Raw genomic sequence first — 57,671 nt, 5'->3', positions numbered from 1 at the left:
AACAAATTCAAAAATCAATTTTTTATTGGAACACAGATTGATAAAATTTTAGAAATTCAAAAAATCGTTGTGTAATTAGTGTATTCTTCGTGCCTTTGTGGTTAAAAACTTCAAGAATTCAAAAACAAATCTCTTATCTTTGTTTTATCATCTTTCAAAATAATGCAAACACCATTAGAACTTCAAATCCAAACCTTGCCCGATAATCCGGGTGTGTATCAATATTATGATAAGGAAGGAAAAATTCTATATGTTGGAAAAGCAAAAAATCTAAAAAAGCGCGTTCAATCGTATTTTACAAAGAATCACGACAATTATAAAACTTCGGTTTTAGTTAAGAAAATTGTTGCGATAAAACACATTGTTGTTCCTACGGAAACCGATGCGTTATTGTTGGAAAACAATCTGATTAAAAAGTTACAGCCACGCTATAATGTCTTGCTTCGCGATGATAAAACCTATCCTTGGATTTGCATCAAAAACGAACGTTTTCCAAGAATATTTTCTACTCGAAAAATGATTAAAGATGGTTCGGAATATTTTGGACCTTATACGAGTTTTAAAACCGTTCATACGATTTTGGATTTGATTAAAGAATTATATCCTCTTCGAACTTGTACTTACGATTTATCGAAAGCGAACATCGATTCGGGGAAATTTAAAGTGTGTTTGGAATATCATATTGGCAATTGCAAAGGACCTTGTGAAGGTTATGAATCTTTGGAGCATTATCAAAGTCAGATTGAAAAAATCCGTCAAATTTTAAAGGGAAATTTCAAAGAAAGTTTAAAAGATTTCAAGAAATTAATGACCGATTTGGCAATGGAAATGAAGTTTGAAGAAGCGCAAAAAATCAAAGAAAAAATCGAGGTTTTAGAAAATTACCAATCGCGTTCAACGGTTTTAAATCCGAAAATCACCAATTTAGATGTGTTTTCGATTATTTCCGATGAAACAATGGCGTATGTCAACTTTTTACAGATTTCGCATGGAGCCATCGTTCGTTCGCATACATTGGAATTAAAGAAAAAATTAGACGAAACCAACGAAGAATTGTTAGAATTAGCCGTGGTAGAATTGCGCGAGCGTTTTCACTTGAATTCCAGAGAAATTGTGGTTCCATTCGCGATTGATTTGGGTGATCCCGAAGTGTCGGGACTAAAAATCACTGTTCCCCAATTAGGCGATAAAAAGCAAATTTTAGAATTATCAGAACGCAACGCCAAATATTACAGATTAGATCAATTAAAACAAATTCAAATCGTTGATCCAGAACGTCACACGAATCGCATCATGGCACAAATGCAAAAAGATTTGCGTTTATCGGTTGAACCAAGACATATTGAATGTTTTGATAACTCGAACATTCAAGGAACAAATCCAGTTGCGGCTTGTGTGGTGTTTAAAGACGGAAAACCAAGTAAGAAAGATTACCGTCATTTCAATATCAAAACGGTTGAAGGGCCAAATGATTTCGCTTCGATGGAAGAAGTGGTATACCGAAGATACAAACGAATGTTAGATGAAAATCAATCGTTGCCACAATTGATTATTATTGATGGTGGAAAAGGGCAATTATCATCAGCATTAAAAAGCATCGATGATTTAGGTTTACGAGGAAAAATTGCCATTATTGGAATTGCAAAACGTTTGGAAGAATTGTTTTATCCTGGAGATTCAGCTCCGTTATATTTGGATAAAAAATCGGAAACCTTGAAAGTAATACAGTATTTACGAAACGAAGCACACCGATTTGGCATTACGCATCATCGCGACAAGCGAAGTAAATCGGCTTTAACCAATAGTTTGGAAAGTATTCCAGGAATTGGTGAAAAAACCATGATTACTTTAATGAAACATTTCAAAAGTGTTAAAAGATTACAAAATGCCGACGAAAAAGCAATTTCTGAAGTGGTTGGTGTTTCAAAAGCCAAAAAAATTTCAGACTTTTACAAGAATAATAAATAATTCACATGAAAAAAATCTTCTTGTTTGTAAGCCTACTATTTTTAACCCAAATCAGCTTAGGACAAGAAAATCCAAGACCAAAAGTAGGACTAGTACTTAGTGGTGGTGGTGCAAAAGGATTGGCGCATATTGGTGTGCTTAAAGTAATCGATTCATTAGGAATAAAAATCGATTATATAGCAGGTACAAGTATGGGCGCTGTTGTGGGCGGATTGTATGCATCTGGGTATAATGCAGAGCAATTGGATTCTATTTTTTCTAGAATAGACGTAGATGCCTTACTTCAGGATTACACACCTCGGGAATCAAAATCGTTTTATGAAAAACGAAATGATGAGATTTACGCTTTAACGCTACCGTTTAATAAATTTAAATTAGGCTTACCATCTGGTTTATCAAAAGGACTTTATAATTTCAACTTAATTTCTTCTTTAACACAACAAGTTAGTCATATAAGGGATTTTGATGAGTTACCAATACCGTTTTTATGTATTGCAACTGATGCTGAAACGGGTGAAAAAGTGGTTTTAGATTCAGGAATTTTAGCTCAAAACATGATTGCCAGTGGAGCGTTACCAACGTTGTACAGTCCGGTTGAAATGAACGGAAGATTATTGATAGACGGTGGCGTGGTAGATAATTATCCTGTCGAAGAATTAAAAGCAAGAGGAATTGATATTATAATTGGTGTTGATGTTCAAGATGGACTAAAAACAAGAGAAGAGTTAAAAGGAGTTACATCGGTTTTAGCTCAGATTAATAATTTTTCTATGATTGAGAAGATGGAAGGGAAGCAGAAAATAACTAACATTTATATTAAGCCTGATATCAAAGGTTATACGGTTATAGCATTCGATAAAGGCAAAGAAATTATAGAAAAAGGAAAGGATAAGGCACTAGAATTTGTATCTGAATTAGCATTATATGGAAATTCTAAGCAATCAAACAACACAAAAATTTTAATTAAAGATTCGATTTTTATTAAAGACATTAGTTTTAATAAATTAGAAAATTATACTCGAGCTTATATAATTGGAAAACTGAAGTTTAAAAAAAACACAAAAGTTTCACAAATACAATTACAAAAAGGGATATTAAATTTAAATGCAACTCAAAATTTTAGTGCCATAAGTTATTCTTTTGAAAAAATGCAAGATGGAAAAAAATTAATCCTACAATTAAAAGAAAATGAAAATAATACCTTTTTAAAGTTTGGTTTACATTATGATGATTTGTTTAAAAGTGGTATTCTACTTAACTATACAAAGAAACGACTTTTGGCCAAAAATGATGTTGCTTCTTTAGATTTAGTTTTAGGAGATAACATTAGATATAATTTTGATTATTATATAGATAACGGGTTTTATTGGAGCTTTGGATTTAATTCTAAGTTAACAACTTTTAACAGAAATATCACAAATAATATAGCTGAAGATGTTGTTTTTATAGCTACAGCAAATGCAATTAATGTCGATTTTTTTGATTTCAGTAATCAAGCTTATTTACAAACCATTTTTGCTCAAAAATTTTCAATAGGAGGTGGTTTGGAATTTAAAATACTAAAACTAGAATCTGAAACGTTAGAAAACACCGATAATGTTTTTGAAAACAACAATTATTTATCTGGTTTTGGATTCATGAAATATGATTCATACAATAAAAAATATTTCCCTGATAATGGATGGAATTTTAATTCTGAAATTCGATATTATGCATATTCGTCAAATAGTGAATCCAATTTTGAACCCTTTTCAATCGCAAAAGCTGATTTTGGTTTCGCCCAACCTCTTTTTAAAAACATGACCTTTAAATTTCAAACAGAAGGAGGTTTTGCATTTGGAGAAAGAAGTGTTTCATATTTCGATTTTATTTTAGGGGGTTATGGGTTTCAACAAATAAATAATATAAAACCCTTTTTTGGATATGATTTTTTGAGTTTAGCAGGAAATAGTTATGTAAAGTTTTTATTAACAGCAGATTATGAAATTTTCAAGAAACATCATTTAAATTTCTCTGGAAATTTTTCTAACATAGGAAATAATATTTTTGAAAACACTTCCGGATGGTTGTCAAAGCCAAGTTATACGGGTTATTCTTTTGGTTATGGAATGGAAACAATAATAGGTCCTGTTGAGATTAAACATTCATGGTCGCCCGAAACTAAAGATCATCATACTTGGTTTTCAGTAGGTTTTTGGTTTTAAAAAAAAATTACGATATTTGTATTGATGAAAAATTGGGCTGGCTTATTAGCGTATTTGAAATTCCTCATCAAGAGAAATCCTGAGTGAGTTTTTTAGCGTGCCAATACTTTTCAAACTTCAGTTATAATTGGTACTTCGACATATTTACTTAATTGTCTAATAAAAACATATTATAATGCCAATATATCACAAATTAGGAGAAATTCCACGTAAACGTCATACGCAATTCCGCAAACCAAACGGCGATTTGTATTATGAACAGTTGTTTGGAACCGTTGGATTTGACGGAATGTCAACCAATTCATATCACGAACAAAGACCGACTCAGGTTAAAGAAATAAGAAAACAATATAGTGTTGCACCAAAAATCGCAAAAACAAATAACATCCAATCTTATAAATTAAGAGGTTTTGAAATTGAGCCTCAAGACGATTTTCTAGAAAGCAGAAAAATTGTTTTAACAAATTCAGATTGTCACATCGTTTTGGCAGCACCAAGAAAATCTACAACCGATTATTTTTATAAAAATACCGATTCAGACGAAGTAATTTTCATCCATAAAGGAACTGGAAAATTAAGAACTATGTTAGGAAATTTAGATTTCAAATATGGTGATTACTTAGTGGTTCCAAGAGGAATGATTTATAAAATAGATTTCGACACCGAAGACAATCGCTTATTTATTGTAGAATCGCATTCGCCAGTATATACACCAAAACAATATAGAAACTGGTTTGGACAATTATTAGAACATTCGCCATTTTGCGAAAGAGATATTCGTCGTCCAGAAGAATTAGAAACATATAATGAAAAGGGTGATTTCGTGATTAAAGTAAAGAAAAAAGACGAAATTTTCGAATTGGTATACGCTTCGCATCCGTTTGATGTAATTGGATACGACGGATTTAATTATCCGTATGCATTTTCAATTCATGATTTCGAACCAATTACAGGAAGAATTCATTTACCACCACCAGTACATCAAACTTTTGAAACAAATGCATTTGTAATTTGTTCATTTGTACCAAGGTTATACGATTATCACCCATTGTCTATTCCAGCACCTTACAATCATAGTAATATTGATGCTGATGAGGTTTTATATTATGTAGATGGTGATTTTATGAGTAGAAACGATGTAAAACCAGGAAATATTTCTTTACATCCTGCCGGAATTCCTCACGGACCGCACCCAGGAGCAGCAGAAAGAAGTATTGGTAAAAAAGAAACGTTAGAATTAGCCGTAATGGTAGACACTTTTAAACCTTTAATGGTTACAGAAGAAGCTATGGGTATTGCAGATGATACGTATTATCAATCTTGGTTAGAAGAATAAAAATTTAATACAACTTATTGGTAATGAATTACCATTTTTAAAAATATTTGAATCATGTCACAAGAAATAAAATCAGTAGAATACGGATTAGAAAAAATATTTGAAGGAGCACAAGACTTCTTACCTTTAATGGGAACAGATTATGTTGAGTTTTATGTAGGTAACGCAAAACAAGCGGCTCATTTTTACAAAACAGCTTTCGGATTTCAATCATTAGCATATGCAGGATTAGAAACTGGAGTTAAAGACAGAGCGTCTTATGTGTTAAAGCAAGATAAAATCCGTCTGGTATTAACAACCGCTTTAAATAGTGATTCTTTAATTGGCGAACACGTAAAAAAACACGGAGATGGTGTTAAAGTTATTGCACTTTGGGTAGAAGATGCACGTCATTCTTATGAAGAAACAACTAAACGTGGTGCAAAATCATATTTTGAGCCAGTCGTTGAAAAAGACGAAAATGGAGAAGTAGTTCGTGCAGGTATCTATGGTGCATATGGAGAAACTGTTTTCATTTTTGTAGAACGTAAAAATTATAATGGAATCTTTTTACCAGGATATAGTGAATGGAAATCGGATTATAATCCAGAACCAGTTGGATTAAAATTTATCGACCATATGGTAGGAAATACTGGATGGAACCGAATGAATGAAGCTGTAAAATGGTTCGAAGATGTTATGGGATTTGTTAATTTCCTTTCATTTGACGACAAACAAATTACTACAGAATATTCAGCTTTAATGTCTAAAGTAATGTCTAATGGTAACGGAAGAATTAAATTCCCAATCAATGAACCTGCAAATGGTAAGAAACGTTCGCAAATTGAAGAATATTTAGATTTCTATGAGGGCGAAGGTGTGCAGCACATTGCAGTTGCAACGGATGATATCTTAACAACGGTAGCTCAAATGCGCGCAAGGGGTATCGAGTTTTTAAGCACGCCACCACAAGCATATTATGATGCAATTCCAGAAAGATTAAAAGATCACATGTCTAAATTTAAAGAAGATATCAACGAACTTCAAAAATTAGGTATCATGATTGATGCTGATGAAGAAGGATATTTATTGCAAATTTTTACTAAGCCAGTAGAAGATCGTCCAACGCTTTTCTTTGAAATTATTCAAAGAATGGGTGCTAGAGGATTCGGTGCTGGTAACTTTAAAGCCCTTTTTGAGTCAATTGAGCGCGAACAAGAATTGCGAGGTACATTATAAAAACATAAAATTATTGCAAAATCATCAAAAGTAAGTGCTATTTAGGTGTTGTTTTTGATAGAAATATGTTAAAGTTAAAATTTAACCAATAATAGTTTAAAAACACACATACCTTTGCACTCGCAAAACAAGGAGGTAGTTTGCCTTGATTTGTAATAAATTTTCATAATTTATAGTTTTTTGGTTGGTTAATAGCATAAAAACTCAGTCATATTTTTGACTGGGTTTTTTTGTTTTAGTATTTTTGGAACGGAAATTGCGTTTTCATTTCAAAAATGAATAAACTATGAAAAAAATTATCTTACTTCTTATTCTTTTTGTTGCTACAAATTCATTTGTAGTTCAAGAAAATACATACACAACTGGTGAATGGTTCAAACTTAGAATACATTACGGAATGGTTAATGCAGGTTATGCTACTTTAGAAATTAAAGAAGCCGTAAAAAATAATAAAAAAGTTCACCATGTCGTGGGTAAAGGTTGGACTGTTGGTATGGCTAAATTTTTCTTTGAAGTTGATGATAATTATGAAAGTTATTTTGATAAAGAAACAGGGAAACCATACCAATTTGTGCGAAGAATTAATGAAGGCGGGTATACAAAAAATCAAGAAGGCTATTTTAATCAAGATAAAAATATAGTATTAGTAAAAGATTTTAAAAAGAAAACAGAAAAATCATTTACTATTCCTGAAGATGTGCAAGATATTGTCTCTTCCTTCTATTATTTAAGAAATCATCCTAAGATTGATAAACTTAAAGTAGGAGAATCAATAGCAATTGATATGTTTTTTGATAACGAAACCACAAAGTTTAAGTTAAAATTTGTTGGTAGAGAAGATATAAAAACTAAATTTGGGAAAGTTTCTTGCATGATATTTAGACCTTATGTGCAAGCAGGAAGAGTTTTTAAAGAAGAAGAAAGTCTAACCGTTTGGATTTCAGATGATGACAATAAAATACCAGTTCGTTTAAAGGCAAGTTTGGCAGTGGGTTCAATAAAAGCCGATTTAGAAGCATTCAAAGGTTTAAAACACTCATTCAAAGTTAAAGTAGAAAAATAATGGAAGTTACTCCCAAAATTCAAGAACAATTAGATCAACTTCATGATAAATTTGAAGCCATCAATCAAAATACTTCTACCCATTTAGAAGGTTTGCTTTGGGCTAAACCAATTACCTATTGGGATTATATCCAAACCGATGCGCTTTTGAGTCTTCAAACACAACGCACCACTTTGCCAGACGAAATGGTTTTTGTAATGTATCATCAAGTAAATGAATTGTTGTTTAAAATGATTCTTTGGGAAATGAACCAATTGTGTCATAACGAAAAACCTACAACCGATTATTTTACAGATAAACTAGGAAGAATTAGCCGTTATTTTGATATGCTTACAACTTCTTTCGATATCATGAAAGACGGAATGGAGCCTGAACAATATCTAAAATTCAGAAATACATTAACACCAGCAAGCGGGTTTCAATCGGCTCAATATCGATTAATCGAGTTCAGTTCAACCGATTTAATTAACTTAATTGATAACCGCTTTAGAGCAACTATTGACAGAAATACACCTTACGAACACGCTTTTGAACATTTATATTGGCAAGCTGCTGGAAAAGATTATCACACAGGTGAAAAATCATATCTAATTTTAGAATTTGAAAGAAAATACAAAAAGATATTCTTAGATTGGATGGAAGAATACAACACGATTAACTTGTGGAGAAAATTCAAACAATTACCAAAAGCCGACCAACAAAATCCTGAATTAGTTGCTGCGATGCGTCATTACGACAAAACGGTAAATATTACTTGGGTTATGGGTCACTTTAACGCCGCTAAAAAATACATCGAGAGTGTTCCAGGAAATCACGAAGCTACAGGTGGAAGCGATTGGAAAAAATACATGTTACCAAAATACCAAAAAAGAATATTCTTCCCTGAATTATGGACGAAAGAAGAATTAGATAATTGGGGAGAATAACTGCCGTAGCGCACAAAACAAAAAACATTGAGATATTTAGTATTAGCCATTTTATTTGTCACTTTTTTTACCGCTTGTAATTCGAAAGAAGAAACAGAAAAAGTAAAAAAAGCGGTTGTAAAAAAAGAACCAATTATAAAAGAGTACGGATTTACTTTTAATGACTATAAAGTTGTTAAAGATACTATTCGTTCGGGCGATACTTTTGGAAAAATATTAGAAAAATATCCATTAAAAGATAGTTTAAGAATCTATGATGTTACTCAAAAAGTAAAAGATTCCTTCAATGTAAGAAGAATAAAAGCTGGAAAACCATATATCTTATTTTTAGACAAGAAAAAACCAAATACACTACAAGCTTTGGTTTACATAGAAGACAGAATTAAATACACAGTTATTGATTTTAGAGATTCTATTGTAGTTTCAAATAAAGAAAAACCAACAACAATAAAAAGAAGAGTTGTAGCTGCTGAGATTGAAGGTTCGTTATCCGAAACCTTAAGTAATGCAGGAGTTAGTGTTGGTTTAGCCAATAAATTAGCCAATATTTATGCTTATACTGTCGATTTCTTTAAAATTCAAAAAGGCGATAAGTTTGCGGTTACTATAAACGAGCGCTACATCGACGATTCTATTTATGTTGGTGTAGAAAGTATAGAAGCTTCTTATTTTGAACATAAAGGAAAGAAAATCTTTGCTTTTCCATATAAATTATCTGAAGATCAGAAATATGAGGATTATTATGATGAAAACGGAAAAGGTTTAAAAAGCATGTTTTTAAAGGCTCCATTAGATTATTTCCGAATATCTTCTCGTTTTTCAGGCAGACGTTTTCATCCAGTACAAATGCGTTTTAAAGCCCACAACGGAACTGATTACGCAGCACCTCACGGAACACCAATTAAATCAACGGCTTCTGGAGTGGTTGAACGAACAGGCTACACCGCCGGAAATGGTAATTTCGTAAAAGTTCGTCACAGCTCTACATACGCTACTCAATATTTACATATGTCCAAAATTTTAGTTCGAAACGGACAACGTGTTTCGCAAGGACAAATAATTGGAAAAGTAGGAAGTACTGGTTTAGCAACAGGACCTCACGTTTGCTACCGTTTCTGGAAGAATGGGGTGCAAGTAGATCCTTTGCGATTAAAATTGCCAAATGCTGAGCCAATGAATGAATCAAAAAAAATACAATATTTAAAGGATATAGAACCTTTAAAGCGTGAATTAGATAGCATAACTAAAGTTAAATTTAAAGAATAATGGCATTACCAAAAGTAAATCCTTCACAAACTGCCGCATGGCAAAACTTACAATCGCACTTCAACAAAATGCAAGCAACATCTATGAAAGATTTGTTTGCTTCTGATACGAATAGAGCTGAGAAATTTCATTTGCAATGGAATGATTTTTTAGTAGATTATTCAAAAAACATCGTTAGTCAAGAAACTATTGATTTGTTGCTGAATTTAGCTAACGAAGTTCAATTAAAACAAGCAATTTCCAGTTATTTTCAAGGCGACTTAATCAATCAAACCGAAAATAGAGCTGTTTTACATACGGCGCTTCGTGCAAAAGAATCAGCCAATGTTTTGGTTGATGGCATTAACGTAATGCCAGAAGTGTATTCGGTAAAAAATAAAATCAAAAACTTCTCTAACGAAGTTATTTCAGGAAACAAAAAAGGATTCACAGGAAAACCATTTACCGATATCGTAAATATAGGAATTGGTGGATCTGATTTGGGTCCAGCCATGATTGTAGAAGCCTTACAATTCTATAAAAATCATTTAAATGTTCATTTTGTTTCAAATGTAGATGGCGATCACGTTAACGAAGTAATTAAGAAATTAAATCCAGAAACGACTTTGTTTGTAGTAGTTTCTAAAACCTTCACCACACAAGAAACCTTATCCAATGCAGAAACCATAAGAAGTTGGTTTTTACAATCGGCCTCACAAGACGATGTGTCTAAGCATTTCGTAGCAGTTTCAACGAATATTCAAAAAGTAACCGAATTCGGAATTAATCCAGACAATGTTTTCCCAATGTGGGATTGGGTTGGAGGTCGTTTTTCGTTATGGAGCGCTGTTGGTTTGTCTGTAAGTTTAGCGGTTGGATTTGATAATTTTGATAAATTATTGAAAGGTGCTAACGAAATGGACGAACATTTCAAAAACGAATCTTTCGACAAAAATATTCCAGTAATTTTAGCTTTATTAAGTATTTGGTACAACAACTTTTTTGGTGCCGAAAGCGAAGCTTTAATTCCGTATACCCAATATTTACAGAAGTTAGCACCATACTTGCAACAAGGGATTATGGAAAGCAATGGAAAAAGTATTGGAAGAGATGGACAACCAGTAAATTATCAAACAGGAACCATTATTTGGGGCGAACCAGGAACGAATTCCCAACACGCTTTTTTCCAATTGATTCACCAAGGGACGAAATTAATTCCAACAGATTTTATTGGATTCAAACAATCGCTTTACAAAAACAAAGACCATCACGACAAATTAATGTCAAACTTCTTTGCGCAAACCGAAGCCTTATTAATGGGTAAAACCGAAGCTCAAGTAAAAGCTGAATTCGAGAAACAAGGTATTTCAGGTGAAAAAGCGGATTTTCTATTGCCTTTTAAAGTGTTTACAGGAAATAAACCAACCAACACCATTCTTATCAAGAAACTAACTCCAGAATCATTAGGTGCTTTAGTAGCTATGTACGAACACAAGATTTTCGTACAAGGAATCATTTGGAACATCTTTAGTTATGACCAATGGGGTGTGGAATTAGGTAAACAATTGGCGAATTCCATATTAGATGAAATTGACTCGAAAGAAGTAAAAAACCACGATAGTTCTACTTCATTTTTGTTGAAAAACTATCTAAAATAAATATTCTATAAAGTAGATTGAAATGCCTCTTAATTCATTTTTTTGAGTAAGAGGTTTTTTAATTTCCTATATTTGTGTTTCATAATTAAAAAATTAAGTATGTACGAAACTATTCAATCTGTTCACTCTATTATAGCATATGCCGCTTTAGGCTTATTGTTATTGGCTTCTATTAATGCCATTTTTGGATTAACTTCTAAAAAATTATTTACGGATAAAGACTTACGTTTGTCTTTATTTACTTTGATTATTTGCCACATTCAATTATTAATTGGATTGATTTTGTATTTTATTTCGCCAATGGGCTTATCACAACTGGGGAATATGAGTGATAAAGCTATGCGCTTAACTTCGTTAGAACATCCTTTAATTAACATTATCGCATTAGTTTTAATTACTATTGGATGGTCAAAGCACAAAAAAGAAGAAAGCAACAACGGAAAATTCAAAAAAATTGCCGTTTTCTATACATTAGGTTTGGTATTAATCTTGTCTAGACTTCCTTGGGCTAATTGGTTCAACTAGTCTTTGGTATAATCTTTGGTAATGAGTCAACAAATTAAATAATTATGAAGAAAAACATCTTAATAATATCGTTTGTATTACTTATTGCTGCATTAGTAAGCTTTTCTAGTGTAACAAAATCAGGTTTCGTTAGAAAAGCTTCTTTATATGATACCGTTAAGAATAAAGATTCGCTTAAAGTTTTAGATTCGATAAAAAAATCAGACTCAATTAGAGTTGTAGATTCTATATCTAATCTTAAAACCAAGTTATATAAAAAAAACGTAGAAGCTACACATTATTCCGACAAATTAAATGGAAGAAAAACCGCAAGCGGACAGATTTTTAGTAATAAAAAATACACGGCAGCGCATAAAACGTTAAAATTCGGTACCAAAGTAAAAGTCACTAATTTAGCGAATAACAAAAGCGTTATTGTCACTATTAACGACAGGGGTCCGTTTACTAAAAATAGAGAAATCGATTTGGCGAAACGACCATTTTTAGATATTTCTCATAATAATGGACGCTCGCCTTTACGTGTGAGTTTAGAAATCGTAGAATAGTTTTATTTCAGTTTACTTCCTTTAGAAGCCCACCAAGGTACTGTTTCAACCACCAATCTTCCTGCTTTAACCGCGGGATCCAAATTAGCTAAACTATCTGCTTCTTTTAAAGTTTCGGTATTAAAAAGTAAAAATCCTGAAATAGTTTCATGTTTATCAGATGGACCTGCAATACTGATTTTATTGGTTTTCGCTAACCAATTGATATGTTCCATGTGTTTTTTCTGAATTTCAGTAGCTTCTTCTTTCGAATGTTCGCGATTAGGGCCTTTTTTAAGCATTACCAAAAAATATTTCTGCATCACATACGTAGTGTCGCCTTCTTTGTAGCTAAAAGTCTCGTGATTGGTTTTGGGTTTATCCGGATAAATTACGGAGTTAGAACCGCAAGCAAACAAAAAAACCAGTGCAAATATTCCAAAAAGTACTTTCATTTCACCAAGATTTAAAAGGTTTGTTACTCAAATAAGCATTGTAATAACGTTCGTCGGAAGTGACTTCTTTGCCCAACCAATTGGGTTTTTCAAAAGATTCGTTTTCCGATTGTAGTTCAATTTCGGCAACAATTAAACCTTCGTTTTCGCCAAAAAAAACATCAACTTCATAAGTGTGTTTTCCCATAGGAACTTCGTAGCGAATTTTATCAATTGCGCCTTTTTCGCAAAGTGGTAATAAGGCTTCGGCTTCAGAAATATCAATTTCTTTTTCCCATTCAAAACGGCTCATTCCTGAATCGCTTCCTTTGCCTTTTATGGTTAAAAAACCTTTATTATCTTTGATTCTTACTCTAACAGTTCGTTCAGGATTAGTATTTAAATAACCTTGAACTATCCTAAAGTTTTCGCTGCTTTCTGATATGAAATTGCGATTGGTAACGAGGAATTTGCGTTCTATTTCTACCAAAATTTAATATTTATTTAGGCATCTAAATTACGAAAAAATCCTTTCAATTTGTATCTTTACCCATATTAGACTTAAACTAGAATATGCTAAGAAAAAATGTGAATACAATGCTCGATATCATTATTAGAAAATATTTTAATGAATTGCAGCTTTGGAAAAACGAAGAGAACGATATCGATATATTGGTTCAATTGGTGAATGCTATTCGTCCGAAAAACCCAAAAAAACATGAAAGTTTTAGTCTTTTTAATACAATTGAGTTCTTTTCGAATAATCAAGTTGAACGAGACAACTTTGTAGCGTATTTAAAAACCGTGTTGGAAAACAAAAATTTTGATGCCATTTTAACCGATGCTGGAATTTTACAAGACATCGATTTCTTTTATGAAGTAAAAAAGCGAATTTTTGCCAAAATCCTTCCATATCAAGCGCCAAAAGATACATTACAGTATGTTTTAAATCAGATTTTTTATGCTGATTCAGATCCAATTTGGGTTAATAAAATTCCAAAAGTAGAATTAGAAACTCTTTTCGATTTGTTTGAATTTGAAACCATTTATGAATCGGTTGAAGCTCATGCGCCTTTGTACGAAGTAATGGAAGCTATAAATTTGTTGTCGCAACGTACCAGCGGAAAAGCCTTGGAAACCGATGTTATGAAAATGGTGCCCGAATATTCAGGTTTAGAAAGTCCGTTTGCAGCTTTTGAAAAAGAATTATATGCTATTGAAAAAACCATTCGAACTAAAGAATCGGAGTTTTTTACAACATCATCAGACATTAATTTTAAGCAATTATTGGTTTTGCATAAGCAATGTAACGAATTTGTCGAGAAAGCCTTTCAAAACTCTTCAAAATACGGAATTTCGCTACGCGTGAACCAAAACCTATTAAGCATAAAACAACATTTGTATCGCATTGGTGTTTTGATGCCGCTTTTAGTGATTGACAAACCCGAAGAAAAGAAATCAAAATCGATAGAATTAGCTATCAAACTAATCAAATACAATTGTTTAAAAACAAACGTAAGAAAATTATTTGCTGAAAGCACACAATTGTTGTCTTACGAAATTACACAACACACCGCAAAAACAGGCGAAAATTATATTACTGAAAGTAAAACAGAATATTTCAAAATGTTGTATGCGGCACTTGGAGGAGGATTGATCGTTGGGATTTTGTGTATTTTTAAATTACTCCTCTCAAAAGTAGAAATAAGCGATTTTGGACACGCATTTTTATACAGCTTAAATTATTCGATAGGATTTATCATTATTTATTTGTTGGGATTTACTTTAGCTACAAAACAACCAGCCATGACAGCTTCAGCTCTAATATCTGCTTTAGAAGATGGTTTGAAAAAAAATTCCATTTCTGCAGATGAAAAGCATAAAAGTTTTGCCAAATTATTCGCGCGTTTGTTTCGTTCGCAGTTTATTGCTTTTGTTGGAAATGTAATTATGGCGTTTCCAATAGCTTTGTTAGGTATTTGGATGATAGATACTACTTTTGGAATTAATATAGCCGAAATGAAATGGGAAAAATTCATCATCGATTTGAATCCAATTCAATCTTTATTGCTATTTCATGCTGCTATTGCTGGGTTTTTCTTATTCTTATCTGGAATTATTTCAGGAAGTATAGCCAATCGCGACAAGCATTTTGATGTTAAATACAGAATAGAAGAGCATCCATGGTTAAAAATGACATTTGGAAAAGAAAGAACTAAAAATTTCGCTAATTGGTACGATAATAAATGGCCAGGATTAATGTCTAATTTTTGGTTTGGTGTTTTTCTTGGAAGCACTTCTTCAATTGGTAAATTTTTAGGTTTAAGTTTAGATATTCGCCATATTACTTTTGCCAGTGGAAATTTAGCATTAGCCTTGTACGACGCTAAATTTCAGGTTGAAGATAATTTGTTGTTTTGGGGAATTTTTGGTGTTTTCATGATTGGTTTAGTCAATTTTTTAGTTAGTTTTGGATTGTCGTTAGGATTGGCTTTTCGCTCTAGAAATATTCCATTAACCGAGTTGAAACCTATTTTTTCATCTATCAAAAGACGATTTTTAAGTAAACCGATGAGTTTCTTTTTTCCTACCGAATAATGTATGAGCGAGAACTATCGAAAAATAATTCACGTTGACATGGATGCGTTTTATGCATCGGTAGAGCAAATGGACAATCCTGAGCTGAAAGGAAAACCTTTGGCAGTAGGCGGAAGCGAAGTTCGTGGTGTGGTTTCAGCCGCAAGTTACGAAGCTAGAAAATACGGAGTTCGAAGTGCGATTAGCGGTATTCAAGCGAAGAAATTGTGTCCTAATTTAATTTTTGTACGACCACGATTTGACCGTTACATAGAAATTTCGAAGAAAATCAGAAAAATTTTCCTTGATTACACCGATTTAGTCGAACCGTTATCCCTCGATGAAGCCTATTTAGACGTTACCAAAAACAAAAAAGGCAATCCCAGTGCGACATTAATAGCACAAGAAATCAGAAAACGCATTTATGAAGAAGTTGGACTTACGGCTTCTGCAGGAATTTCTGTTAATAAATTTGTAGCCAAAATTGCTTCCGATTACAACAAACCAAACGGACAAAAAACAGTAAATCCAGATGAGGTAGAAGCCTTTTTAGAAAAATTAGATGTAAAAAAGTTCTATGGCGTAGGAAAAGTTACAGCTGAAAAAATGTACCAATTAGGCATTTTCACGGGTTATGATTTAAAGCAAAAACCGTTAGAATATCTCGATAAACATTTTGGTAACAGTGGTTTGCATTATTATCAAATTGTGCGTGGCATTCACAATAGCGCGGTAAAACCCAACCGAAAAATTAAATCGGTAGGAGCGGAACGTACTTTTGGAGAAAATTTATCTTCCGAAATTTTCATGGAAGAACGTTTGCAAAGCATTTCCAAAGAATTAGAAAAACGCCTACAAAAAAGCAAAATATCAGGAAAAACCATCACCTTAAAAATAAAATATTCCGATTTCACTTTACAAACCCGAAGCAAAACTTTGCCGTATTTTGTAAACGACAAAAACATCATTTTAGACGTTGCTAAAGATTTACTCTATCAAGAACGACTGAGAAATTCCGTTCGATTACTTGGTATTTCCATTCATAACCTAAACAACGAAGAAAAAACCAAAACCGCTTTACCTCAAAAAAGTGTTTCGGTGCAATTGAAGTTTGAGTTTTAATTACTTAAACATGCGTTAAAGTTGCCTTTTCTAACTTATTGATTCATTTTTCTTATTAGCTTTATCCCAAATTAGAATTGTTATGGAGTTCAAAGTTTACGATGCTGCGTTTGCAAAACAGTATGAAAATGGCGTTACAAAAGCAATGCCGTTGGTATCTTGGGATATTTATTCTCAGTATTTGTTGCAAACGAATGTGTTGCTTCACGATGTAAATTCGTTGCATCAAATTGCCAACAAAAATCAATGGAAATCGGTTTGGGATTTTAAAGAAAGTTTACAAGATAAAACCGTAATTGTAGTAACTGATGCACAATTAAAAATTGTTTTCGCAACCAAAAACATCAAAAACATGAATGGTTATGAAGCAAACGAAGTAGTCGGAAATTCACCAAAAATGTTTCAAGGCAAACAAACAGATTTACAAGTAAGCAACGAAATTAGACAAGCCATTATCAATAAAATTCCGTTTGAAAAAAATGTAATTAATTACTGCAAAGATGGTTCGTTATACAAATGTCACATCAAAGGCTTTCCCGTTTTCAATCACAAAGGCGAAGTGACTAATTTTATTGCGTTTGAAAAAATAGCTGCTTAAATTTAAATAGTAAAACTAAAACTTCTGTCAAGCTGAACTCGTTTCAGCTTCTAATTTATTATTTATCAAGAGAGATTCTGAATCGAGTTCAGAATGACAACCTAGATAAACAAAAAACGAGTGCTAAATTACTAGCACTCGTTTTTTTATAATTATAAAGTAAAGCTTACTCTATTTCAGAAACTCTTAATGTATTTACCATTCCTTTAGCTACAATAGGCATTGCTGCTAAGTTGATAACCATATCACCTTTTTTAACGTATTTTTTCTCTTTGCAAATCACATTAATATCTTCAATGGTGTCATCTGTACTTACTAATTTGTCATAGAAGTAAGCTCTTACGCCCCATAATAAATTTAATTGTGTTAAGATTCTTTTATTAGATGTAAATACTAAAATATGCGATTTTGGTCTCCAAGCCGAAATTTGAAATGCTGTATAACCTGAGTTTGTTAATGTTGTTATCGCTTTTGCATTAATAGTATCTGCCATTAAAGCCGCATGATAACAAATCGATTTGGTAATATAACGAGCATTTTTTATTTGAGGTTGAGAAACAGGAACTTTAATAAGTGGAGAATCTTCAACACTTTCAATAATTCTTGTCATCGTTTCGATTACTTGAACAGGATAATTTCCTACAGATGTTTCTCCAGATAACATTACCGCATCTGCACCATCCATTACCGAGTTAGCAACATCATTTACTTCGGCTCTGGTTGGAGTTAATGAAGTAATCATTGTTTCCATCATTTGCGTTGCTACAATTACTGGAATACGCGCTGTTTTTGCTCTGTGGATTAATTTTTTCTGAATTAAAGGTACTTCCTCAGCAGGAACTTCTACACCTAAATCTCCACGAGCAACCATCAAACCATCACAAGCAACTACAATTTCATTAATGTTTTCTACCGCTTCTGGTTTCTCAATTTTTGCAATAATTGGAATTTTATGATCTGAATGTTTTTCGATTAAATCTTGTAAGTCTTTAATATCTTCTTTAGTTCTTACAAATGAAAGCGCCATCCAATCAACCTTGTTTTCACAAGCAAAAATAGCATCTTTAATATCTTTTGTTGTTAAAGCGGGTAACGAAACTTTAGTATTAGGTAAGTTAACTCCTTTTTTCGATTTTAATGGACCACCTTGGATAACTTTACAAACCACTTCATTAGTTCTATTTGTTTCAATGGCTTCAAACATTAGTTTTCCATCATCTAACAAAATTCTTTCACCAGGATTAACGTCTCTTGGGAATTCTTTGTAGTTCATGTATACTCTATCTGCTGTTCCAGGAACATCATCAGAAGTTTGAAAAGTAATAATGTCACCAGGATTTACAACAACATCTTCTTTCATTACACCTACACGTAATTTTGGCCCTTGTAAATCGGCTAAAATTGAAGTTGTGTAACCAAATTCATCGTTTAATTCCCTAATGATTTTAATTCGCTCTGATACATCTGTATAATCAGCGTGTGAAAAGTTAATTCTAAATACATTAACTCCAGCGTCAATCATATTTTTTATTACTTCCTTTGTACTACAAGCAGGGCCTAGGGTAGCTACAATTTTAGTTTTTTTGTTTGTTGGCATTTTAATTAAAAAATTAAATTATTTTTAGATTTTAAGTTCGTGATATCAATCGCGTAAGCCGTAGTTACATTTTTAATTTTCTGAATTTTCTCAATTATAGGTTCTGAATCAAAACCGTAATCTATATTTTCAATTTTTATAAGGTAATCGGCTTTTTTAAATTCAGGTAGTAAAAAAACGGTAATGTCAACCTGCTCAAATAATGAAGTTGGCTGTTTTTTGGAATTTATTATCGTAGTTTTGTTATCGATTAAAGTCCAAATTATATCGTTCTTTTCATCATCAAATGTGAAGTTACTAAAAGCGCTTTTTCCTTCTGGAATGGCAATTTCTACATAAGCATTATTTTTGCTTAATTGAATGTCTAATTCCTTGTTCAGCATAAAAGCCAATTTGTAATCATCTAAAGATGAGTGAATGGCTATTAATTCATAATCGTCTGAAACAAAATCGTTTATTTGAATTTTATGAATGGCCATTACCAGAATTTAAGTTGTAAAGATAAGATTAAAATCTATTAAAAAATACCAGTTTTGGTGTTCTTAACGATAATTTAGTAACGAAAACGTTTTAGTACTAGGTTATTTTTTTAAAATTTTTTCTTGTAAAGCAAAATAAGCACGTTGTGATGCTTTTTCTTCTGCTTTTTTCTTAGAAGTAGCTCTTGCTCTAGCGATAATTTTTTGATCGATAAGTAATTTTACACCAAAATATTTCTGACCTTCAATGCCGTTATCTTCCACAAAATCAAAAAGGAAAGACATTTTTTCTTTTTGACACCATTCTATGATTAAACTTTTATAACTAATGACTTTACCTTCTAGTTTTGCAATATCAACATATTGTTTGATGATTTTATTTTGGATAAATTTTTCACAATAAACGAAACCTTTATCTAGATAAATAGCTCCAATGAATGCCTCAAACAAATTACCATGTATATTTTCGCCAAATTGACTAGAATTAACTTTACTTTCTACAAATTGAAGGAGATTATAGTCGCGTCCAAGTTCGTTCAAATGTTCTCTACTTACAATTTTCGAACGCATTTTTGTCAAATAACCCTCATCGCCCGAAGGTACTTCGTTATATAGATGAGCTGCAATAACACTTCCTAACATAGCATCACCAAGAAATTCCAATCGCTCGTAATTGAACGGATTTCCTTTTTCGTCTACTTTGTTAGCCGAGCGATGGGTGAAGGCTTTTCTGTAATATTTTAATTCTTTAGGCTGAAAACCAAGTATTTTCGTAATTTTTTCAAAAAAAATCCCGTCTTCTTGAGAACGGGAATTTTTTCGTATTTTATTAAATAGACGACGCATGTTTAGTTCTCAAATTTTTTGAATAAAACACAAGCGTTATGTCCACCAAAACCAAAAGTATTACTCATGGCTACTTTAATTTCGCGTTTTTGCGTTTTGTTTAAAGTTAAGTTTAAAGATGGATCAATGTTTTCATCTACAGTAGTATGATTAATCGTTGGAGGTACAATTCCGTTTTGCATTGCTAAAATAGAAGCAATAGCTTCAATAGCACCAGCAGCACCTAATAAGTGACCTGTCATCGATTTAGTTGAATTGATATTGATGTTTTTAGCATGATCACCAAAAACGGCTTTAATTGCTTTTAACTCGGCAACGTCTCCAAGTGGAGTAGAAGTTCCGTGTGTGTTAATATGGTCTACGTCTTCAGGTTTCATTCCAGCGTCACGTAAACAATTTTCCATTACAGCAATAACTCCAATTCCTTCTGGATGTGGAGCTGTTAAATGATAGGCATCCGAAGACAAACCACCACCACCTACTTCGCAGTAGATTTTAGCACCACGTGCAATTGCATGTTCGTACTCTTCTAATACTAAAGCACCGGCACCTTCACCTAAAACAAATCCGTCACGAGTAGCATCAAATGGTCTAGAAGCTGTTTCTGGACTTTCGTTTCTAGTTGATAATGCCTGCATTGAGTTAAATCCGCCCATACCTGCTATAGTTACAGCTGCTTCAGAACCTCCTGAAACCACAACATCACACATTCCTAAACGAATGTAGTTGAATGCGTCTACTAAAGCATTTGCCGAAGAAGCACATGCAGAAACCGTAGTATAGTTTGGTCCCATGAAACCATTTCGCATTGAAATGTGTCCAGGAGCAATATCTGCAATCATTTTAGGAATAAAGAATGGATTAAAACGTGGTGTTCCATCACCAGCGGCATAATTCATTACTTCGTCTTGGAAAGTTTGTAAACCTCCAATACCTGCTCCCCAAATAACACCAACTCTATGTTTGTTTACATTTTCTAGGTTAATACCGGCATCTTTAATGGCTTCGTCACTTGCAACAATAGCATATTGAGCAAACTTATCCATTCTTCGAACTTCTTTTTTATCTATAAAATCTTCAACATTGAAGTTCTTAACCTCACAAGCAAATTTTGTTTTATGCTTTTCAGTATCGTAATAAGTAATAGGGGCAGCGCCACTTTTTCCGTTCACAAGACCGTCCCAATATTCTTGAAGAGTATTTCCAATAGGAGTTAACGCTCCAAGACCTGTTACAACAACACGCTTTAATTGCATATTCTAATTTTTAAAAAATCGTTTAAACAAATAATACCCGTGTTTTCTTTAATTATTAGGAGTAAAGAGACAAGGGTATTTCAATATATTGTGATTGAAATTCAATCAAAAATAGTCTAATTTTCTTTAAAATAATAAAAACCCGTATGCCAAAATAAGCACACGGGTAATTCATTTATTATTTTTTAGCTTCTTCGATGTAAGAAATAGCTTGACCTACAGTAGCAATGTTTTCAGCTTGGTCGTCTGGAATTTGAATATCAAATTCTTTTTCGAACTCCATAATTAGCTCAACAGTGTCTAATGAATCAGCTCCTAAATCGTTTGTGAAGCTAGCTTCTGCTACAACTTCGTTTTCGTCAACTCCTAATTTGTCTACGATAATCGCTTTTACTCTTGATGCAATGTCTGACATAATCTTTAATTTTTAATTTAATTTGTTGGCAAAAATAAAAAACTTTATTTTAAAACCACCTTTTTGTTACTAAATGTGACACGAAAATAAAAAAAAATATTCACAATGGCTTCTTTTTTTTATTTTTTACCAATTATTATTCTTTTTTTTGTGGTAAGAAATCAATGAAAAGATGAGGAATATTGTGCTTTTTGCTTCTGGTAATGGTTCTAATGCAGAAGAAATTATAAAATATTTTAAAAATAGTGAAATCGGGAAAGTGGTTGCTGTTTTTTGTAATAAACCAGATGCCAAAGTGTTAGATCGTGCTAAAAATCATAATTTACCATCTGTGGTTTTTAATAAAACACAGTTAAATGAAGGTTTTGTGTTAGAACATTTACACCAATTTCAACCCGATTTAATCGTTTTAGCCGGATTTCTACTGAAATTTCCAGAGTCTATATTAAAGGAATATCCAAAAGTGATTAATATTCATCCTGCTTTATTGCCAAAATACGGCGGAAAAGGCATGTATGGTATGAATGTGCATCAAGCAGTTTTAGATAATAAAGAAAAAGAAACCGGAATCACTATACATTATGTAAACGAACATTACGATGAAGGGGAATTTATTTTTCAAAAATCAGTCAATATAGAAGATTGCAAATCTGCGGATGAAATTGCACATAAAATTCACGAATTAGAACATCAATATTTTCCTGAGGTAATTGGAAAGCTAATCACTAATCACTAATCACTTTTTACTTGAGTCACGAAGTCCACATATATACAGACGGTGCTGCCAAGGGAAATCCTGGGCCAGCGGGTTATGGCGTAGTGATGGAAATGGTGGGAACGCCTTATAAAAAAGAATTTTATGAAGGTTTTCGATTGTCTACTAATAATAGAATGGAACTATTAGCGGTAATCGTAGGTTTAGAGAAATTAAAAAACCCAAAAACTAAAGTATTGGTCGTTTCCGATTCTAAATATGTGGTGGATGCGGTAGAAAAGCGTTGGGTATTTCAGTGGGAAAAAATCAATTTCAAAGCCAAGAAAAACCCAGATTTATGGATGCGCTTCTTAAAAGTGTATAGAAAACACCAAGTCGATTTTCAATGGGTAAAAGGACATAACAGTCATCCGCAGAACGAACGCTGTGATGCATTAGCGGTTATGGCATCGCAACAAGAAAAATTGTCTATTGATGAGTTTTATGAGAGAGAAGAAGGGAAGTTGTTGTAGAGTTTTACATTAATTTTCTTCCATTGATTGAAATTTCTTTTAAATTTTCTATCAGTTTCCAATAGTCTTTCTCGTTTTTATCTACTCTAAATATAATCTTGTTGTTGTCCAAAAAACAGATTGTTAGCTTTGGATAATATGTAAAAAGAAAATTACTGATTTTAATTTTCTTAATTGTTTCAAGTAAATATGTTTTCTTGTCAATTTCTAATTTTATATTGTTTATTTTGATTACAATTAATTTCGAGGATTTATTCGTGGAAATTTTGAGCAAAATATTGCTGATGACAATCGAATAGATTACTATAAATAAATTGATGTAATCAAATTTTGGAAAGAAATAAACAGTAATGGATACTAATAAAATCAATGTAAATATTGATATAGTTAATCCAATAAAGAAAAGAACATACAGTTTTCTTAGATTGATGATTTTTATTAGATGTAGTTGCATTTTTTTTGAGAAAAGAATTTTCAAATCTACAAATTTCTTTCAAACTAGTTCTTTTAAGAAATAAAAAAGGAGCTTTTCAGCTCCTTCGGTATTATTTTGTTTCTTTAGTCAAATCAAATCTATAAATAGCATCAAATCCTACATATAAAGAAGAGTCAAATTCCGAGTTTAGTCGGTTTCTTTTATCGGTGCTTAATGGGAACGTTAATATTTGTGCTCCTACTTTTTCGTTACTATTGTAAACAGCATAATCGGTAGTGTCAAAACCAACTTTTCCTCTAAGAATTATAGAATTATCCATTAAACCTAAGGCAGCATATAGGGCAAAACGAATTGATTCTTCTTGAGTATATAAATCAGAGTTGAATTCAGAAAGATTATAGGATTTGATAGAAGTAAGTAAATCAGCACCAAAACTAAATTTCTTTGTCAAAGCATAATTGGCGTCCATTCGAATAGGTAAAGTCGCGTTTATATAAAACTTATTGTCTTTTGAACGGTGCCAAAGACCAATCAAAGGCGTAATGGTTGAGCCATGATTTTCAGAAGAAGTATACAATCCAAACTTTATCTTATAGCTTTCATTATATTGATAATCGAATACTGCAAGTCCACCAAATTGAAAATCATTTGATCCAATATTGTCAAAATCAGAAGCTATTTTAGGAAGAAATACATAAGTTCCCGACCATTTTTCTGAATGTTGGTATTTCATTCCTAAATTCAAACGAGTCATAGTCAAGCTTGTTCTCTCTGCGCCTTGTGAAAAATTAAGGCGAGTGTTTTCAATAGTAAATCCAGTTAATAAAACTGCTTTCTCAGACATTTTTTTTGGATAGTAAACCTCCATGTTTAGATTATTTACACTTGTTTCGTAGTCGTTATCTATGTTTCCTAACGTGGCATTGTTCAACGATAATTTAAAAATATCAACATAATCTTGTGCGTTTGCAGCAGTTGTAAAAAGAGCAAAAAGCATTAATAATTTAATTTTTTTCATGAGTTTTTCTGTTTTTTGTTTGTAATTTTTTTCAAAAATATTCTTTAGCTATTAAAAATGTTAAAAAACTAGAAAGTATTAAATTATGATAATCATAAAATTAATTTATGAATTGTATTTTTAATCATAAAATCATGCTAATCATTGGCTTTCAAAATTTTTTATCAAGAAGTTTCGAGATATAAACTTTTAAACTTCTAAACAAAAACTTATCTTTGCATCTTATTTCAAATTCAATTTAATGAACAAACTATTAATAGTAGGAACAGTAGCTTTTGACGCTATTGAAACGCCTTTCGGAAAAACAGATAAAATTTTAGGTGGAGCCGCAACTTACATTGGTTTAGCGTCTAACTTTTTTAATGTAGATGCAGCAGTAGTTTCTGTAGTAGGAGAAGATTTTCCAAAGGAATATTTAGATTTATTAGAAAATAAAGGAGTAAATATCGAAGGTATCGAAATCGTGAAAGGTGGAAAAACCTTCTTTTGGAGTGGAAAATATCACAACGATTTAAATTCTCGTGACACTTTAGTTACAGAATTAAACGTTTTGGCTGATTTTAATCCAGTGGTGCCACAAATGTATAAAAATTCGGATGTAGTTTTATTAGGAAACTTACACCCAATAGTGCAATCAGGGGTTTTAAACCAAATGACAGAGCGACCAAAATTAGTTGTTTTAGATACAATGAACTTTTGGATGGATTGTGCCTTACCAGAATTATTAGACGTAATAAAACGTGTAGATGTTATCACCATCAATGATGAAGAAGCGCGCCAGTTATCAGGAGAATATTCTTTGGTAAAAGCGGCTGCTAAAATTCATACAATGGGACCTAAGTATGTAGTAATCAAAAAAGGAGAACACGGAGCGTTATTGTTCCACAATAAAGAGGTTTTCTTTGCTCCAGCTTTACCGTTAGAAGAAGTGTTTGATCCAACAGGAGCTGGTGATACTTTCGCAGGAGGTTTTGCAGGTTACATTGCACAATCAGAAAACATTTCGTTTAGCAATTTGAAAAATGCGATTATTTATGGTTCAAATTTAGCTTCTTTCTGTGTGGAGAAATTTGGAACAGAACGAATGGAGAATTTAGATAAAAATGAAGTGAATGCGCGTTTGAAACAATTCAAAGCCTTAACACAATTTGAAATAAAATTAGAAGAATAAAAACGTGCCTCGAAATTTCGGGGCATTTTTTGTTTTAAAAATAATAAGAATTACAACAACCTACAACAACACAACAACTTATGAGTGACGCTATACAACACGAATGTGGAATTGCATTACTACGATTAAAAAAACCGTTAGAATTCTATAAAGAAAAATACGGAACCGCTTTCTATGGTGTACAAAAAATGTACTTACTTATGGAAAAGCAACACAACCGCGGTCAAGACGGAGCGGGTTTAGCGAGTATTAAATTGGATGTAAATCCAGGCGAAAGATACATCAGCCGTATTCGTTCAAACGACCCGCAACCTATTAAGGATATCTTCGCTCAAATTAACGACAGAATCAGTCGTGAGTTAGAAGAACATCCAGAATATCAAAACAATGTGGCACTTCAAAAACAAAATATTCCATATTTGGGAGAAGTGTTTTTAGGTCACGTTCGTTATGGAACTTTCGGTAAAAACAGCATCGAAAGTGTTCACCCATTTTTACGTCAAAACAATTGGATGCACCGAAATTTAATTGTTGCGGGAAATTTCAATATGACTAACGTAAAGGAGTTGTTTCAAAACTTAATTGACTTAGGACAACATCCAAAACAAATGGCCGATACTGTTACCGTATTGGAAAAAATCGGACATTTCTTAGATGATGAGGTTACCGAATTATACAAACAATGCAAATTAGAAGGTTTTTCTAAACAAGAAGCTTCTCCAATTATTGGCGAACGATTAAATGTGCAACGCATTTTAGAACGTGCTTCACGTAATTTCGATGGAGGTTATGCAATGGCTGGACTTTTTGGTCATGGCGATTCGTTTGTTTTGCGCGATCCTGCAGGAATTCGTCCTGCGTATTTTTACGAAGATGATGAAATTGTAGTAGTCGCTTCAGAACGTCCGGTAATTCAAACGGTTTTCAATGTACCTTTCGAAAAAGTACAAGAATTAACTCCAGGAAGTGCTATCATTATTAAGAAAAACGGAAATATTTCGGTTCAGGAAGTAAGAACGCCGTTAATCAAAAAAGCATGTTCGTTTGAGCGTATTTATTTTTCTCGTGGAAGCGATGCTGAAATCTATAAAGAACGTAAAGAATTAGGAAAATTAATATTTCCAAGTGTTTTAAAGGCAATCGATAACGATACTGACAATACGGTTTTCTCTTTTATTCCAAATACGGCAGAAACCTCGTTTTACGGAATGTCAGAAGCGGCTCAGGATTTTTTAAATCAAAGAAAAGCCAAAGCAATTATCGAGCAAAAAGATACATTGACGGAAGATACCTTGAAAGAATTACTTTCAGTAAAAATCAGAACGGAAAAAATTGCGATTAAAGATGCTAAATTAAGAACGTTTATTACTGAAGATAGTAGTCGCGATGATTTAGTAGCACATGTATACGATGTAACGTATGGTGTGGTAAAACCAACCGATAATTTAGTAATTATTGATGATAGTATTGTAAGAGGAACAACTTTAAAGCAAAGTATCATTAAAATGATGGACCGATTAAATCCTAAGAAAATTGTCGTGGTTTCATCAGCACCTCAAATTCGTTACCCAGATTGTTACGGAATTGACATGGCGAAACTAGAAGGATTAGTAGCCTTTAAAGCAGCATTAGATTTATTGAGAGAGCGTAATCTATATCATATAGTCGATGAAGTATATCAAAAATCAAAAGCACAAGAAGATTTTAGTGATGCTGATGTAGTGAATTATGTAAAAGAGATTTATGCATCTTTCACGGATCAAGAAATTTCTGATAAAATTGCCCAAATGCTTACCCCAGAAAACACAAAAGCAGAAGTAAAAATCATTTATCAAACAGTTGAAGATTTACACATTGCTTGTCCGAAGAATTTAGGCGATTGGTATTTTACAGGAGATTATCCAACTGACGGAGGAAATCGTGTAGTAAACCGAGCATTCATGAATTTTTATGAAGGTAAAGATGCTCGTGCATACTAAAAAGTGCGTTTCATCGACTTTTTATTTCGTTTAACAATTTTTTTATAGTAATACAAAATCTCACCATACTTTAGTACTACCAGAAAATTAGTAGGTTAAGTTTTATGGTAGATTTGGGGCAAAAAGGGTACGCAATGCGTGCCTTTTTTTTTATTCCAAAATCAGATTTTATTTTAATAAAGAAGTTGTTTTTTTGCAAAATATGCATTTCATCGACTTTTTATTTCGTTTAACAATTTTTTTATAGTAATACAAAATCTCACTATACTTTAGTACTACCAGAAAATTAGAGGTTAAGTTTATGGTAGATTTGGGGCAAAAAGGGTACGCAATGCGTGCCTTTTTTTTATCCAAAAGTTTAGACACTTGTTAGAAAAAAATAAAAAAACAACTGATTTGTTTTTTAAGTATGCATTTCATCGAGTTTTTGTGTTATTCAACAATTTTTTTAGTCAGATACAATTTACCGTTCTACTTTAGCTCTACCAGAAAATTAGTAGGTTAAGTTTTATGGTAGATTTGGGGCAAAAAGGGTGAAAGAAATTTCACCTTTTTTATTTTAATAAACTTGGTAACAAAAAAGGCGAAGATTTTAAAATCCTCGCCTTTTTTAATTTTTATTTATTTTAATTATTTCGCTGCAGCAAAACGTTTTGCAACTTCTGTCCAGTTAATTACATTAAAGAAAGCTTCCATATAATCAGGACGTCTGTTTTGATAGTTTAAGTAATAAGCATGTTCCCAAACATCCATTCCTAAGATTGGTTGTCCACCACACGCCACACCTGGCATTAATGGGTTGTCTTGGTTAGGGGTAGAACAAACTTCTAATTTACCATCTTTCACACATAACCAAGCCCATCCTGAACCAAAACGAGTAGCTCCTGCTTTAGAAAATTCTGCTTTAAAAGTGTCAAATGAACCAAATGCAGCATCGATAGCAGTCGCTAATTCACCTGTTGGTAAACCACCGCCGTTTGGCGACATAATTTCCCAGAACATAGTGTGATTATAGTGTCCACCACCATTGTTACGAACTGCCATATTGTTCATGTCCAAATTTTTCATGATTTCTTCAATAGATTTTCCTTCTAAATCAGTTCCAGCAATTGCAGCGTTTAGGTTGGTAACGTATGCATTGTGGTGCTTAGAATGATGTATTTCCATTGTTCTCGCATCAATATGTGGTTCTAATGCATCGTATGCATAAGGTAATTGTGGTAATTCAAAAGCCATAATATTTTATTTTTAGATTAGTAATATTTTCACCAAATTTACAAATTAAACTTCGGAATCAAAAATAGATAGTTTCTATACCGCTATTATTAAGATAAATATAACATTTGAAATTACCTTTAAAAAGTTTGCGAAGCAAAAACCTATGAATAAATAGGTGATTGCATATGTGACAACTAAAAAACGGCATTTACATATATGAAAACAACCGCTTTTACCATATACGACGCTTCAGCTGGATCAGGAAAAACTTATACGCTAACGAAAGAATACTTAAAAATTCTTTTCTTAGCTACTAATGACGATGCGTATCGAAAAATTCTCGCCATAACGTTTACCAACAAAGCGGTAGAAGAAATGAAAAGCCGAATTGTATCAAGTTTGTACCAATTTTCATTGGATAATACTTCTGATAAAGCAATGGAATTGCTAAAAGATATTGCCTCGGAAACTAAATTAAGCATCGCTACTTTAAAAGATAAATCGAAAGCCATCATCAAAAATATCATTCACAATTATGCGGCGTTTGATATTTCAACAATTGATAAATTCACGCACAAAGTTATCCGAACGTTTGCGCAAGATTTGAATTTGCCTCCTAATTTTGAAGTTTCATTGGAAACCGATTCGCTTTTACAAGAAGCTATCGATTTGGTAATTTCAAAAGCAGGAGACGATGTAAATCTGACCAAATTGCTAATCGAATTTTCAAAAGAAAAAACTGACGACGATAAAAATTGGGATATTTCGGCCGAATTATTAAAGGTGGCTCAATTGATTACCAACGAAAACAATTCGGAAGAAATCAAAGAAATGTCGGATAAAAGTTTGGATGATTTTGGAATCGTAAAAAAGAAATTACAAGAAGAAATCAAACTTTTAAAAGCCGAAACGAGTGAAGATGGAAAAAAAATTAAGCATTTTATTGAATCAAATGGTGCGAGTTTAAGTTCATTTCCAAAGTTTTTCAATGATCATTTGAATAATATTGAGTCAAATCAACTGAAAGACACACAAAAAAAATATTTTTCTCCTGATGATATTAAGATTTTAAAATCTGCAAAAGATGTTGCCATTATTGAATCGATTATTGATGAAATTGTATCGCAATTAAAATCGATTTACGATAAGTTAGGAAAAGTAGCAATGTACGAAGCTTTTCTGCAAAACCTAAATCCACTTTCGTTATTAAACACGATTTATCAAGAATTCAAACAAATTCAGGAAGAGCAAAATTTAGTTTCGATTTCCGATTTTAATAAAATCATTCATAACGAAATACAAAACCAGCCTGCGCCTTTTATTTACGAGCGTTTGGGCGAAAAATACCGTCATTATTTCATCGATGAATTTCAAGATACTTCGGTGATGCAATGGCAAAATTTGATTCCGTTAATTGATAATGCGCTTTCTGGTCAAGACGATTTTGGTCAACAAGGAACATTAATGTTGGTTGGTGATCCAAAACAAGCAATTTATCGTTGGCGTGGTGGAAAAGCCGAACAATTTATCGATTTAGCCAAAGATGACCCGCGATTTAATCCGTTTTCTAATAAAGACAAGCAAACGCTTCGTCTAGGAACAAATTACCGCAGTTACAGCGAAGTTATTCAGTTTAATAATGCGTTTTTTAAGCAATTGTCTGATAAATTTGAAAATCCAGATTATAAAAACTTATACGAAAACCTTTCGCATCAAGAAATCAATTCTAAAAAAGGTGGTTATGTGAATTTGTCGTTTATCGAAGTGCCAGAAGACGAAACGGAAGTCGAAGGGTTTGATTCGGACAACGATTCGATTTCGGTAAAAGATAAATTTTACTTGAATCAAACCTTGAGAACCATTGAAAAATGTATCGCAAACGGATTTGAATACAAAGACATAGTTTTACTTACACGAACCAAAGCACCCGGAATCAAGTTGGCGAATTTCTTAACCGAAAACAGCGTTCCAATTTTGTCTTCGGAAACCTTATTGATTCAAAATGCAACTGAAGTGAAGTTGTTGATTGCGCTGCTTCGTTATTTGAAAAATCCAAAAGACGACGAATCGAAAGTCTATTTCTTGTATTTCATTGCGAAATATTCGCAATCGGAATTAGCAATTCATGATTTTATTTTGAGGGCAAATGATAAAAACTCGGAGGAATTAGAAACGTTTTTGAAAACCATCGGAATTGAAATTTCGTTCAAAAATTGTAAGAAGAAATCCTTGTATGAAGCAGTTGAAATTTTAATTGCGACATTTTTAAATGACAAAGTGAATACTTCGTATTTGCAATATTTCTTGGATTTGGTGTTGGAAAAAGATGTAAAAGTGCAATCGAGTATTGCAGATTTCTTGGAATATTGGGATAAAATTGGCTACCAAAAAAGCATTCCGTCACCTGAAGGAACAAACGCAGTTCGTATCATGACGATTCATAAATCAAAAGGATTGGAATTTCCTGTGGTCATTTTTCCGTTTGCCGAAGAAGATTTTGCGAGAAAAATTAAAGACAAATTATGGATTCCGCTTGAAGATTCGAACATTGATTTACCAAAAGCGTTAATCAATAACAAAAAAGAAGTAGAAAGTTACGGAAACGAAGCAAAAACCATTTTTCAAACCAAAAACCAAGAAGAAGTTTTAGATACGATTAACGTTTTGTACGTTTCCTTAACGCGTGCTGAAGAACAATTGTATGTAATTTCGAATAAACTTACAACCAAGAAAGGTGATTTGGTTACCAATAATTTATCGTATTATTTTATTGAGTTTATACAGAATTTAGGCAAATATGAAGACACAAAATTAGAATACGAGTTCGGAAATCCAACCCGAGTTTCAACCAACAAAGTACACGATGGGAAAAATAATCAAATAGGAATTGTTTTTGATAAATTAAATCCAAAAAACATCAAAATTGCACAACGTGAAGCTTTAATGTGGGGAACCATTCAGCAAGATGCGATTACTTTTGGAAATATTTTACATGAAATAATGGCGTTTATTCATACGAAAGATGATGTGGATTTGGCGATTCAAAAAGCAACCGAATTGGGATTGATTACGTTTTCTCAAAATGCGATTTTTAAAGATACGATTGATAAAATTGTGCTTCATGAAGAATTGATTCCGTTTTTTGATGCGGATGCCAAAGTATTTAATGAACAAAATATCATCAAAAAAAACACAAGAAACAGCAAACCAGATAGAGTTGTAATTAAAGATAATGTGGCTTACTTGTTAGATTACAAAACGGGAGAAAAACATAACAAACACAAAGCACAATTAGAAGAATACGGAATGGCTTTACAAGAAATGAACTATACCGTTGCAAAAAAAGCACTTATATATACAGGACAAAGTATAGAAATAGTAACTTTGTAACCATTAACACAACCATAAACGATTAACATATTATGTACGGAAAAATCCAACAACACCTACAAAACGAATTAAATACCATTGAAGAAAACGGATTATTTAAAAAAGAACGCATTATTACTTCACCTCAAGGAGCAGAAATTACGATTTCGACCGGTGAAACAGTTTTAAATTTTTGCGCAAACAATTATTTAGGATTATCATCTCACCAAGAAGTAGTGCAAGCAGCGAAAGATGCTTTAGATTCTCACGGTTTTGGAATGTCATCAGTACGCTTTATTTGTGGAACTCAAGATATCCACAAAGAATTAGAACAAAAAATCGCAAATTTCTACGGAACAGAAGATACTATTTTATATGCAGCCGCTTTTGATGCTAACGGAGGAGTTTTCGAACCTTTATTAGGAGAAGAAGATTGTATTATTTCTGATTCTTTGAATCACGCTTCAATTATTGATGGCGTTCGTTTGTGTAAAGCAGCACGTTACCGTTACGAAAACAATAATATGGAAGACTTAGAGCAACAGCTTGTAAAAGCATCTGAAGCAGGTCACCGTTTTAAATTAATTGTTACTGACGGAGTTTTTTCAATGGACGGTTTAGTAGCGCCATTAGATAAAATTTGCGATTTAGCTGATAAGTATGACGCTTTAGTAATGGTTGACGAATGTCACGCTGCTGGTTTCATTGGCGCAACAGGAAAAGGAACATTAGAAGCAAAAGGAGTAATGGGAAGAGTAGATATCATCACTGGAACTTTAGGAAAAGCTTTAGGCGGAGCTATGGGAGGTTATACAACAGCCAAAAAAGAAATCATTGAAATTTTACGTCAACGTTCACGTCCGTATTTGTTTTCAAATTCATTGGCGCCTTCAATTGTGGGAGCTTCATTAAAAGTTTTCGAATTATTAGAAAAAGATACCACACTAAGAGATAAATTAGAATGGAATACCAATTACTTCAAAGCTGGATTAAGAAAAGCTGGTATTGATTTTATTGATGGAGATTCGGCAATTGTTCCAGTAATGTTATATGATGCCAAATTATCGCAAATTATGGCAGAAGAACTGTTAAAAAAAGGAATCTATGTTATAGGGTTTTTCTTTCCAGTTGTGCCAAAGGATAAAGCACGTATTCGTGTACAATTATCAGCGGCACATACACAAGTACATTTGGATATAGCAATTAATGCTTTTACAGAAGTTGCAAAAAATTTAGGCATAATCAAGTAAAATCCGACAAATATGTAAATTTTTTTAACAAAACTTTTTGTAGTTAAAAAAAACGTATTACTTTTGTTCCAATTATAACGCATTGTAATTAAATAAAAACAAGTATGAAACATCTTAACAAATTATTTGCTGCGGCTTTATTGTTTGCTGGTTTAACATCACAAGCACAAGACAGCAACAACCCTTGGGCAGTGTCTTTTGGGGTAAATGGAGTTGACACTAAAGTTAGTGCTGTTGGAAATGACAGTCCAAAATTCATCCAATTAATTAACGTTGAAGATAACTGGAATATTTTACCTTCAGTTTCTTATTTAAATGTATCTAGATACGTTGGTGATGGTTTTTCATTTGGTTTAACAGGTTCTGTTAACAAAATTGACAAATGGATTTCAAGAGTTCCAGGAACTGAGTCTACTGACAATGTTTTTGATCCAGGAAATTTATCTTATTACGGTATTGATGCTGTAATTAAGTATAGCTTTATGGATTTATTAAAATCAAAATGGTTAGATCCATCTATTAATCTTGGTGGAGGTTATAACTTTATTGGTGATGCTTCTGCAGGTACAGTAAATGGAGGTTTGGGATTAACATTCTGGATTACTGAGCAAGTTGGTTTACAATTTCAATCTACTTATAAACATTCATTTGACGATACAAGAGTTCCAAACGCAGATATACCAACTCATATTCAACATTTTGCTGGTTTAACTTTCAAATTTGGAGGTAAAGATACAGATGGTGATGGAATTTATGACAAAGATGATGCATGTCCAGAAGTTGCTGGTTTACCAGAATTCAAAGGTTGTCCAGATACTGATAGTGATGGTATTCAAGATTCAGAAGATGCATGTCCAGAGCAAGCAGGTCCTAAAGAATTTAACGGATGTCCTGATAGAGATGGAGATGGAATTATCGATAATGAAGATAATTGTCCAGATGACAAAGGAACTAAAATCATGAAAGGTTGCCCAGATGCAGATGGAGATGGAGTAGCTGATAAAGATGATAATTGTCCAACAATTGCTGGTCCAAAAGAAAATGCAGGTTGTCCATGGCCAGATACTGATAGTGACGGTGTTGCAGATAAAGATGACAAATGTCCAACAGTTGCAGGTACTGTAGCTAACTTTGGTTGTCCAGAAATTTCTGACGATACAATGAAAAAATTAAATGATTATGGTAAAACTATTTTGTTTGATACAGGTAAAGCATCTTTCCATAAATCAACAATGCCAGTTTTAGAAGCTATGGTTGCTATCTTAAAAGAGTATCCATCTGCTAAATTCCATATCAGCGGACATACAGATTCAGTAGGTTCTGATGCACTTAACTTAAGATTATCTAAAGAAAGAGCTTTAGCTGTTGAAAAATTTTTAGAAAGTAAAGGTATTGCTGACGATAGATTATCTTCAGATGGTTACGGTGAAACAAAACCAATTGCTTCTAACAAAACAAAAGCTGGAAGATCTCAAAACAGAAGAGTAGAAGTTACTTTAATGAAATAATTTCTTCTAAAATATAATTGGAAAACGCCTCGATTTATCGGGGCGTTTTTTTATTTTTATAAAATGAAACAAGAGACTTTTTTAGACAAGTTAAGTGCGACTATTTTATCCCCATCCGATGTTCAATTATCGAATTGTTTGATTGTTTTACCCAATAAAAGAGCCAAAGTGTTTCTTTTAGAAAGTTTAAAAAATCAATTAGAAGTCACTTCGTTTGCGCCAATTATAATTAGTATTGAAGATTTTATTCAGGAAATTTCGGGTCTTCGAACAATTGATCCTATTGAATTGTTATTCGAATTTTACGAAGTATATCTTTCCGTTACCGAAAAAACGAAACAACAATCGTTTGAAGAGTTTGCTACTTGGGCAAAAACAGCTATTCAAGATTTTAATGAAATCGACCGATATTTATTGCCACCAAATCATGTTTTTTCTTATTTAGAAGATATTGAAGCCTTAAAAAGATGGAATTTAGAACCATCAAATACCACCAAATTAATCGACACACATCTAGAGTTTTGGGCAAAATTACCTTTGTATTATGAATCTTTTTATAATCATTTATTAAAAAAAGAAATTGGTTATCAAGGTCTATTGTACAGAGAAGCGGTTAAAAACTTAATTCCGTTTACCACAACGATTACGAATCAAATCTATTTTGCAGGTTTCAATGCTTTAAATCAAGCGGAAGAACGAGTATTCAAACATTTAGCTAACGAGAATAAAGCCAAAATATATTGGGATATCGATAAAGTTTTTCTGAATGATTTCTATCATGATGCGGGTTTATTTATTCGAAAGTTTAAAAATGAGTGGAAACCTTTTGTTAATCAAGATTTCGAATGGGTTGTCAACCATTTTAGTGAAGAAAAAAACATCGAAATTATTGGAACGCCAAAAAGTATTGGTCAAGCTAAAATTGTTGGTACTATTATTGAAAAAATTCAATCTGAAAACCCAAATTTGGAAAAAACCGCTGTTGTTCTTGGCGATGAAAATCTGTTGCTTCCTGTTTTATACGGTTTGCCTGAATCGGTAGATGCGTTGAATATAACAATGGGTTATCCAAGTAAAAATAATCCTGCACAATTGTTGATTAGCAAGTTGTTTAAGTTGCATACTAATGCCAAACAGCGAAACGAAAAAAGCTATACCTTTTATTACAAAGAAGTTTTAGATATTTTAAATCATCCTTTGGTGGAACCGTATTGTAAAGTGGAAGAAGTGGTAAAAGTGATTAACAATAACAATTTTACTTTCTTCTCCAATCAAAAATTATTCAGTTTATACGAAGAGAAATATCCTAATTCAGAAAATAAATTCTTTCAATTGTTATTCACACGCTGGGATGATTCTATTTCAGACATTTTAGCGAACTTAAATGCGATTTTACTTACCATAAAATCCTATTTAAGCAATGACGATGCCGAAGAAAAAGTTACGAAAGCTTTCGTGTATTCGGTTTTTAAAACCATTAACAAATTAACCAATTATCACGAAACCTATAATCAAATCGAAAGTTTGCAATCACTTCAGGCAATTTACAAGCAAATCATCGATTTAGCGGAAGTTTCTTTCGAAGGCGAACCATTGAGCGGTCTTCAGGTAATGGGGGTTTTAGAAAGTCGTGTATTGGATTTTGAAAATGTGATTATTACTTCGGTAAACGAAGGTAAATTTCCCGCTGGAAAATCACAGAATTCGTTCATTCCGTATGATGTGAAGAAAGAATTGGGTTTGCCTACGTACAAAGAAAAAGATGCGATTTATTGCTATCACTTTTATCATTTGTTGTTACGTGCGAAAAACGTTTGGTTGCTTTATAACACCGACAACGAAGGAATTGATGCCGGCGAAAAAAGCCGATTCATTACCCAATTAGAAATCGAAAAACAACCGAAACACATTATTACCAGTACAATCTATAACGCCGTTTTACCCGAAAAAGCATACGAACCTGTTACCATTCCAAAAACTGATAAAATTTTAACGCGTTTAAACGAAATCGCAACCGATAAAGGCTTTTCACCATCGTCGTTGACGAATTATATCCGAAATCCGTTACAGTTTTATATGCAACGTATTTTACGCATTAACGAAGCGGATGAAGTGGAAGAAAACATCGCAGTGAATACCTTGGGAACCATTATTCACAATGCTTTGGAAGAATTGTATACACCTTATTTGAATCTGTATTTAGCATTGCATCATATTGAAGCGATGGAAACTAAAATTGACGAGGTGATTCTAAAACATTTCAAAGAAATTTACAAAGAAGGCGAAATCACAAAAGGGAAAAACCTGTTAGCTTTTGAAGTAGCGAAACGAAATGTCTACAATTTTCTACAATTGGAAAAGAAAGATATCCAAGAAGGTCAAGCGATAAAAGTACTATTGTTGGAAGCTAGTTTATCTTGTGAAATTGAAGTGAAATCGTTGTCATTTCCAATAAAAATTGCAGGTAAAGTCGACCGAATAGAAGAACGAAACGGCGCCATCCGAATCATCGATTACAAAACTGGAAAAGTAGTTGGAAACAGCTTAAAAATTCTAGATTTTGCCGATTTAGCTTCCGATATAAAAAATGAAAAAATCATTCAGTTGTTGTGTTATGCGTTGATGTTTGAAAATCATGAATTGAAACAAAACCGAGAAGTTTCAGCTGGAATTGTTTCGTTCAAAAATATGAAAAACGGTTTTTTACCTTTCGGATTAGGAAAAGGGAAAGAGGCAGAACTTGTTATTTCAAACGAAATTTTAGAAAATTTTAAATCAGAATTAGAAATGTTGATTGTAGAAATTTTTAATCCAGAAATTCCGTTTAAAGAGAAAGTATAACTTAACCACAAAGGACACAAAGTAATTACACTAAGTTCACAAAGCTTGGTGTTTCTTGTGGTTAAACGCTTTTCAAAAAACCACTCAAAACCGACAACAATTCCGCCTTATTTTCAAAATGACTCATGTGACCGTCTTCAAAAGTGGTAAGTTGTACTTGTGTGCCTTCGATTTGTTCTAAATTGTCTTCGTAGTTTAAAACAGGATCTTTTTTTCCTAAAATGATTTGAATTGGATAAGGCGCAAAATGCAAAAGAACTTCGCGGTCTTTTCTGATTTTCATGCCTTCTAATGACGCAACAATACCTTGAAGTGGTGTTTTTAAAGCTTCCAATTTTACTTCTTCGATAATATCCGCTAAACGGTCGCGATTGTCTTCACTAAATAAATTGGCAATACTCATGCGAATAAAAGCCGAATAATTTTGCTTCACCGCTACAATAGCACGGTCACGATTTGCTTTTCGTTCGTCGCTATCAGCTCTTGAAGTAGAGTTTTGTAATACAATTCCTTTGATATTATCGGGATACAATTCAGCGAAAGCCAACGCTACATAACCGCCCATCGAATGTCCAATCAAAACCGCTTTCCTGACTTTTAATTCGTGCAACACATGATGCACCATATCGGCTTGGTCTTCCATCGTGTGGACATAACCTAGACATTCCGTTTCACCATGACCTAATAAATCAATAGTAATGATGCGATGCTTTTTAACTAATTCAGGAATAAATACCTTCCACATCAATTGATTTTCCAAAAAACCATGCAATAAAACCACAGCCGTTCCTTTTCCTTGGTCGGTGTAACTGATTTTAGTGTTTTTGAAGTTCGTGGTTTTCATGTGGGCAAAGTTAGGGTTTAAACGCAAAGGGCGCAAAGTTTTTTCGCGAAGTACGCAAGGATTGTTTCATCACAAACTTGTCATTCCGTAGGAATCTCATTAAGAGATGTTTTCCAGCATGACAAAATTGTGTAAAAAAACGTATTTTTGCATTATAAAATTATTCTCTCATGTTCACCATCCAACAAATCCACGATGCACACGCCAAAGTAAAAAGCGGTGCCGATTTTCCAAAATACATGCAAGACATTATGGCGCTTGGTGTTAATTCATTCGAAACGTTTGTATTTGATAATCATACCAATTATTATGGCGCTAATGATTTTCAAACATCGTCAGAAGGTTTTTCAGAAACCATAACTATCGCTGATGAAAGTAACGTTGAGCAATTCAAATCAGACTTAAAATCGCACCAACAAGGCAACACTGATTACATGACGTTTTTAAATGATTGCGCCAAATCAGGTGTTGAAAAATGGATTGTAGTGATGGATAAAATGACGTGCAGTTACTACGATAAAGTGGGGAATGAAATGGTGGTGGAAGTGATTCCATCTGTTTAGTTTCAACACAAACTTGTCATTCCGTAGAAACCTCATTAAGAAATGCTTAACAGCATGACAAGTTTGCGTTGAGCTTTGAGTATAAAAAAACGGCTCACATTTTTGCAAGCCGCCTTTTAAACTTATAACCTTGTAAACTCTTAAGCTAATTAAGCATTCATTATCGCTTCAATTTCTTCAATTTCAATCGGAATATTGCGCATTAAGTTGAATGCAGCACCTTTTTCTTGAATTACCATATCGTCTTCCAAACGAATACCAAAACCTTCTTTTGGAATGTAAATTCCAGGTTCAACTGTGAATACCATGTTGGCTTGCATTGGTTCGTGTAATAATCCGTAATCATGTGTGTCTAATCCCATGTGGTGCGAAGTGCCGTGCATGAAATATTTTTTATACGCTGGCCAATCTGGATTTTCGTTTTGCACGTCGGCTTTGTCGATTAATCCTAAACCTAACAATTCAGAAGTCATGATTTTGCCCACTTCTACATGATATTGTTTCCATAATGTTCCTGGAACCAACATTTTTGTAGCTTCGTTTTTCACATTTAAAACTGCTTGATAAACTGCTTTTTGTCTATCTGTAAAACGACCTGAAACAGGAACCATACGCGTCATATCGCTTGAATAATTAGCATATTCTGCACCAACGTCTAATAAAATCAAATCGCCAGCTTTACATTGTTGGTTGTTTTCGATGTAATGCAACACATTTGCATTGTTTCCAGAAGCGATAATTGGCGTGTAAGCAAAACCTTTCGAACGATTTCTTAGGAATTCATGTGCAAATTCAGCTTCGATTTCGTATTCCATAACGCCTGGTTTTACGAAATTCAATACACGTCTAAAACCTTTTTCAGTAATATCACACGCTTTTTGGATTAAATCCAATTCTTCGCTTTCTTTTATCGAACGCAATCTTTGTAAAATAGGATTCGATTTTTCTACTTTGTGTGCTGGATAATTTTCTTTCCACCATTTCACAAAACGTGCTTCACGAGTTTCTGTTTCAACAACGGCTCTGTAATGTTCGTTGGTGTTGATGTAGATTGTTTCAGCATACACCATAACTTCTTTCAACGTCTTGTGGAAATCTTGTAACCAAATCACCGATTTAATTCCAGAAACTTCAAAAGCTCTTTCTTTAGTCAGTTTTTCGCCTTCCCAAATCGCGATATGCTCATTCGTTTCTTTTAAAAATAAAATTTCTTTCAAATGTTCGTAAGGCGCATCTGGAAAAAGCAATAAGATACTTTCTTCTTGGTCAACACCTGATAAATATAAAATATCTCTATGTTGTGCAAAAGGCAAAGTAGAATCGGCAGAAACTGGATAAATATCGTTTGAATTGAATATTGCAACACTATTAGGTTTCATTTGAGCTGTAAATTTTGCTCTGTTTTTCACGTATAAATCGCGGTCTATTTGATGGTATTTCATGATATGTAATAATATATTAAATTAAATTTTAGTGAAACTGAAGAAAATAAAATCTTAATTCAAGATTAAGATTTGTAAAAAGATATTTCAATAAAACTTCTTCTCCACAATTTCCATGAAACGCGTTTCGAATTCTTCGTTGCCTTCCCAATTATTGTAATCCGGTTTTACGAAATCCAAAACAAAAGATTTTGCTTCTTCAAAACTATCAAACGTATTTAATTGCGAAATTACACGATTAAAATCGTCCGAACTTCCGCCAAATAATTTCTTTTCAAATCCGATTCTATCGTTCAAACCAAAAGAAATCGTTTTGTTTAATCTGTCGTTTAATGAGCTTATTTTTGGCTCTTGGCTTACTTTTTCGAAAGTTGCTTTTACTTCTTCTTCCAATACTTTTGGCGTTTCAGCCACTACAGGTTCTGGTTGAATTTCTTCCTTAACTTCTTCAATTGGAGTTACAGCTTCAAAAATAGTTTCGTTTGCTTTTTCAACTTCAACTGGAACATCTTCAACTTTTACAAAATCTAATTCTTTGTAATCGTGTACTAATAAATCTTCAAACGAAATTTGTTTCGCTGGTTCTTCTGCTTTTGGAGTTTCGGCAACTGGTTCTTCTTTGATTATTTCTTCCTCTTCATCATCATCTTCGACAATTAATTCTGCAATTACGACTTTTTCTTCCGCTATGGGTTCAGATTTCGTTTCTTCAATTTCTGGAGAAGATTCAATTGCAACTTCCGCTGGAGTTTCAACGAATTTATCCTGAATAGGTGCATCGAAAACTTCGGTTGGTTTAGCTTCTAATTTTTCAGCTAAAACTTCTTCCGAAATTTCGTTTTTTACCAATTCGAAATTCTCTTCATAAAAACGTAAAATCGTCAATTGATCGTACAAATTTTTAGCTTCTTGCTGTAATTGAACGGTTTCTGAATGGTTTTTTAACTTTAAAATTCGGTGCGCAATACTGATTAATTCAGCGGATATTCTTTTCTTCATAACTTTAGGCTGTAGCGTTTACTATATCGATTGTTTTTTACTATTTTTGTTTTGCTTACAAATGTAGCAGAAAATAATTTTTAACGTACGAAAGATACAAAATGTTTCTCGAAAATACCGTAAATCAACAAGAACAATTTGGCTGGATTGAAGTAATTTGTGGCTCCATGTTTTCGGGTAAAACCGAAGAATTGATTCGCCGCCTAAAACGCGCTCAGTTTGCCAAACAAAAAGTAGAAATCTTCAAACCGGCTGTCGATACTCGATATGACGATGAAATGGTAGTTTCGCACAACAAAAATGAAATTCGTTCTACGCCTGTGCCAATTGCTCAAAATATTCGAATTTTAGCACAAGGTTGCGATGTAGTAGGTATTGACGAAGCCCAATTTTTCGACGAAGAAATTGTTGCCGTTTGTAATGATTTAGCAAATTCAGGAATTCGAGTGATTGTGGCTGGATTGGATATGGATTTTAAAGGAAATCCTTTCGGACCAATGCCGGCACTAATGGCTACAGCTGAATATGTTACAAAAGTACATGCGGTTTGTACACGCACTGGAAATTTAGCGCATTATAGTTTTAGAAAATCGGATGATAAAAGACTGGTAATGCTTGGTGAAACCGAAGAATACGAGCCACTAAGTCGTGCAGCCTATTTTAAAGCCATGCGTGAAAACATGGAAGTAAAAGATGTTGAAATTGTAAACAAGCAAAAAGACGATAATCAATAAATTGAACCTCAACCTTTCTCATATTATTTCGTTTTGTAAAGGCGTTTTTCACGGAAATTCGACTGAGTTTACCGCAAGTCACATTTCGATTGACAGCCGTTCGTTACAAAATGGAAGCAACACTCTGTTTTTTGCCATCAAAGGACAAAATCACGATGCGCATTTGTATTTGGAAGAGTTGATTGCAAAAGGTGTTCGCTATTTTGTGGTTGAATATATTCCAGAACATTTGTACGAAAAAGCGAATTTCATCATCGTTGAAAATTCGTTAAAAGCTTTGCAAAAAACTGCGATTGGGTATCGAAAACAATTCGATTTTCCATTTGTGGGAATTACCGGAAGCAACGGAAAAACCATCGTAAAAGAATGGCTGAATTTCCTATTGAGTCCGAATCACTTGATTGTTCGAAATCCGAAAAGTTATAATTCGCAAGTCGGAGTTCCTTTATCGATTTTAGCCATTGAGGGAAATTATGATTTAGGAATTTTTGAAGCTGGAATTTCGTTACCGAATGAAATGTCAAATTTAGAACACATCATCCAACCGAAATATGGCATTTTAACGAATATTGGTTCGGTTCACGATGAAGGTTTCCCAAATCGCGCAGCCAAAATCAAAGAGAAAATCAAACTTTTCGAAAATTGTTCCGATATTTTATTAGAAAAGAATGCTGAAATTGAAGTTTTACTTCCAAAAAACAGTCAAAAACACACTTGGAGTTTTACAGATGAAAGTGCAAATCTTTTCGTTTCGAAGAAAAATGAACATGGTAAAACCGAATTAACTTTCAAAAATGAAAACAAATCATTTAGCGTAACTGTTCCGTTTTTAGATGAAATTTCAATTGAAAATGTAATTACTTGCGTGAATTTCATGTTGTTTTTAGGCGAAGAAATTACGTTTATACAACATCGAGTTGCGGAATTATACCCAGTAGAATTAAGACTTCAAGCTATAAAAGGCATCAATAATTGTTTGGTAATAGATGACAGTTATTCTGTGGATTATCAATCGTTGAAAATTGCATTAGATTTCTTAGAACAACAAAAATTACACGATAAAAAAACGATTATTTTATCTGATATTTTCACGAGCGGAGTAGCTGTTGAAACACTTTACAATCAGGTAAAACAATTGCTTTCGAAAAATAAAATCGAGCGCATTATAACCATTGGCGAAACCGTTGGAAAACAATTAAACGATTTACCCAATGTGATTTCGTTTGCCACTACGCAAGAATTTTTACAACAATTCAATACGCAATCGTTTCAAAACGAAACCATCTTAGTAAAAGGGGCACGTGGTTTCAACTTTCATGAAATTGTGGTTTTGTTGGAAGAGAAAAATCACGAAACCATTTTAGAAATCAATCTCGATGCGATTAGTTACAATCTGAATTTCTACAAATCCAAACTGAAGCACGACACCAAAATCATGGTGATGGTAAAAGCGTTTGGCTACGGAAATGGTGGTTATGAAATTGCGAAATTGCTCGAACATCATAAAGTCGATTATTTAGGTGTTGCGTTTGCCGATGAAGGTATCGAATTACGAAAAGCCGGAATTACGACTCCAATTATGGTTTTAAATCCTGAAAACAATAGTTTTAGAGCTATGATTGCTTATAATTTAGAGCCTGAAATTTATTCGATTACGGGTTTACAAGCGTTTTTAAAAATTGCCCAACACCAAAATATTTCCCACTACCCGATTCATATTAAATTGGATACTGGAATGCATCGCTTGGGATTTGAACCGCATTTGATAGACGAATTGTGTTCGTTATTAAAAAACAACAATTTTGTTAAGGTGAAAAGTGTGTTTTCGCATTTAGCCGCAAGTGATGATTTGCAATTCGACGATTTTACAAAATTGCAATTTCAACGCTTTGATGCGATGTATTCGAAATTAGAGAACGTATTGCCGTCAAAACCGATTCGCCATATTTTAAACACGTCTGGAATTTTCAATTATTCGAAAAAACAGATGGAAATGGTGCGATTAGGCATTGGTTTGTATGGTATTGGAAATTCGGAACAAGAATTGAAAGTGTTGGAAAATGTAAGCACTTTAAAAACGATCATTTCTCAAATAAGAGAAGTTTCAGCCGAAGAAAGCATTGGTTACAGCCTAAGATTTCGAGTGACTCAAAAAATGAAAGTTGCTACGATACCAATTGGTTATGCCGATGGCATCAGAAGAGCTTGGGGCAATGAGAAAGGATTTGTTACCATCAATAATCAAAAAGCGACTATCTTAGGTTCCATTTGTATGGACATGATGATGGTGGATGTTACGAATATTTCCTGCAATACCGGAGATGAAGTGATTGTTTTTGGAAAAAATCCAAAAGTAACAGAGATGGCAAGTGTTATTGGCACGATACCTTATGAAATTCTGACTGGGATTTCGCAACGTGTGAAGCGAATTTTTTATAAAAATTAACAACTTGTTTTAAATTTTGTATATTCGTTATACTTAAATTAAAACTAACTCTTAAAATTAAAACTATGGGAATGATTTCAGAATTTAAAGATTTTATTGCTAAAGGTAACGCAATGGACTTGGCTGTCGGAGTAATTATTGGAGCTTCATTTGGAGCGATTGTAAACTCCTTGGTTTCAGATGTAATAACACCAGCCTTATTAAACCCAGCCTTAAAAGCAGCTCAAGTTGAAGATTTAGCCGGATTAAAAACCGATGGTGGTATTTTATACGGTAAATTTTTAGCAGCTGTTATTAGTTTCTTAGTTATTGCCTTTGTTATCTTTTTATTAGTAAAAGCAATGAACAGCATGAAGAAAAAGCAAGAACCAGCTCCAGCGGCTCCAACAGGACCTACACAAGAGCAATTGTTAGCTGAAATTAGAGATTTATTGAAAAAATAGTCAATACCGCTACATTATATATGCTAAATTAAACCCCGATTCGTCGGGGTATTTTTTTGATTGAAATTGATTAGATTTGTGTTAGTTTAAGTTTTGGCACGAAATACGATTCGGCGCCATCGGAATATAATAATTAATAAAAAATATGAATTTAGGTAATTCAGTAATAAGTCTTGTAATTCTAGTTTTTGGAGGTTATTTAATGTATTATATATACAAAAAGCCATCACCTATGTCAAATACCAACTTTAAAGGGATTATTGGTAGTTTAGGTTTTATTTATTTAGGATTTATGGGCTTGATTAATAAAATTGACATAATACAAATATTTAAAGATATTTTTAATATTAAGTAAAAAAATCCGTTGCAAAAAACAGATGAATTTAAAAAGTTGACAGTAAAAATTTACAATCTACACACGACATACCGGAGTGTTTTTTACATTCCTGTTACAAATCAAAACTTTTGTTATAATTTCATCAATATTTGCTAAGTCGTTTGAATATTCTATATTTTTGCAGCATTAAATAACACACACAATGAGAGTAGCCGTAGTTGGCGCTACCGGAATGGTAGGCGAAATAATGCTTCAAGTATTAGCAGAACGTAATTTTCCAGTAACGGAGTTAATTCCAGTTGCTTCTGAAAAATCAGTAGGGAAAGAAATCGAATGGAAAGGGAACTCCTATAAAGTGGTTGGTTTACAAACCGCTGTAGATATGAAACCAGAGATTGCTTTGTTTTCGGCAGGTGGAGAAACTTCCTTAGAATGGGCTCCAAAATTTGCTGAAGCAGGCACAACAGTTATCGATAATTCTTCTGCATGGCGTATGGATGCTACTAAAAAATTAGTCGTTCCAGAAATCAATGCATCGGTTTTAACTAAAGAAGATAAAATTATTGCGAATCCAAACTGTTCTACGATTCAAATGGTAATGGCTTTAGCACCTTTACACGCAAAATATGATATCAAACGTATTGTTGTTTCTACTTACCAATCCATTACAGGAACGGGAGTAAAAGCCGTACGTCAGTTAGAAAACGAATACGCTGGTATTCAAGATGAAATGGCATACAAATATCCAATTCACAGAAATGCCATTCCACAATGTGATAGTTTTGAAGCAAACGGTTACACCAAAGAAGAAATGAAATTGGTTCGTGAAACACAAAAAATCTTAAACGATAACACTATTGCCGTTACAGCAACTGCAATTCGTATTCCAGTCGTTGGCGGACACAGTGAAGCAGTAAATATTCAATTTGAAAATGATTTTGATGTAAACGAAGTACGTGAAATTTTACACAACACACCTGGCGTAACAGTTCAAGATAATTTAGATACGTTTACTTATCCAATGCCAATTTACGCACAAGGAAAAGATGATGTTTTCGTAGGTAGAATTAGAAGAGATGAAAGCCAACCCAACACCATTAATATGTGGATTGTTGCCGATAACTTAAGAAAAGGAGCGGCAACAAATACGATTCAAATTGCGGAATATTTGGTTGCAAATAACTTGGTGTAATTTTAAACACATAGACACATAGTTTATTTTAATAGATTAAGGATGTTATACTTTTTTAAGTTCACATCAAACTTAAATTCTATGTTTCTATGTGTTTCACAACATAATCACGAACTAACGAAATAAGTCATCAAAACTTAAAAATTCGTTAATTCGTGGTTTGTTTTTTGGCTTTGTTCTAAATACAGTATATTTGTAGTGGTGAAAAAGAAATTATTACATATGAATTTGTTTTTGATGCTTGCAGTATTATTTGCTGTAAGTTATCAATCTATTCACACTTTTTCACATGATCACCATTTAAAAACAGAATGTTGCGATGATTCGCATCATTTGACTTTTAAAACTTCCAAAAAAACTTTTACCGAAAGCGAAGATTGTCCTGTTTGTGATTTCAAATTCGCGGCTTTCCTTTCACCAGAAGTTTTACACTTTGACTTTATTCCTTCGTTTTACGAAATTCCGTATCAATTTAATAGTAATGAAACTAGCATTACGTTTGAAGGAAATTCGTTCTACCTTCGTGGTCCACCAGCTTTAGTTTAAAAATATATTACGACATCATTATCAAAAATAATGATACGTTGTTGTTTCATTTAAACTAAAAGAAATGCGATTCATATCGATATTATTTTTCTTTTTGGTTGGCTTTTTCGGATACGCTCAAGTTACGATTACTGGCGTTATTTCAGATGAAAATGGCTTACCACTAAGAGATGCTCACGTACACATTGCTAATAAAACTACTTCTACGGATGTTAATGGAAGTTATGTTATATCAGGCATTCCAAAAGGAAAACAGAAACTCTATATTTCGTTTATAGGCTATCATGCTATTGCCGAAACTATCGAAATTTCAAGTGATTTGACTATCAATCGTCAATTGAAATTAGATGTTACCAAATTAGACGATATCACCATTCAACAACTTTCGAATTCAAAAAGCGAAAGTAGTAATGAACAAGTCTTGAAAAGCGCTACTATTGAAAAATTTAGCAATCAAACCTTGGGTGAAGCCTTAAAAGAAGTTTCTGGCGTTTCGATTTTAAAAACCGGAAGTACTATTGTTAAACCAGTAATTAATGGTTTGCATAGCAATCGTGTGCCAATTATCAACAATAATGTTCGATTGGAAGACCAACAGTGGGGAACGGAACACGCACCTAATTTCGATATTAATGCGGCTGGAAAAATCACGGTGATTAAAGGTGCTTCAGCTTTACAATATGGTGGTGATGCTATTGGTGGAATTGTTGTCATCGAACCTGAAGTGATGAAAAAAGACACTTTAGTTGGAAAAACAATTCTCAACTTAGCCTCAAACGGAATGGGTGGAAGCTTGAGCTCAAGTCTTCAAAAAGGAAATCGCTATGGGTGGAGTTGGAATGCTTTGGGAACTTTTAAATACTTAGGCGATAGAGAAACGCCTGATTATGTATTGTCGAATTCAGGAAATCGCGAACAAAATTTTTCGGGAGGCATTCGTTTTGCTAAAGAAAAGTATAGTTTCAATGCGATGTACAGTTTTTACAATGCGCAAATTGGAATACTTAGGGCTTCTCATATTGGAAATGTAAACGATTTGTACAACTCCATTAACAACCAACAACCAAACGTAATCGAACCTTTTACTTATTTAATTGATGCTCCTAAACAAGAAGTACAACATCATTTGGCAAAAATTAATTACCAAAGATTGTTAAGTGAAAATGCTTCTATCGATTTACAATATGCGTTTCAATTCAATAATCGTTTAGAATTTGATGTGAGAAGAAATAGCGCGAATAATGATAAAGCTGCATTGGATTTACAATTAGCAACACATACTTTTTTAGCGGATTATAAGACGTTTATTGGAAATTTAAAGTTGAAATCAGGCTTGAATTTAGGTTACCAAAACAATTTTGCTAATCCAGAAACAGGTGTTCGTCCGTTAATTCCGAGTTATGAGAAATTGGATGCAGGTTTGTATGGTATTGCTGTTTATAAATTTGACAATGCTACTTCTGTAGAATCTGGAATTCGTTACGATTTTTCGACTATCGAAGCAACAAAATATTATTTGAAATCAAGATGGAACGAGCGTGGTTATGAAGCTGAATTTTCACATTTTATTGTGGGTGAAGAAGGTAATCAATGGCTAACAAAACCAACTTTTGATTATCATAATATTACAGCCAACATCGGATTTAGAAAGCAATTTCATCATGAATTGGAATGGTTAGTAAATGCGAGTTTAGCTTCTCGAAATCCAAATCCGTCAGAATTATTTAGCGATGGATTGCATCATTCTACTGGTCAAATTGAATTAGGTGATTTACGTTTGGAAAAAGAACAGGCCTATAAATTCAACACGACTTTTAAGAAAGATTGGAAATCGTTCAGCATTCAAGTTAATCCGTTTATTAATCGAATTTCGAATTTCAATTATTTGCAACCTATTGGTTTTGAAACCACTATTCGCGGTGCTTTTCCAGTTTGGGAATTCAAGCAAACAGAAGCTTTGTTGACCGGTTTTGATGTCAATACCAAGTGGGAAATTTCTAATCATTTTTCACATGAATTAGGCATGGCTTATGTAAATGGGCAAAATCTAAGCACTGACGAGTATTTAATTGATATGCCGCCATTTGTCATCAACAATAAAATTCAATATAAAGATGAATCTTGGTTCAATTTCGTAACCGAATTAAAAAGTGAAGTGGTTTTCAGACAAAATCAATTCCCGAATTACAATTTTGAAACTAATATTGTTGTAGATGATGCATTAACTCCTGTCTTGGTTGATATTAGTTCGCCACCAAAAGGCTATCATTTGTTGCACTTAAATAGTGAAATGACATTTAAAATCAATAAAAAAAACAGCTTAACCACTTCTTTCAGTGTACAAAACATAAGAAACACAACGTATCGAGATTACCTAAATCGTCAACGCTTTTTTGTAGACGAAATGGGTAGAAACATTCAAATTCAATTAAAATTTAATTATTAAAAAATCAAAACATGAAAAATTTAAAACTTATCGCGCTATTAGTAATTCCAGTAATATTTTCAACTTCTTGTTCTAACGATGATGCTCCTGTTAACGAGGAAGAAGTTATCACAACTGTAACAACAACGCTTGTTGGAGGTGGACAAACTATTACTTTAACTTCAAGAGATTTAGATGGTGACGGACCAAATGCACCAGTTATAACAGTTTCAGAAAATTTAACAGCAGGAACAACTTACACAGGTTCAACAACATTTTTAAATGAATTAGAAAGTCCAGCTGAAGATATCACAGTAGAAGTGGAAGAAGAAGGAGCTGATCATCAAGTTTTTTACCAACTTCCATCATCTATTGGAACCGTAACTTACACCGATACAGATGCTAATGGAAGACCAATAGGATTAAACTTCACTTTAGTTGCTGGAACTTCTGGCTCAACTGGAACTTTAACTGTAACCTTGAGACACTTACCAAATAAAACCGCTTCTGGAGTTTCGGGTGGCGACATCACAAATGCTGGTGGAAATACGGATGCAGCTGTTAGCTTTTCAGTTGCAGTAAACTAAAAAATTAAATCAAATTTGTTACAAAACGGCTGAAATTTCAGTCGTTTTTGTTTTTTAACAAATCTTTAAAACCCTTTTGAATATCTTTGTTATTCAACAATAAATTTTTATGAAAAAAACAATAACAATATCGGCTATTGTTTGTACACTTTTTATGAACGCACAAACAAATAAAATCAATTACCCGGAAACAAAAAAAATCGACCATGTTGACACTTATTTTGGTAAACAAATTATCGATCCTTACCGTTGGTTAGAAAACGACCGAAGTACAGAAACAGAAATGTGGGTAAAAAAACAAAATTTGATTACTTATGCGTATCTAAATAGAATTCCATATCGCAATCAGTTAAAAGATAGAATGGAGCAATTGTGGAATTACGAGAAAATTGGAGCTCCGTTCAAAGAAGGCGATTTTACGTATTACTACAAAAATAATGGACTTCAAAATCAATCGGTTTTGTACCGAAAAGACAAAGATGGTAAAGAAGAAATCTTTTTAGACCCCAATACGTTTTCAAAAGACGGAACCACTTCGTTAGGTGGGTTAAATTTTAGCAAAGACGGAAGTTTAGTGGCCTATTCAATTTCAGAAGGTGGAAGTGATTGGAGAAAAGTGATTGTAATGGAAGCAAAAACTAAAAAAATCATTGGCGATACGATTGTAGATGTGAAATTCAGTGGTGTTTCTTGGTACAAAAACGAAGGTTTCTATTATTCAAGTTATGACAAACCTGTTGGAAGCGAATTATCGGCAAAAACTGACCAACACAAATTGTATTATCACAAATTAAACACTTCGCAAAAAACAGATAAATTGGTTTTTGGTGGCGATGTAAAAAGAAGATATGTTGGTGGTGGCGTATCGGAAGATGAGAAATATCTATTTATTTCTGCTGCGAATTCAACTTCTGGAAACGAATTATATTATTTAGATTTATCAAAACCAGATGCTAAAATCGTAACGTTAATTGACAATTACGAAAACGACAATGATGTTTTAGACAATAAAGGTTCTAAAATTTATTTGGTTACGAATTACAAAGCGCCAAACAAACGCGTGGTGACTTTTGATTTGTCAAATCCTTCGAAAGAAAACTGGAAAGATTGCATCGCTGAAACCGAAAATGTATTGTCGCCAAACACAGGAAGTGGCTATATTTTCGCAAGTTATATGAAAGATGCCGTTTCATTCATTAAACAATATGACTACAACGGAAAATTAGTTCGTGATATTCAATTGCCAGGTGTTGGAACTGCTGGTGGTTTTGGCGGAAAAGAAAAAGAAACTACTTTATATTTTTCGTTTACCAATTATGTAACGCCAGGAACAACTTACACTTTTGATCCAAAAACAGGAAAATCAGCAATCTATCAAAAACCAAAAGTTGATTTTAATTCTGCAGATTATGAGTCAAAACAAGTATTTTACACTTCAAAAGATGGCACAAAAGTTCCAATGATTATTACCTATAAAAAAGGAACGAAATTAAACGGAAAAAATCCAACTGTTTTATATGGCTACGGCGGATTTAATGTGAGTTTAACTCCTGCTTTTAGTATTGCTAATGCGGTTTGGTTAGAAAATGGAGGAGTTTACGCTGTTGCGAATTTACGCGGTGGTGGAGAATACGGTAAAAAATGGCACGATGCTGGAACGCAATTAAAAAAACAAAACGTTTTTGATGATTTCATTGCTGCAGCCGAATATTTAATCAAAGAAAAATACACTTCTTCAGATTATTTAGCGATAAAAGGTGGTTCAAATGGAGGGCTTTTAGTAGGTGCGGTGATGACACAACGCCCAGATTTAGTAAAAGTAGCGTTACCAGCAGTTGGTGTTTTAGATATGTTGCGTTATCATACTTTTACAGCAGGAGCAGGTTGGGCATATGATTATGGTACATCAGAGCAAAGCAAAGAAATGTTCGAATACATCAAGGGCTATTCACCAGTTCATAACGTTAAAGCAGGTACAAAATATCCAGCAACAATGGTAACTACTGGAGATCACGATGACCGAGTGGTTCCTGCTCACAGTTTCAAATTTGCAGCTGAATTGCAAGCGAAACAAGCAGGAGAAAATCCAGTTTTAATTCGTATTGATGTAAATGCGGGTCACGGAGCAGGAAAATCTGTAGCAGCTACCATTCAAGAAAATGTAGATATGCAAGTTTTTACACTTTACAATATGGGTGTTAAAGAATTAAAGTAGAAAAGAAATACTAAAAAAAGAGCCTTATGGCTCTTTTTTTAGTATTATAATTTTGGAAGTGGTGCCCCTACAGCAATATCGCAACGATGCCCTTTTTGACCGTGAGGAGGATTCATTCCTAGAGGAGTCGATGCACCAACGATAGTTGTTGATCCGCTATTGGAATTTATATTCATCACAGGTTTTTCGATTGGTTTTTGATTAACAACTTGAGTTGTTGTTTGAGGTTGTTTTTTTTCTGCTGGTTTAGAATTCAATGGAGCCCCAACAGCAATATCACAACGATGACCTGGTTGACCATGTGGCGGATTCATACCTGGAGCAGTTTGAGTTTGAGCTGAAGTTGGTTGTTGGGCTGATTGTTGAACAACCTGCTGTTGCACTTGACCTTGATTACCAACACGCTGTTTTAACCAAGCTTCTCCAGAAAAAGGTTGCACTTGTTGTTGTTCTTCAACTGGTTTTACTTCTTCTTCTTTTTTACAAGAAAATAAAAACGTTGAACCTGTAATAATCGCTAAAATTAATTGCTTTTTCATCTTTTTCTTTTTTAGAAGTCTCAAAGATAAAATTTTATCTTTTGTTCCTAAAATGATTCCTGATTTATTGTCTTTTTCTAACAAAAAAACCTCTCAAAAATGAGAGGTTTAGTACACATAACAAGTGAAATGTCTAACAGCCTGCATGAAGAATTAGAAATTTTTGAAAGCGTATTGTGTAAAATTTCATTTGATTAAATTTTAGGATACTTTCCTAAAAAAATTTACTAAACAAAGAATTAGTTTTTTAAACTATTAAAATAATTAAATCTAAAAAATTAAAATATTTTTTTTATTTAAATCAAAAGGTTTACATTTTTATTTCATTTTTAAATCTATAGGTTTATGAAAAATACAAAACAACAATTGATAATAGAACAAGTAGATTGTAAATCGTCAGCAAAAAGTGGACTGATTTAAGTCAAAACTAAGAGAGTGTTTTCAAAATCCTTAAATTTGAATTATTATGAAAACACCCAAGAAAAAAACAGCAGAGAATTTCATCAAAGACATTCGTAGAAACACACGAAGAATCTTTAGTTCTGAACAAAAAATTCAGATTGTTATGGAAGCTTTACGAGCAGAAATGTCAGTTGCAGAATTGTGTCGTAAGTATTCCATTCATGAATCTCAGTTTTATAAGTGGAACAAAGAATTTTTGGAAGCAGGTAAAAAGCGTTTAGCAGGCGATGTAACAAGAGAAGCTACGAGTGATGAAGTAGCAGAGCTCAAGAAAGAAAATCAGTCTTTAAAAGTAATGATTGCCGATTTAGTTTTACGCTACGATATTGTAAAAAAAAGCTTAGACATGCTGGATTAACTGAAAAGTTCAAGAAATATATGCGACTTACAGTATCTGAAAAACAAGAAATCATTCACATGGTTACTCGTTCTGAAATTGGTGTTAATCGAACACTTCGGGAGATTGGAATCAACAAAAGTACTTTTTACAATTGGTATCATGCCTATAGCGAAAATGGTGTTGAAGGATTGCTTCCTACCAAAAGAGCATCAAACAGACAATGGAACAGTATTCCACAAGAGCAGAAGAATTTGGTTGTAAAATTAGCTTTAGATCATCCTGATTTGTCTTCTCGAGAATTAGCCTATAAAATCACTGATGAACAACAGATATTTCTATCAGAATCAAGTGTTTATCGGATTTTAAAGTCAAGAGGTTTAATTACAGCTCCAGCTCATATTTTTTTGAGTGCAGGTAATGAATTTACAGACAAAACAGGCTTTGTTCATCAAATGTGGCAAACGGATTTTACCTATTTTAAAATATTGGGTTGGGGTTGGTATTACTTGAGTACGGTTTTAGATGATTACAGCCGATACATTGTGCATTGGGAACTTTGCTCAAGTATGAAAGCCGATGATGTAAAAAGAACTGTGGATACTGCCATTAAAAAAGCAAAATTGGTAACTAAACAAAAACCTAAACTCTTGTCAGACAATGGTTCGTGCTATATTGCAAGCGAATTAAAAACGTATTTAAAAGACAATTATCAAATGCAACAAGTACATGGCAGACCCAATCATCCACAAACACAAGGAAAAATTGAACGCTATCACAGAACCATGAAAAACGTGGTAAAACTTGATAATTACTTTGCTCCAGAAGAATTAGAAGCTGCTTTAGACAAGTTTGTTTATCGCTATAACAATGAACGCTATCATGAATCATTAAACAACTTAACCCCAGCAGATGTCTATTTTGGAAGAGGTGAACTTATTCTAAAAGAACGTGAACGATTAAAGAAAATAGCCATTATTGGCCGAAGAAATGAGTACCAAAAATTAAAATTAACAACAAATCAAAAAAAATATTTATCTTTGAATTATTAACTAAATACTCTCTTAGGAAAAGTTCACTTTAGTTTGAAGACGTACATTCTAGGGGCTATTGTTGGTGGTATTATTTATAAAAATTTACTTCAAGATAATAATAAATAAAATTCATTAAAATCATAAAAGCGATGAATACCCATCGCTTTTTTTCTCTCAACTAATATAAAGGAAAGTTACTCAGTAATTCCTTTAAATATAACTAACATTCAACTATTCAATAATAATCTTTCTAGTAAGTACATTTTCATTACTAGTGATTTTAATAATATATATTCCAGATGTTAAGCTTGAAACATCAACAGAATTTTGTACTTTATTTATATTCAATACTTCTTTTCCTTCTAAGCTGTAGATAGAAACTACATCAATTAATTGATTGTTGCTTTCAATAAAAAGTACATCGTTTGCTGGGTTTGGATAAACTCTTAAGTTTGAAATTTCATTTTGAGCAACACCTAGAGTAGGATCAGCTACAGTAACTTCTTCCGAATAATTAAATGCTTTATCTACTGCGTAAATTTTGTAATAAGACCCAGAAACATAGGTTTCGTCAAATGTAGTATTTGTTCCTATATATACAACTGTTCCTTCAAGACTAGCTGTTCCGTTTGTAGTTGTGTTACCTATTGCATAAATACCATTTTGATTTGGATCATTATCTGCTGCTGGCATTGATGCGTATCTTACTACTACATATCCACCACCAACAAGACCATTTGTTGCGTCTGCAGCATTCGCTGGAGCTGTCCAACTAATTGTAGAGGTTCCTGCATTTTCTGTATAATAAGCACTAGCTGTTGTTACTGCTGTTGGTGCTGTTTCATCATAAGGTCCTGCATATACTACAAAATCATCAAAATTTACAGTAGCCAAATATTCATCTGCTGTTGGCGTTGATAGTCTGGCAACTGCCCAGTTTAGATTATTAAACGTTGAGCCACTTGTAATTGTAGAGTATCCTTTTGTCCATGTATTTGCTACAAATGGAACTGCATTTGTTATATCAGAAGCAACTCCACCCGAAGTACTATTCAAATAAATCCCACCATCTAAAAAGCTACCTGGATCAGTATCTGTTTTATAATGAAATTGAATAGTATATTCTGTGCTTACCTGAAAAAGTGGCGAAACAGGCGTTGGCGCTTGCAAACGTGTATTTGTTTTTGTTGGAGCAATTGCTAAAGCAAAAGAAAAGTTTCCAGATCTTGCATCTGCTGGAACATCCGAAATGGTTCTTACGGAAGAATTTGATGTAGAACTAACCGACCAATTAGTTTCACTTGGCGTACCTGTACTTCCTATTGAAGGAACAGTTGTAGTTGCTGTTTGCCCCTCTAAACCGCCATCCATTGTTGGAAATTCTCCAATAACTTGTTGCGCAAAACCGAAATTCATAAACAAAGAAAGTGCTAAAACACTATAAAATCTTTGTTGATTTTTTTCTGAAAAAAGTAATTTTGTCTTCATAATTTTGTTTTTAAGTTTAATGATTAATATTTAATTTATAATATTTTACAGTAGAATTTGCAGTTGGTTCCGTAGTTATTAGATAATTTCCTGCTTTAAAATAATTTTCAAAAGGCCATTTAGCCAAACTTATATCTTCAAAAACTTTCATGCTATTATTTACGGTGACTTCAAGTTTGCCTGTTGAAGCAATGACTTTTAAATCAAATGGTTCATATCCTATGTAACCAAAATCATGACTAATATCTGTCCACGTGCTACTTGAAACATCTAAAAGTGCATCACCTGTTGTATTTGAGTTTACTAAAGTTTTTTTGTATGCTTTTATATGTCCGTCTATCCAATATATTTTTAAAAGTGGTGGGCCATTGTTGGATAAAAATCCATGTGTTAGCATATCTGCTTGAGATATAATTCCGTGTATTTGCATCATAATTACTCTATGATAATCATAACTTGAACTAATATTGTCTTGTGTTACAGACACTAATTTTAATCTACCTTCAAAAGTACCACCTTGATTTAAAGTCCAATTAATTTTACTATTAGTTGGATTCATCATCTCTCTTAACTCTGTTCTAGAATAATTACTATTAGCTGTTGAACTAGCTGGATAGGTATAAAAAACTATAGACTCATCAGTAGTGTCATCATACATAAAAGGAATAACTGGTGCTAGGGTTCTATATCCAAAATTACTTAATTGTGCAGCAGAATATTCATCAGGACTACCATTATTGTTTTCATCAACTGGTAAAGTAACTTTCAAATTGTTAAAACTTATGTTGGCATAAGGTGATAATGGGTTTATTAATGTTGTTTCGGATATTTCATCAGTGGAATTTTGAGTAATAATTTCATCTTTACTAGAACAACTATATATAATAAGAATAACAAAAAAACATATTAAATGTTTCAAAATAGAATAAGTAAATAACTTTTTGTTTTTCATGTTTTTCTATAAAAAAATCAGAATAGTAATTCGATTAAATTTTGTATGGTTATCCAAATTGGTTTACCAAATTATAAT

Annotated in this window: 46 protein-coding genes; 31 read left to right on the top strand and 15 right to left on the bottom strand. The window is 33.0% G+C overall.

The window, feature by feature from the left end:
* Positions 1-162: 162 nt before the first annotated feature.
* From uvrC to GFJ94_RS02130, 10 genes are all read left to right on the top strand, one after another.
* Positions 163-1,968, top strand: a complete 1,806-nt coding sequence (gene uvrC / locus GFJ94_RS02175; RefSeq protein ID WP_153199948.1) for an excinuclease ABC subunit UvrC — start codon at positions 163-165, stop codon at positions 1,966-1,968.
* Between the two features lie 5 nt (positions 1,969-1,973).
* Entirely contained in the window at positions 1,974-4,172 is a 2,199-nt protein-coding gene (locus GFJ94_RS02170; protein WP_153199946.1) for a patatin-like phospholipase family protein, read from the top strand.
* A gap of 175 nt (positions 4,173-4,347) precedes the next feature.
* On the top strand, positions 4,348-5,508 hold the full coding sequence (locus GFJ94_RS02165; protein ID WP_153199945.1) for a homogentisate 1,2-dioxygenase: 1,161 nt from the start codon (positions 4,348-4,350) through the stop codon (positions 5,506-5,508).
* 54 nt (positions 5,509-5,562) lie between these two features.
* Positions 5,563-6,726 carry a 4-hydroxyphenylpyruvate dioxygenase gene (gene hppD / locus GFJ94_RS02160; protein WP_153199943.1) on the top strand — a complete coding sequence of 388 codons (1,164 nt, stop codon included), beginning with the start codon at positions 5,563-5,565 and terminating at the stop codon, positions 6,724-6,726.
* Positions 6,727-7,012: 286 nt separating this feature from the next.
* Positions 7,013-7,789, top strand: coding sequence for a DUF3108 domain-containing protein (locus GFJ94_RS02155; protein WP_153199941.1), 777 nt, complete (start codon positions 7,013-7,015; stop codon positions 7,787-7,789).
* Positions 7,789-8,715 (top strand): tryptophan 2,3-dioxygenase family protein, encoded by a 927-nt coding sequence (locus GFJ94_RS02150; RefSeq protein WP_153199939.1) that lies wholly within the window; start codon positions 7,789-7,791, stop codon positions 8,713-8,715. The genes GFJ94_RS02155 and GFJ94_RS02150 overlap by 1 nt, the downstream gene beginning before the upstream one ends.
* Positions 8,716-8,742: 27 nt before the next feature.
* Positions 8,743-9,981 (top strand): peptidoglycan DD-metalloendopeptidase family protein, encoded by a 1,239-nt coding sequence (locus GFJ94_RS02145; protein ID WP_153199937.1) that lies wholly within the window; start codon positions 8,743-8,745, stop codon positions 9,979-9,981.
* Complete coding sequence (pgi, locus tag GFJ94_RS02140; protein ID WP_153199935.1) at positions 9,981-11,618, top strand: glucose-6-phosphate isomerase; 1,638 nt, start codon at positions 9,981-9,983, stop codon at positions 11,616-11,618. The genes GFJ94_RS02145 and pgi overlap by 1 nt, the downstream gene beginning before the upstream one ends.
* A gap of 99 nt (positions 11,619-11,717) precedes the next feature.
* Positions 11,718-12,143, top strand: coding sequence for a hypothetical protein (locus GFJ94_RS02135; protein ID WP_153199933.1), 426 nt, complete (start codon positions 11,718-11,720; stop codon positions 12,141-12,143).
* 44 nt (positions 12,144-12,187) lie between these two features.
* On the top strand, positions 12,188-12,688 hold the full coding sequence (locus tag GFJ94_RS02130; protein ID WP_153199931.1) for a septal ring lytic transglycosylase RlpA family protein: 501 nt from the start codon (positions 12,188-12,190) through the stop codon (positions 12,686-12,688).
* A gap of 2 nt (positions 12,689-12,690) precedes the next feature.
* Here GFJ94_RS02130 and GFJ94_RS02125 read toward each other — a convergent pair whose 3' ends face one another.
* Positions 12,691-13,122, bottom strand: coding sequence for a YciI family protein (locus GFJ94_RS02125; protein WP_153199929.1), 432 nt, complete (start codon positions 13,120-13,122; stop codon positions 12,691-12,693).
* Between the two features lies 1 nt (position 13,123).
* Positions 13,124-13,591 carry a CYTH domain-containing protein gene (locus GFJ94_RS02120; RefSeq protein ID WP_153199927.1) on the bottom strand — a complete coding sequence of 156 codons (468 nt, stop codon included), beginning with the start codon at positions 13,589-13,591 and terminating at the stop codon, positions 13,124-13,126.
* A 107-nt stretch (positions 13,592-13,698) separates the two neighbouring features.
* On the opposite strand from GFJ94_RS02120, the gene GFJ94_RS02115 reads away from it, so the two are divergent.
* From GFJ94_RS02115 to GFJ94_RS02105, 3 genes are all read left to right on the top strand, one after another.
* Positions 13,699-15,699 (top strand): site-specific recombinase, encoded by a 2,001-nt coding sequence (locus GFJ94_RS02115; protein WP_238989424.1) that lies wholly within the window; start codon positions 13,699-13,701, stop codon positions 15,697-15,699.
* A gap of 3 nt (positions 15,700-15,702) precedes the next feature.
* Positions 15,703-16,800, top strand: a complete 1,098-nt coding sequence (gene dinB / locus GFJ94_RS02110) for a DNA polymerase IV (protein ID WP_153199923.1) — start codon at positions 15,703-15,705, stop codon at positions 16,798-16,800.
* A gap of 82 nt (positions 16,801-16,882) precedes the next feature.
* Positions 16,883-17,398 (top strand): PAS domain-containing protein, encoded by a 516-nt coding sequence (locus GFJ94_RS02105; RefSeq protein ID WP_153199921.1) that lies wholly within the window; start codon positions 16,883-16,885, stop codon positions 17,396-17,398.
* 166 nt (positions 17,399-17,564) lie between these two features.
* Here GFJ94_RS02105 and pyk read toward each other — a convergent pair whose 3' ends face one another.
* From pyk to GFJ94_RS02080, 5 genes are all read right to left on the bottom strand, one after another.
* Complete coding sequence (pyk, locus tag GFJ94_RS02100) at positions 17,565-18,995, bottom strand: pyruvate kinase (protein WP_153199919.1); 1,431 nt, start codon at positions 18,993-18,995, stop codon at positions 17,565-17,567.
* Between the two features lie 5 nt (positions 18,996-19,000).
* A complete protein-coding gene (locus GFJ94_RS02095) occupies positions 19,001-19,474 on the bottom strand; it encodes an IPExxxVDY family protein (protein ID WP_153199917.1) in 474 nt (157 codons plus the stop codon).
* Positions 19,475-19,576: 102 nt separating this feature from the next.
* Positions 19,577-20,320 carry a ribonuclease III gene (rnc, locus tag GFJ94_RS02090; RefSeq protein WP_153199915.1) on the bottom strand — a complete coding sequence of 248 codons (744 nt, stop codon included), beginning with the start codon at positions 20,318-20,320 and terminating at the stop codon, positions 19,577-19,579.
* Between the two features lie 2 nt (positions 20,321-20,322).
* On the bottom strand, positions 20,323-21,576 hold the full coding sequence (gene fabF / locus GFJ94_RS02085; protein WP_153199913.1) for a beta-ketoacyl-ACP synthase II: 1,254 nt from the start codon (positions 21,574-21,576) through the stop codon (positions 20,323-20,325).
* 178 nt (positions 21,577-21,754) lie between these two features.
* Positions 21,755-21,991: an acyl carrier protein gene (locus tag GFJ94_RS02080; RefSeq protein ID WP_002988156.1), complete on the bottom strand. Its 237-nt coding sequence runs from the start codon at positions 21,989-21,991 to the stop codon at positions 21,755-21,757.
* Between the two features lie 172 nt (positions 21,992-22,163).
* Between GFJ94_RS02080 and GFJ94_RS02075 the strand changes: the two genes are divergently transcribed.
* Complete coding sequence (locus GFJ94_RS02075) at positions 22,164-22,727, top strand: phosphoribosylglycinamide formyltransferase (RefSeq protein ID WP_153199911.1); 564 nt, start codon at positions 22,164-22,166, stop codon at positions 22,725-22,727.
* An 11-nt stretch (positions 22,728-22,738) separates the two neighbouring features.
* A complete protein-coding gene (gene rnhA / locus GFJ94_RS02070) occupies positions 22,739-23,218 on the top strand; it encodes a ribonuclease HI (protein ID WP_153199908.1) in 480 nt (159 codons plus the stop codon).
* A gap of 545 nt (positions 23,219-23,763) precedes the next feature.
* Here the strand turns inward: rnhA and GFJ94_RS02065 are convergent.
* Positions 23,764-24,672, bottom strand: a complete 909-nt coding sequence (locus GFJ94_RS02065) for a DUF6268 family outer membrane beta-barrel protein (protein WP_153199906.1) — start codon at positions 24,670-24,672, stop codon at positions 23,764-23,766.
* 241 nt (positions 24,673-24,913) lie between these two features.
* Here GFJ94_RS02065 and GFJ94_RS02060 point away from each other — a divergent pair, with 241 nt between their 5' ends.
* Together GFJ94_RS02060 and GFJ94_RS02055 are read left to right on the top strand one after the other, a co-directional pair.
* Positions 24,914-25,843: a PfkB family carbohydrate kinase gene (locus GFJ94_RS02060; protein WP_153199904.1), complete on the top strand. Its 930-nt coding sequence runs from the start codon at positions 24,914-24,916 to the stop codon at positions 25,841-25,843.
* A gap of 80 nt (positions 25,844-25,923) precedes the next feature.
* Positions 25,924-27,822, top strand: coding sequence for an amidophosphoribosyltransferase (locus tag GFJ94_RS02055; protein WP_153199903.1), 1,899 nt, complete (start codon positions 25,924-25,926; stop codon positions 27,820-27,822).
* 630 nt (positions 27,823-28,452) lie between these two features.
* Here the strand turns inward: GFJ94_RS02055 and GFJ94_RS02050 are convergent.
* Positions 28,453-29,058: a superoxide dismutase gene (locus GFJ94_RS02050; RefSeq protein WP_153199901.1), complete on the bottom strand. Its 606-nt coding sequence runs from the start codon at positions 29,056-29,058 to the stop codon at positions 28,453-28,455.
* A gap of 198 nt (positions 29,059-29,256) precedes the next feature.
* Between GFJ94_RS02050 and GFJ94_RS02045 the strand changes: the two genes are divergently transcribed.
* The 4 genes from GFJ94_RS02045 (at position 29,257) to GFJ94_RS02030 (ending at position 38,008) form a co-directional block, all read left to right on the top strand.
* The gene (locus GFJ94_RS02045) at positions 29,257-32,430 is read left to right on the top strand and encodes an exodeoxyribonuclease V subunit beta (protein ID WP_153199899.1); all 3,174 of its coding nucleotides are present in this window, start codon (positions 29,257-29,259) and stop codon (positions 32,428-32,430) included.
* A gap of 32 nt (positions 32,431-32,462) precedes the next feature.
* Positions 32,463-33,659: a glycine C-acetyltransferase gene (gene kbl / locus GFJ94_RS02040; protein WP_153199897.1), complete on the top strand. Its 1,197-nt coding sequence runs from the start codon at positions 32,463-32,465 to the stop codon at positions 33,657-33,659.
* A gap of 104 nt (positions 33,660-33,763) precedes the next feature.
* Positions 33,764-35,167: an OmpA family protein gene (locus GFJ94_RS02035; protein WP_153199895.1), complete on the top strand. Its 1,404-nt coding sequence runs from the start codon at positions 33,764-33,766 to the stop codon at positions 35,165-35,167.
* 63 nt (positions 35,168-35,230) lie between these two features.
* Positions 35,231-38,008: a PD-(D/E)XK nuclease family protein gene (locus GFJ94_RS02030; protein WP_153199893.1), complete on the top strand. Its 2,778-nt coding sequence runs from the start codon at positions 35,231-35,233 to the stop codon at positions 38,006-38,008.
* Positions 38,009-38,069: 61 nt separating this feature from the next.
* Here the strand turns inward: GFJ94_RS02030 and GFJ94_RS02025 are convergent, their stop codons facing one another.
* The gene (locus GFJ94_RS02025) at positions 38,070-38,852 is read right to left on the bottom strand and encodes an alpha/beta fold hydrolase (protein WP_153199891.1); all 783 of its coding nucleotides are present in this window, start codon (positions 38,850-38,852) and stop codon (positions 38,070-38,072) included.
* A 170-nt stretch (positions 38,853-39,022) separates the two neighbouring features.
* Between GFJ94_RS02025 and GFJ94_RS02020 the strand changes: the two genes are divergently transcribed.
* Positions 39,023-39,415 (top strand): DUF1398 domain-containing protein, encoded by a 393-nt coding sequence (locus GFJ94_RS02020; RefSeq protein WP_153199890.1) that lies wholly within the window; start codon positions 39,023-39,025, stop codon positions 39,413-39,415.
* 149 nt (positions 39,416-39,564) lie between these two features.
* On the opposite strand, the gene GFJ94_RS02015 is transcribed toward GFJ94_RS02020, so the two are convergent.
* Together GFJ94_RS02015 and GFJ94_RS02010 are read right to left on the bottom strand one after the other, a co-directional pair.
* Positions 39,565-40,857, bottom strand: a complete 1,293-nt coding sequence (locus GFJ94_RS02015) for an aminopeptidase P family protein (RefSeq protein ID WP_153199888.1) — start codon at positions 40,855-40,857, stop codon at positions 39,565-39,567.
* Positions 40,858-40,944: 87 nt separating this feature from the next.
* Positions 40,945-41,856, bottom strand: a complete 912-nt coding sequence (locus GFJ94_RS02010; protein WP_153199886.1) for a hypothetical protein — start codon at positions 41,854-41,856, stop codon at positions 40,945-40,947.
* A gap of 101 nt (positions 41,857-41,957) precedes the next feature.
* Here GFJ94_RS02010 and GFJ94_RS02005 point away from each other — a divergent pair, with 101 nt between their 5' ends.
* From GFJ94_RS02005 to GFJ94_RS01970, 8 genes are all read left to right on the top strand, one after another.
* Complete coding sequence (locus GFJ94_RS02005; RefSeq protein ID WP_153199884.1) at positions 41,958-42,590, top strand: thymidine kinase; 633 nt, start codon at positions 41,958-41,960, stop codon at positions 42,588-42,590.
* 1 nt (position 42,591) lies between these two features.
* On the top strand, positions 42,592-45,036 hold the full coding sequence (locus GFJ94_RS02000; protein ID WP_153199881.1) for a bifunctional UDP-N-acetylmuramoyl-tripeptide:D-alanyl-D-alanine ligase/alanine racemase: 2,445 nt from the start codon (positions 42,592-42,594) through the stop codon (positions 45,034-45,036).
* Between the two features lie 65 nt (positions 45,037-45,101).
* Complete coding sequence (gene mscL, locus GFJ94_RS01995; protein WP_153199880.1) at positions 45,102-45,479, top strand: large conductance mechanosensitive channel protein MscL; 378 nt, start codon at positions 45,102-45,104, stop codon at positions 45,477-45,479.
* A gap of 539 nt (positions 45,480-46,018) precedes the next feature.
* Complete coding sequence (locus GFJ94_RS01990) at positions 46,019-47,008, top strand: aspartate-semialdehyde dehydrogenase (protein WP_153199878.1); 990 nt, start codon at positions 46,019-46,021, stop codon at positions 47,006-47,008.
* 237 nt (positions 47,009-47,245) lie between these two features.
* The gene (locus tag GFJ94_RS01985; protein WP_153199876.1) at positions 47,246-47,554 is read left to right on the top strand and encodes a hypothetical protein; all 309 of its coding nucleotides are present in this window, start codon (positions 47,246-47,248) and stop codon (positions 47,552-47,554) included.
* Between the two features lie 64 nt (positions 47,555-47,618).
* Positions 47,619-50,000: a TonB-dependent receptor plug domain-containing protein gene (locus GFJ94_RS01980; RefSeq protein WP_238989423.1), complete on the top strand. Its 2,382-nt coding sequence runs from the start codon at positions 47,619-47,621 to the stop codon at positions 49,998-50,000.
* A gap of 11 nt (positions 50,001-50,011) precedes the next feature.
* Positions 50,012-50,566 (top strand): type 1 periplasmic binding fold superfamily protein, encoded by a 555-nt coding sequence (locus GFJ94_RS01975; protein ID WP_153199874.1) that lies wholly within the window; start codon positions 50,012-50,014, stop codon positions 50,564-50,566.
* A gap of 109 nt (positions 50,567-50,675) precedes the next feature.
* Positions 50,676-52,781, top strand: coding sequence for a prolyl oligopeptidase family protein (locus tag GFJ94_RS01970; protein WP_153199872.1), 2,106 nt, complete (start codon positions 50,676-50,678; stop codon positions 52,779-52,781).
* A gap of 44 nt (positions 52,782-52,825) precedes the next feature.
* On the opposite strand, the gene GFJ94_RS01965 is transcribed toward GFJ94_RS01970, so the two are convergent.
* The gene (locus GFJ94_RS01965) at positions 52,826-53,320 is read right to left on the bottom strand and encodes a hypothetical protein (RefSeq protein ID WP_153199870.1); all 495 of its coding nucleotides are present in this window, start codon (positions 53,318-53,320) and stop codon (positions 52,826-52,828) included.
* 466 nt (positions 53,321-53,786) lie between these two features.
* Between GFJ94_RS01965 and GFJ94_RS01960 the strand changes: the two genes are divergently transcribed.
* Positions 53,787-55,171 (top strand): IS3 family transposase gene (locus tag GFJ94_RS01960; RefSeq protein WP_370513779.1). Its coding sequence is split into 2 segments (ribosomal slippage): positions 53,787-54,102 and positions 54,102-55,171, totalling 1,386 coding nucleotides; the frame shifts between segments, so codons are not numbered across the junction.
* A 213-nt stretch (positions 55,172-55,384) separates the two neighbouring features.
* Here GFJ94_RS01960 and GFJ94_RS01955 read toward each other — a convergent pair.
* Together GFJ94_RS01955 and GFJ94_RS01950 are read right to left on the bottom strand one after the other, a co-directional pair.
* A complete protein-coding gene (locus tag GFJ94_RS01955; protein WP_153199868.1) occupies positions 55,385-56,641 on the bottom strand; it encodes a T9SS type A sorting domain-containing protein in 1,257 nt (418 codons plus the stop codon).
* 16 nt (positions 56,642-56,657) lie between these two features.
* On the bottom strand, positions 56,658-57,410 hold the full coding sequence (locus tag GFJ94_RS01950; RefSeq protein ID WP_238989422.1) for a polysaccharide lyase family 7 protein: 753 nt from the start codon (positions 57,408-57,410) through the stop codon (positions 56,658-56,660).
* Positions 57,411-57,671 lie beyond the last annotated feature (261 nt).

The sequence above is a fragment of the Flavobacterium sp. LMO8 genome, assembly GCF_009495755.1.
GTDB lineage: Bacteria > Bacteroidota > Bacteroidia > Flavobacteriales > Flavobacteriaceae > Flavobacterium.
This window is presented reverse-complemented; position numbering and strand designations above follow the sequence as displayed.

What these genes read in the sequence shown, in the direction of transcription:
- GFJ94_RS02030 (WP_153199893.1), top strand. Translation starts at nt 35,231, where the DNA reads ATGAAACAAGAGACTTTTTTAGACAAGTTAAGTGCGACTATTTTATCC.
- uvrC (WP_153199948.1), top strand. Translation starts at nt 163, where the DNA reads ATGCAAACACCATTAGAACTTCAAATCCAAACCTTGCCCGATAATCCG.
- GFJ94_RS02075 (WP_153199911.1), top strand. Translation starts at nt 22,164, where the DNA reads ATGAGGAATATTGTGCTTTTTGCTTCTGGTAATGGTTCTAATGCAGAA.
- GFJ94_RS01990 (WP_153199878.1), top strand. Translation starts at nt 46,019, where the DNA reads ATGAGAGTAGCCGTAGTTGGCGCTACCGGAATGGTAGGCGAAATAATG.
- GFJ94_RS02010 (WP_153199886.1), bottom strand. Translation starts at nt 41,856, where the DNA reads ATGAAGAAAAGAATATCCGCTGAATTAATCAGTATTGCGCACCGAATT.
- dinB (WP_153199923.1), top strand. Translation starts at nt 15,703, where the DNA reads ATGAGCGAGAACTATCGAAAAATAATTCACGTTGACATGGATGCGTTT.
- GFJ94_RS02130 (WP_153199931.1), top strand. Translation starts at nt 12,188, where the DNA reads ATGAAGAAAAACATCTTAATAATATCGTTTGTATTACTTATTGCTGCA.
- GFJ94_RS02135 (WP_153199933.1), top strand. Translation starts at nt 11,718, where the DNA reads ATGTACGAAACTATTCAATCTGTTCACTCTATTATAGCATATGCCGCT.
- GFJ94_RS01955 (WP_153199868.1), bottom strand. Translation starts at nt 56,641, where the DNA reads ATGAAGACAAAATTACTTTTTTCAGAAAAAAATCAACAAAGATTTTAT.
- GFJ94_RS02035 (WP_153199895.1), top strand. Translation starts at nt 33,764, where the DNA reads ATGAAACATCTTAACAAATTATTTGCTGCGGCTTTATTGTTTGCTGGT.
- GFJ94_RS02045 (WP_153199899.1), top strand. Translation starts at nt 29,257, where the DNA reads ATGAAAACAACCGCTTTTACCATATACGACGCTTCAGCTGGATCAGGA.
- GFJ94_RS02080 (WP_002988156.1), bottom strand. Translation starts at nt 21,991, where the DNA reads ATGTCAGACATTGCATCAAGAGTAAAAGCGATTATCGTAGACAAATTA.
- GFJ94_RS02095 (WP_153199917.1), bottom strand. Translation starts at nt 19,474, where the DNA reads ATGGCCATTCATAAAATTCAAATAAACGATTTTGTTTCAGACGATTAT.
- GFJ94_RS02125 (WP_153199929.1), bottom strand. Translation starts at nt 13,122, where the DNA reads ATGAAAGTACTTTTTGGAATATTTGCACTGGTTTTTTTGTTTGCTTGC.
- GFJ94_RS02015 (WP_153199888.1), bottom strand. Translation starts at nt 40,857, where the DNA reads ATGAAATACCATCAAATAGACCGCGATTTATACGTGAAAAACAGAGCA.
- GFJ94_RS02060 (WP_153199904.1), top strand. Translation starts at nt 24,914, where the DNA reads ATGAACAAACTATTAATAGTAGGAACAGTAGCTTTTGACGCTATTGAA.
- pgi (WP_153199935.1), top strand. Translation starts at nt 9,981, where the DNA reads ATGGCATTACCAAAAGTAAATCCTTCACAAACTGCCGCATGGCAAAAC.
- mscL (WP_153199880.1), top strand. Translation starts at nt 45,102, where the DNA reads ATGGGAATGATTTCAGAATTTAAAGATTTTATTGCTAAAGGTAACGCA.
- pyk (WP_153199919.1), bottom strand. Translation starts at nt 18,995, where the DNA reads ATGCCAACAAACAAAAAAACTAAAATTGTAGCTACCCTAGGCCCTGCT.
- GFJ94_RS02055 (WP_153199903.1), top strand. Translation starts at nt 25,924, where the DNA reads ATGAGTGACGCTATACAACACGAATGTGGAATTGCATTACTACGATTA.
- GFJ94_RS02155 (WP_153199941.1), top strand. Translation starts at nt 7,013, where the DNA reads ATGAAAAAAATTATCTTACTTCTTATTCTTTTTGTTGCTACAAATTCA.
- hppD (WP_153199943.1), top strand. Translation starts at nt 5,563, where the DNA reads ATGTCACAAGAAATAAAATCAGTAGAATACGGATTAGAAAAAATATTT.
- GFJ94_RS01970 (WP_153199872.1), top strand. Translation starts at nt 50,676, where the DNA reads ATGAAAAAAACAATAACAATATCGGCTATTGTTTGTACACTTTTTATG.
- kbl (WP_153199897.1), top strand. Translation starts at nt 32,463, where the DNA reads ATGTACGGAAAAATCCAACAACACCTACAAAACGAATTAAATACCATT.
- GFJ94_RS02115 (WP_238989424.1), top strand. Translation starts at nt 13,699, where the DNA reads ATGCTCGATATCATTATTAGAAAATATTTTAATGAATTGCAGCTTTGG.
- GFJ94_RS02150 (WP_153199939.1), top strand. Translation starts at nt 7,789, where the DNA reads ATGGAAGTTACTCCCAAAATTCAAGAACAATTAGATCAACTTCATGAT.
- GFJ94_RS02105 (WP_153199921.1), top strand. Translation starts at nt 16,883, where the DNA reads ATGGAGTTCAAAGTTTACGATGCTGCGTTTGCAAAACAGTATGAAAAT.
- GFJ94_RS02165 (WP_153199945.1), top strand. Translation starts at nt 4,348, where the DNA reads ATGCCAATATATCACAAATTAGGAGAAATTCCACGTAAACGTCATACG.
- GFJ94_RS01965 (WP_153199870.1), bottom strand. Translation starts at nt 53,320, where the DNA reads ATGAAAAAGCAATTAATTTTAGCGATTATTACAGGTTCAACGTTTTTA.
- GFJ94_RS02020 (WP_153199890.1), top strand. Translation starts at nt 39,023, where the DNA reads ATGTTCACCATCCAACAAATCCACGATGCACACGCCAAAGTAAAAAGC.
- GFJ94_RS02050 (WP_153199901.1), bottom strand. Translation starts at nt 29,058, where the DNA reads ATGGCTTTTGAATTACCACAATTACCTTATGCATACGATGCATTAGAA.
- GFJ94_RS02005 (WP_153199884.1), top strand. Translation starts at nt 41,958, where the DNA reads ATGTTTCTCGAAAATACCGTAAATCAACAAGAACAATTTGGCTGGATT.
- GFJ94_RS02025 (WP_153199891.1), bottom strand. Translation starts at nt 38,852, where the DNA reads ATGAAAACCACGAACTTCAAAAACACTAAAATCAGTTACACCGACCAA.
- GFJ94_RS02065 (WP_153199906.1), bottom strand. Translation starts at nt 24,672, where the DNA reads ATGAAAAAAATTAAATTATTAATGCTTTTTGCTCTTTTTACAACTGCT.
- GFJ94_RS01980 (WP_238989423.1), top strand. Translation starts at nt 47,619, where the DNA reads ATGCGATTCATATCGATATTATTTTTCTTTTTGGTTGGCTTTTTCGGA.
- GFJ94_RS02170 (WP_153199946.1), top strand. Translation starts at nt 1,974, where the DNA reads ATGAAAAAAATCTTCTTGTTTGTAAGCCTACTATTTTTAACCCAAATC.
- rnc (WP_153199915.1), bottom strand. Translation starts at nt 20,320, where the DNA reads ATGCGTCGTCTATTTAATAAAATACGAAAAAATTCCCGTTCTCAAGAA.
- GFJ94_RS01985 (WP_153199876.1), top strand. Translation starts at nt 47,246, where the DNA reads ATGCTTGCAGTATTATTTGCTGTAAGTTATCAATCTATTCACACTTTT.
- fabF (WP_153199913.1), bottom strand. Translation starts at nt 21,576, where the DNA reads ATGCAATTAAAGCGTGTTGTTGTAACAGGTCTTGGAGCGTTAACTCCT.
- GFJ94_RS01975 (WP_153199874.1), top strand. Translation starts at nt 50,012, where the DNA reads ATGAAAAATTTAAAACTTATCGCGCTATTAGTAATTCCAGTAATATTT.